The sequence below is a fragment of the Falsiroseomonas sp. genome (assembly GCF_041690465.1).
Classification (GTDB): domain Bacteria; phylum Pseudomonadota; class Alphaproteobacteria; order Acetobacterales; family Acetobacteraceae; genus Falsiroseomonas.
On sequence record NZ_JAWLHG010000006.1, the window covers coordinates 110,497 to 166,125 of the forward strand.

At 70.9% G+C, this 55,629-nt stretch carries 54 protein-coding genes (2 of these 54 cut by a window edge); 21 read left to right on the forward strand and 33 right to left on the reverse strand.

The features are described from left to right. The 3 genes in view from ACESM1_RS08925 to ACESM1_RS08935 are tightly spaced (each overlapping or abutting the next) and all read left to right on the forward strand, a layout consistent with a single transcriptional unit that may run on beyond the window. Positions 1-386, forward strand: the final stretch of a protein-coding gene (locus ACESM1_RS08925) for a GMC oxidoreductase (protein ID WP_372619357.1). Its footprint begins 1,153 nt before the window's first position; 386 of the gene's 1,539 nt are visible here — the last part of the coding sequence; its start codon lies beyond the left edge, outside the window; its stop codon occupies positions 384-386. After that, positions 383-781: a hypothetical protein gene (locus tag ACESM1_RS08930; protein WP_372619358.1), complete on the forward strand. Its 399-nt coding sequence runs from the start codon at positions 383-385 to the stop codon at positions 779-781. The genes ACESM1_RS08925 and ACESM1_RS08930 overlap by 4 nt, the downstream gene beginning before the upstream one ends. Next, positions 781-1,326, forward strand: a complete 546-nt coding sequence (locus tag ACESM1_RS08935) for an ureidoglycolate lyase (RefSeq protein ID WP_372619359.1) — start codon at positions 781-783, stop codon at positions 1,324-1,326. The genes ACESM1_RS08930 and ACESM1_RS08935 overlap by 1 nt, the downstream gene beginning before the upstream one ends. Here ACESM1_RS08935 and ACESM1_RS08940 read toward each other — a convergent pair. Next, a complete protein-coding gene (locus tag ACESM1_RS08940; protein WP_372619361.1) occupies positions 1,323-2,177 on the reverse strand; it encodes an alpha/beta fold hydrolase in 855 nt (284 codons plus the stop codon). The two genes, ACESM1_RS08935 and ACESM1_RS08940, sit on opposite strands and share 4 nt — an antisense overlap. 17 nt (positions 2,178-2,194) lie before the next feature. Between ACESM1_RS08940 and ACESM1_RS08945 the strand changes: the two genes are divergently transcribed. Then, entirely contained in the window at positions 2,195-2,965 is a 771-nt protein-coding gene (locus tag ACESM1_RS08945; protein WP_372619363.1) for an acetoacetate decarboxylase family protein, read from the forward strand. Here ACESM1_RS08945 and ACESM1_RS08950 read toward each other — a convergent pair. From ACESM1_RS08950 to ACESM1_RS08970, 5 genes are all read right to left on the reverse strand, one after another. Further along, a complete protein-coding gene (locus ACESM1_RS08950) occupies positions 2,962-3,255 on the reverse strand; it encodes a hypothetical protein (protein WP_372619364.1) in 294 nt (97 codons plus the stop codon). The genes ACESM1_RS08945 and ACESM1_RS08950 overlap by 4 nt on opposite strands. Further along, on the reverse strand, positions 3,252-4,322 hold the full coding sequence (locus ACESM1_RS08955) for a class I SAM-dependent methyltransferase (RefSeq protein WP_372619366.1): 1,071 nt from the start codon (positions 4,320-4,322) through the stop codon (positions 3,252-3,254). The genes ACESM1_RS08950 and ACESM1_RS08955 overlap by 4 nt, the downstream gene beginning before the upstream one ends. A 92-nt stretch (positions 4,323-4,414) precedes the next feature. Next, positions 4,415-4,603: a bacterioferritin-associated ferredoxin gene (locus tag ACESM1_RS08960; RefSeq protein ID WP_372619367.1), complete on the reverse strand. Its 189-nt coding sequence runs from the start codon at positions 4,601-4,603 to the stop codon at positions 4,415-4,417. A 62-nt stretch (positions 4,604-4,665) separates the two neighbouring features. Continuing rightward, positions 4,666-6,483, reverse strand: a complete 1,818-nt coding sequence (gene recQ, locus ACESM1_RS08965) for a DNA helicase RecQ (RefSeq protein ID WP_372619369.1) — start codon at positions 6,481-6,483, stop codon at positions 4,666-4,668. A gap of 77 nt (positions 6,484-6,560) precedes the next feature. Then, positions 6,561-6,977: an OmpA family protein gene (locus ACESM1_RS08970; protein WP_372619371.1), complete on the reverse strand. Its 417-nt coding sequence runs from the start codon at positions 6,975-6,977 to the stop codon at positions 6,561-6,563. 107 nt (positions 6,978-7,084) lie between these two features. On the opposite strand from ACESM1_RS08970, the gene ACESM1_RS08975 reads away from it, so the two are divergent. Beyond that, positions 7,085-8,131 carry a hypothetical protein gene (locus ACESM1_RS08975; protein WP_372619372.1) on the forward strand — a complete coding sequence of 349 codons (1,047 nt, stop codon included), beginning with the start codon at positions 7,085-7,087 and terminating at the stop codon, positions 8,129-8,131. A 9-nt stretch (positions 8,132-8,140) separates the two neighbouring features. On the opposite strand, the gene phoB is transcribed toward ACESM1_RS08975, so the two are convergent. The 9 genes from phoB to ACESM1_RS09020 all read right to left on the reverse strand — a co-directional run bounded on the left by phoB (position 8,141) and on the right by ACESM1_RS09020 (position 16,537). After that, positions 8,141-8,854, reverse strand: coding sequence for a phosphate regulon transcriptional regulator PhoB (gene phoB, locus ACESM1_RS08980; RefSeq protein ID WP_372619373.1), 714 nt, complete (start codon positions 8,852-8,854; stop codon positions 8,141-8,143). Between the two features lie 26 nt (positions 8,855-8,880). Continuing rightward, positions 8,881-9,603 carry a phosphate signaling complex protein PhoU gene (gene phoU, locus ACESM1_RS08985; RefSeq protein WP_372619375.1) on the reverse strand — a complete coding sequence of 241 codons (723 nt, stop codon included), beginning with the start codon at positions 9,601-9,603 and terminating at the stop codon, positions 8,881-8,883. Positions 9,604-9,675: 72 nt separating this feature from the next. After that, positions 9,676-10,461, reverse strand: coding sequence for a phosphate ABC transporter ATP-binding protein PstB (gene pstB, locus ACESM1_RS08990; protein ID WP_372619512.1), 786 nt, complete (start codon positions 10,459-10,461; stop codon positions 9,676-9,678). Positions 10,462-10,536: 75 nt separating this feature from the next. Next, positions 10,537-11,439 (reverse strand): phosphate ABC transporter permease PstA, encoded by a 903-nt coding sequence (gene pstA, locus ACESM1_RS08995; RefSeq protein ID WP_372619376.1) that lies wholly within the window; start codon positions 11,437-11,439, stop codon positions 10,537-10,539. A 4-nt stretch (positions 11,440-11,443) separates the two neighbouring features. Further along, the gene (pstC, locus tag ACESM1_RS09000) at positions 11,444-12,427 is read right to left on the reverse strand and encodes a phosphate ABC transporter permease subunit PstC (protein ID WP_372619377.1); all 984 of its coding nucleotides are present in this window, start codon (positions 12,425-12,427) and stop codon (positions 11,444-11,446) included. A gap of 91 nt (positions 12,428-12,518) precedes the next feature. Next, positions 12,519-13,583, reverse strand: coding sequence for a phosphate ABC transporter substrate-binding protein PstS (pstS, locus tag ACESM1_RS09005; protein WP_372619379.1), 1,065 nt, complete (start codon positions 13,581-13,583; stop codon positions 12,519-12,521). A gap of 162 nt (positions 13,584-13,745) precedes the next feature. Beyond that, positions 13,746-14,171 (reverse strand): ATP-binding protein, encoded by a 426-nt coding sequence (locus ACESM1_RS09010; protein WP_372619380.1) that lies wholly within the window; start codon positions 14,169-14,171, stop codon positions 13,746-13,748. Further along, complete coding sequence (locus ACESM1_RS09015) at positions 14,164-14,505, reverse strand: STAS domain-containing protein (RefSeq protein WP_372619382.1); 342 nt, start codon at positions 14,503-14,505, stop codon at positions 14,164-14,166. Before ACESM1_RS09015 ends, ACESM1_RS09010 begins: the two co-directional genes overlap by 8 nt. Positions 14,506-14,590: 85 nt before the next feature. Beyond that, entirely contained in the window at positions 14,591-16,537 is a 1,947-nt protein-coding gene (locus ACESM1_RS09020) for an elongation factor G (protein ID WP_372619384.1), read from the reverse strand. Between the two features lie 177 nt (positions 16,538-16,714). Here ACESM1_RS09020 and ACESM1_RS09025 point away from each other — a divergent pair, with 177 nt between their 5' ends. Further along, positions 16,715-17,623, forward strand: a complete 909-nt coding sequence (locus ACESM1_RS09025) for an oxaloacetate decarboxylase (protein WP_372619386.1) — start codon at positions 16,715-16,717, stop codon at positions 17,621-17,623. On the opposite strand, the gene ACESM1_RS09030 is transcribed toward ACESM1_RS09025, so the two are convergent. The 7 genes from ACESM1_RS09030 to ACESM1_RS09060 form a co-directional block, all read right to left on the reverse strand. After that, on the reverse strand, positions 17,611-18,504 hold the full coding sequence (locus ACESM1_RS09030) for a polysaccharide deacetylase family protein (protein WP_372619388.1): 894 nt from the start codon (positions 18,502-18,504) through the stop codon (positions 17,611-17,613). The two genes, ACESM1_RS09025 and ACESM1_RS09030, sit on opposite strands and share 13 nt — an antisense overlap. Further along, entirely contained in the window at positions 18,501-19,409 is a 909-nt protein-coding gene (locus ACESM1_RS09035) for a polysaccharide deacetylase family protein (protein WP_372619389.1), read from the reverse strand. The genes ACESM1_RS09030 and ACESM1_RS09035 overlap by 4 nt, the downstream gene beginning before the upstream one ends. A 62-nt stretch (positions 19,410-19,471) precedes the next feature. Continuing rightward, on the reverse strand, positions 19,472-20,914 hold the full coding sequence (locus ACESM1_RS09040; protein WP_372619391.1) for an aldo/keto reductase: 1,443 nt from the start codon (positions 20,912-20,914) through the stop codon (positions 19,472-19,474). Further along, positions 20,914-22,194 carry an ABC transporter substrate-binding protein gene (locus tag ACESM1_RS09045; protein WP_372619392.1) on the reverse strand — a complete coding sequence of 427 codons (1,281 nt, stop codon included), beginning with the start codon at positions 22,192-22,194 and terminating at the stop codon, positions 20,914-20,916. The genes ACESM1_RS09040 and ACESM1_RS09045 overlap by 1 nt, the downstream gene beginning before the upstream one ends. Positions 22,195-22,266: 72 nt before the next feature. After that, a complete protein-coding gene (locus tag ACESM1_RS09050; protein ID WP_372619393.1) occupies positions 22,267-22,668 on the reverse strand; it encodes a hypothetical protein in 402 nt (133 codons plus the stop codon). Then, a complete protein-coding gene (locus tag ACESM1_RS09055) occupies positions 22,661-23,698 on the reverse strand; it encodes an aldo/keto reductase (protein ID WP_372619395.1) in 1,038 nt (345 codons plus the stop codon). The genes ACESM1_RS09050 and ACESM1_RS09055 overlap by 8 nt, the downstream gene beginning before the upstream one ends. Continuing rightward, complete coding sequence (locus ACESM1_RS09060) at positions 23,695-24,030, reverse strand: TIGR04076 family protein (protein ID WP_372619397.1); 336 nt, start codon at positions 24,028-24,030, stop codon at positions 23,695-23,697. The genes ACESM1_RS09055 and ACESM1_RS09060 overlap by 4 nt, the downstream gene beginning before the upstream one ends. A gap of 115 nt (positions 24,031-24,145) precedes the next feature. On the opposite strand from ACESM1_RS09060, the gene ACESM1_RS09065 reads away from it, so the two are divergent. From ACESM1_RS09065 to ACESM1_RS09080, 4 genes are read left to right on the forward strand one after another with little or no spacing between them, the layout of a single operon-like run. After that, complete coding sequence (locus ACESM1_RS09065; RefSeq protein WP_372619398.1) at positions 24,146-24,874, forward strand: ABC transporter ATP-binding protein; 729 nt, start codon at positions 24,146-24,148, stop codon at positions 24,872-24,874. Then, positions 24,871-25,596 carry an ABC transporter ATP-binding protein gene (locus ACESM1_RS09070; RefSeq protein WP_372619400.1) on the forward strand — a complete coding sequence of 242 codons (726 nt, stop codon included), beginning with the start codon at positions 24,871-24,873 and terminating at the stop codon, positions 25,594-25,596. The genes ACESM1_RS09065 and ACESM1_RS09070 overlap by 4 nt, the downstream gene beginning before the upstream one ends. A 2-nt stretch (positions 25,597-25,598) precedes the next feature. Then, on the forward strand, positions 25,599-26,531 hold the full coding sequence (locus ACESM1_RS09075; protein ID WP_372619401.1) for a branched-chain amino acid ABC transporter permease: 933 nt from the start codon (positions 25,599-25,601) through the stop codon (positions 26,529-26,531). Beyond that, complete coding sequence (locus tag ACESM1_RS09080; RefSeq protein WP_372619403.1) at positions 26,531-27,487, forward strand: branched-chain amino acid ABC transporter permease; 957 nt, start codon at positions 26,531-26,533, stop codon at positions 27,485-27,487. The genes ACESM1_RS09075 and ACESM1_RS09080 overlap by 1 nt, the downstream gene beginning before the upstream one ends. Before the next feature lies 1 nt (position 27,488). Here ACESM1_RS09080 and ACESM1_RS09085 read toward each other — a convergent pair whose 3' ends face one another. The 11 genes from ACESM1_RS09085 to treS form a co-directional block, all read right to left on the reverse strand. Further along, complete coding sequence (locus ACESM1_RS09085; RefSeq protein WP_372619404.1) at positions 27,489-28,679, reverse strand: hypothetical protein; 1,191 nt, start codon at positions 28,677-28,679, stop codon at positions 27,489-27,491. Positions 28,680-28,819: 140 nt separating this feature from the next. Next, positions 28,820-30,223 (reverse strand): serine/threonine protein kinase, encoded by a 1,404-nt coding sequence (locus tag ACESM1_RS09090; protein ID WP_372619405.1) that lies wholly within the window; start codon positions 30,221-30,223, stop codon positions 28,820-28,822. Between the two features lie 2 nt (positions 30,224-30,225). Continuing rightward, positions 30,226-30,966 carry a metallophosphoesterase family protein gene (locus tag ACESM1_RS09095; protein WP_372619406.1) on the reverse strand — a complete coding sequence of 247 codons (741 nt, stop codon included), beginning with the start codon at positions 30,964-30,966 and terminating at the stop codon, positions 30,226-30,228. A gap of 10 nt (positions 30,967-30,976) precedes the next feature. Beyond that, the gene (locus ACESM1_RS09100; RefSeq protein WP_372619407.1) at positions 30,977-31,888 is read right to left on the reverse strand and encodes a dihydrodipicolinate synthase family protein; all 912 of its coding nucleotides are present in this window, start codon (positions 31,886-31,888) and stop codon (positions 30,977-30,979) included. After that, positions 31,885-32,388 carry a gluconokinase gene (locus tag ACESM1_RS09105; protein WP_372619409.1) on the reverse strand — a complete coding sequence of 168 codons (504 nt, stop codon included), beginning with the start codon at positions 32,386-32,388 and terminating at the stop codon, positions 31,885-31,887. The genes ACESM1_RS09100 and ACESM1_RS09105 overlap by 4 nt, the downstream gene beginning before the upstream one ends. 16 nt (positions 32,389-32,404) lie before the next feature. After that, entirely contained in the window at positions 32,405-33,418 is a 1,014-nt protein-coding gene (gnd, locus tag ACESM1_RS09110) for a phosphogluconate dehydrogenase (NAD(+)-dependent, decarboxylating) (protein ID WP_372619411.1), read from the reverse strand. Positions 33,419-33,469: 51 nt separating this feature from the next. Then, positions 33,470-34,390, reverse strand: a complete 921-nt coding sequence (locus tag ACESM1_RS09115) for an MBL fold metallo-hydrolase (protein ID WP_372619412.1) — start codon at positions 34,388-34,390, stop codon at positions 33,470-33,472. A 53-nt stretch (positions 34,391-34,443) separates the two neighbouring features. Beyond that, a complete protein-coding gene (xdhB, locus tag ACESM1_RS09120; RefSeq protein ID WP_372619413.1) occupies positions 34,444-36,765 on the reverse strand; it encodes a xanthine dehydrogenase molybdopterin binding subunit in 2,322 nt (773 codons plus the stop codon). Beyond that, on the reverse strand, positions 36,765-38,174 hold the full coding sequence (locus ACESM1_RS09125; RefSeq protein WP_372619414.1) for a xanthine dehydrogenase small subunit: 1,410 nt from the start codon (positions 38,172-38,174) through the stop codon (positions 36,765-36,767). Before ACESM1_RS09125 ends, xdhB begins: the two co-directional genes overlap by 1 nt. Positions 38,175-38,287: 113 nt before the next feature. Continuing rightward, entirely contained in the window at positions 38,288-40,384 is a 2,097-nt protein-coding gene (locus tag ACESM1_RS09130; protein WP_372619416.1) for a calcium-binding protein, read from the reverse strand. Between the two features lie 112 nt (positions 40,385-40,496). Further along, complete coding sequence (treS, locus tag ACESM1_RS09135; RefSeq protein ID WP_372619418.1) at positions 40,497-43,796, reverse strand: maltose alpha-D-glucosyltransferase; 3,300 nt, start codon at positions 43,794-43,796, stop codon at positions 40,497-40,499. Positions 43,797-43,966: 170 nt separating this feature from the next. Here treS and ACESM1_RS09140 point away from each other — a divergent pair, with 170 nt between their 5' ends. The 11 genes from ACESM1_RS09140 to hemN all read left to right on the forward strand — a co-directional run. After that, positions 43,967-45,244 carry a glycosyltransferase family 4 protein gene (locus tag ACESM1_RS09140; protein WP_372619419.1) on the forward strand — a complete coding sequence of 426 codons (1,278 nt, stop codon included), beginning with the start codon at positions 43,967-43,969 and terminating at the stop codon, positions 45,242-45,244. A gap of 77 nt (positions 45,245-45,321) precedes the next feature. After that, complete coding sequence (gene rfbC / locus ACESM1_RS09145; RefSeq protein ID WP_372619421.1) at positions 45,322-45,930, forward strand: dTDP-4-dehydrorhamnose 3,5-epimerase; 609 nt, start codon at positions 45,322-45,324, stop codon at positions 45,928-45,930. Beyond that, positions 45,930-46,832 (forward strand): dTDP-4-dehydrorhamnose reductase, encoded by a 903-nt coding sequence (gene rfbD / locus ACESM1_RS09150; RefSeq protein ID WP_372619422.1) that lies wholly within the window; start codon positions 45,930-45,932, stop codon positions 46,830-46,832. The genes rfbC and rfbD overlap by 1 nt, the downstream gene beginning before the upstream one ends. Next, complete coding sequence (gene rfbA, locus ACESM1_RS09155) at positions 46,829-47,704, forward strand: glucose-1-phosphate thymidylyltransferase RfbA (protein ID WP_372619424.1); 876 nt, start codon at positions 46,829-46,831, stop codon at positions 47,702-47,704. Before rfbD ends, rfbA begins: the two co-directional genes overlap by 4 nt. A 6-nt stretch (positions 47,705-47,710) precedes the next feature. Next, positions 47,711-48,913 (forward strand): FAD-dependent oxidoreductase, encoded by a 1,203-nt coding sequence (locus tag ACESM1_RS09160; protein ID WP_372619426.1) that lies wholly within the window; start codon positions 47,711-47,713, stop codon positions 48,911-48,913. Positions 48,914-49,005: 92 nt separating this feature from the next. Further along, a complete protein-coding gene (ugpB, locus tag ACESM1_RS09165) occupies positions 49,006-50,352 on the forward strand; it encodes a sn-glycerol-3-phosphate ABC transporter substrate-binding protein UgpB (protein WP_372619427.1) in 1,347 nt (448 codons plus the stop codon). A gap of 86 nt (positions 50,353-50,438) precedes the next feature. Continuing rightward, positions 50,439-51,320, forward strand: a complete 882-nt coding sequence (gene ugpA / locus ACESM1_RS09170) for a sn-glycerol-3-phosphate ABC transporter permease UgpA (RefSeq protein WP_372619428.1) — start codon at positions 50,439-50,441, stop codon at positions 51,318-51,320. 82 nt (positions 51,321-51,402) lie between these two features. Further along, positions 51,403-52,308: a sn-glycerol-3-phosphate ABC transporter permease UgpE gene (ugpE, locus tag ACESM1_RS09175; RefSeq protein ID WP_372619430.1), complete on the forward strand. Its 906-nt coding sequence runs from the start codon at positions 51,403-51,405 to the stop codon at positions 52,306-52,308. Continuing rightward, positions 52,308-53,399, forward strand: coding sequence for an ABC transporter ATP-binding protein (locus ACESM1_RS09180; RefSeq protein ID WP_372619431.1), 1,092 nt, complete (start codon positions 52,308-52,310; stop codon positions 53,397-53,399). Before ugpE ends, ACESM1_RS09180 begins: the two co-directional genes overlap by 1 nt. Before the next feature lie 26 nt (positions 53,400-53,425). Then, the gene (locus ACESM1_RS09185; protein WP_372619433.1) at positions 53,426-55,561 is read left to right on the forward strand and encodes a glycosyltransferase; all 2,136 of its coding nucleotides are present in this window, start codon (positions 53,426-53,428) and stop codon (positions 55,559-55,561) included. A gap of 61 nt (positions 55,562-55,622) precedes the next feature. Further along, a protein-coding gene (gene hemN, locus ACESM1_RS09190) for an oxygen-independent coproporphyrinogen III oxidase (protein WP_372619435.1) crosses the window boundary here: on the forward strand, positions 55,623-55,629 show its 5' portion. It continues 1,340 nt past the right edge of the window; 7 of the gene's 1,347 nt are visible here — the first part of the coding sequence; it begins with the start codon at positions 55,623-55,625; the stop codon falls past the right edge of the window.

Here is a 55,629-nt window from a genome sequence, read left to right on the forward strand (position 1 = left end):
CGCTCGATGCCGCGGTGACGGACAGCGACGGCCTGCCCGCGCCTCGCCTGAGCTACCGCCTGGACGCCAATGCGCGCACCATGCTGGACCACGGCATAGCGCGCGCGACGGAAGCGCTGCGCGAGGCCGGTGCGACGCGCGTGATGGTGAACCCGCTGGTCGCCGCCGCCGGCTTCCACTTCCTCGGCACCACGCGCATGGGCGCGGATCCGCGCAGCAGCGTGGTCGATGATGCCTGCCGGGTGCATGATGCGCCGGAGGTGGTGGTGGTCGATGGCGGCGTCTTCGTCACCGCCGGCGCGGTGAACCCGACGCCGACCATCCAGGCCATCGCACTGCGCGCCGCCACGTTGCTCGCGGCACGGCTGAAGGGAGGGACGGCATGACCACGCCACTTGCCGCGCTGCTCGACACGCTGTTGCCGGGCGATGCGGATTGGCCCGCCGCCGGCACGCTGGAGGGTGTGGTCGAGCAGGTCGCCGCCGATGCCGCGCCAGCGCCGCTGCTCGCCGCCCTGCCCGCCGGCTTTGCCACCGCCGATGCCGAGAGCCGTGAGGCGGCGCTCCGCGCACTTGAAGCCGCCGAACCGGCCGCCTTCGAGCGCCTGGTCGTTGCCGCCTACCTTGCCTACTACACGCATGATCCGGTGCGGGCAGTGCTGGAGCGGCTCACTGGCTACGCGGCGCACCCGCCGCAACCGCTCGGCTACGAACTGCCGCCGTTCGACGAAAGCCTGCTGGAGACGCAGCGCAAGCGCGCACCGTTCTGGAGGGACGCCTGATGCAGACCCGGAGGCTGCGCGCCGAGCCCGCCACCCTCGCCAATATAGCACCCTTCGGCACGCTGCTCTCGCCGATGTCGGATGCGCCGGTGATCCGCAGCGCCTTCTACGGCGACACCGTCGCCATCCGGAAGCCGGGCCGCTTCGTCGGCGACGATACGCTGGAGATCTCGGTCGCCTCGATCGAGGCACGTCCGCTGCGGGTTTCCTGGATGGAGCGGCATTTCCTGCACACCCAGACCTTTTTTCCGCTCGGCGGTAGTGCGTTCGCGATGGTGCTCGCGCCACCCTGCGAAGGCGAGATGCCGGACCTCGACGCTGCGCGCGCGCTGGTGTTCGACGGCTCTGCGGGGCTCATGCTGCACCTCGGCACCTGGCACGAGTTCCCCTTCGCGCTCCGCGGGATCGCGCAGGTCTGCATCCTGATCCGCCGTGACACCGCGCGCGACCTCGCGCATGTGCAGGGCAACGAGGCGCGCGGACCCGATCTCGACAAGAAGGACATCGTGGCGCGCGCCGGCGTGGCGATCGAGCTGGTGGTCTAACCGTCGAGAAACCCGCGCAGGATTGCCGCCGTGGCGGCGCAATCCTCCGGCGTCTCGAGCCCCGGCAGCTCCGCGCGCGCCGCACCCGGCAGCAGCGCATGGGCGCGATCGAGCAGTGGGAAGACCATATCGCTGCGGGTGAAGGCGATGAGGGTCGGCACGTCGAGCTTCGGCACCGCCTCCGCCATGGAATAGCGGAAGGCGGCGCGATAGCTGCGGTGATAGGTCGTCACTGCCTTCGCCACCTCCAGGAACAGTGCGTGCAGCCGCGCCGGGTCTGGCATGTCGCGGACATAGCGGTGCCCGGCGTCGCGCTTGAACCAGGGGAAGAATAGGTGCTGGTCGCGCACGAAATGCCAGGTCCACATCAGGTGCGCGGCGTGCATGTCCGGCACCAGCTCGGGCGCATAGACGCGGAGGATCTCGTCCAGGTCCTCCAGCGTGTAGAGGCCGAAGCCGTCCAGCACCAGCTTGCGCACGAGCCCTGGCCTGGTCAGCGCGATCTCGGTGGCGATCCGCGCCCCGGTATGCGCGCCATAGACATCCGCCTGCGCGATTCCCATCGCGTCCAGCAGCCGGCAGGTGGCATCGGCGAAATAGGCGATGTCGGGCTCTGAGGGCGTGGGCGGACAGCTATCGCCATTGCCGAGCGTGTCGGGCGCCAGCGCCAGCCGGTCCATGCCCATCTCCGCCACCAGGCCTTCCAGCACCAGCGAGGAATAGGGCGAGGGATGCAGCATGACGAAGGGCGTTCCGCCCTGCCCCATCGCGCGCCAATGCACCTGGCCTTCCGCGATCTCCGTGAAGCCGCGCCGCACCATCGCCCTGCCCCCTCGCCGTTCCCGTCGCAACGCGCCTATCCTGCGGCATGACTCGCGCCTTCGCAGCCCCCGTGCATCCCCTCGCCAGCCTCTATGGCCCGCCGCCCTGGCGCTTCGCCGGACGCAGCCTGACGGTGATCGCCGAGTGCGCGCCGGACGCCGTGGCGGCGCTGGTGCCGGCACCGCTGCGGCCGGTCGGCGCGCAGGTGCGCTTCTCCGTGCATGCGCTGCAATGCGACCTCGGCTTCGGCTGGGCATGGGCGCAGGCCAATCCGCATCGCAGCCAGTTCCACGAGGCGGTCGTCGGCATTGCGGTGGAGCATGAGGGCCGCGTCGGCCATTGGGATCCCTTCCTCTGGACGGATGGCGATGCGGAGCTCGCGGTAGGGCGAGAAATGTACGGCTGGCCGCAACGCCTCGGCACCATGGCGCTGACCACGCCGCATCCGTTGCACGGCTTTCGCAACGGCGACCGGGTCGCTGGCCGCGTGGCGCGGCTGACGGAGGCGGTCTTCACCTGCAACGTCACGTTGCAACGTGAAGGCGAGCTCGACGTGCCGCAGCCGCCCTTCGTCGGCTTCTACACCGAACGCGCCCTGCCCGATCCGGCCGCGCGACGCCTGGTACGGGAGCTGTTCTTCTCGACGATGCAGGAGGTGCGCATCGCAGACCTGCGGAGCGGCCCGGCGGAGCTTGCGCTGCACGCGGAGGAACTGCGCGCGCTCGGTCCGCTGCGCGTTCTTGGCGGCAAGGCGCATGCCGTCGCCTGGGTGAAGGATTCGTCCGAGCTGGTTCGGCGCAGCGAGGAACCCTACTAGGGCAGCGCCTCGTTCCGCAGCGGGCCGCGCGGATCGCCGGCTTCTTCCAGGATGCGCAGCAGCCGGCGCAGGCTGGCGTCCAGCCCCGCCTGCGCATCGGCCAGGAAACCGGCATCGCCTGCCAGCGCCTCCACCTGCTCGCGATCCAGCAGGCCGCGTCGTGCCAGCACTTCCTCCAGCGCCATGCGCCGCTGCCGCTCGGCATGCAGCTGCGCGGCGAGTTCGAAGATCAGCCCGGCGAGCCGGTCGGGCTCGACATCGCGCAGGTACTGGTGGTCGGCGCCGCTCATGCCGGTTTCTCCGCCTCCAGCACCGCCCAGGTGAAGTGCCATTCGCGCCGTTCGGGCCAGCGCAGTTCGGGAAGGCGGCCGGCGCCGCGTTCATCGAAGGCGACCCAGCGCGCATTCACGAGCCCGGCCTCGGCGCAGAGCTTCTCCATGTCGGCGGTGATCGAGCCTGGCAGGAAAGGCTCGTTGTTGCGCTCGCCATGCTCGATCATGGAGAGGTCGCGGAAGGCGTCGCCCGTGCGGGTGAAATCGAGGAAGCGCAGCAGGCCGCTGGGCGCCAGCAGCCGCGCCGCCTCGCGCAGCGTCGCTACCAGGGCGGGGCGCGGCATCTCGTGGATCAGCATGGTGCTGGTGACCAGGTCGAAATGCCCGCCGGGCAGGCCGGTCGCCTGGCAGTCCGCCTGGCGGAAGGTGATCGCGAGGCCCTGGGCATTCGCGCGCGCATGCGCCTTGCGCAGGCAGGGCGCGGCGAGGTCCACGCCGACCACCTCGGCATCCGGGAAGGCGCGCTTCAGCGGCCAGGTGGATTTGCCGAAGCCGCAACCGAGGTCGAGGATCGCGCGATAGTCCCGCCGCGGGACCGCGGTCGCGGTGAAGGCGTTGTGGAAGGTGTAGTCGTCGTTCACGCCGAGCATCACCAGCTTGGCGCCGAGCTCGTAGGTCTCGGCGGAGGCATCGTTGCGCCATACGCCGCCCGGCTGGATGTGAATGTCCCAGCCGGTGTACCAGCCGGGCAGCTTCAGCGCGGGATCGAGCACCAGCGTCGCCGGCCCGTCCGCGGCCTCTGGCGCCGGCCGCGGCGGGTGCGCGGCGACCGCATCCTGCACCGCGCGCCACAGCATCTTCTGGCCGTTCCGCTCCAGCCAGGCGAACCAGGGATAGGAAGGCTGCGTCTGCACCACCGGCCGTACCGTCTTCGGCTCCGCCGGCGCCGCCTCGCCGGAGGCTGCGACCGCCGCGTCATATTGCTGGCGCAGCGCAGGGTAGAGCCGGTCCGCCCAGCGCCGCCGAAGGAACAGCGCGAAGTCGAGATGCGCACGTTGCTCCAGGCTCAGCGTGCCGTCCTGCATGATGCCGCCCTCTCCGTCACAGCGTCGCGGAGCCTACAGCAGGAGGGCGTGGCTTGGCGATGCGCGCCGGTCCGCGGCGGCGGTCGCGCGCCTCAGAGCCGCGTCTCGGCCGGGCGATGCGGGGTGGCGCGCAGAAGCGCCAGGATGTCGCGCGTGCACTTGCCGCATTGCGCGCGATGGCCGGCAAGCTCGTAGACCTCCCTCGGACGACGCGCCCCGCAGCACATGGCGCGACGCACCTCCTCGTCGGTGATCCCGTTGCAGAGGCAGATATACTCCACCGGCAGCTTCCCTTCCCGCACAGGAAGGCTAGCGCGACTCCGCGGGAAGTTGCAACTCGTTCTCAATCGCCCAGGATGCGCAACACCGCCGCGCCATAACGTTCCAGCTTGGTGCGGCCGACGCCCGGGATGGCGCCGAGCTGGTCCAGGCTGCGCGGCCGGGCGGCGGCGATCTCGGCCAGCGTGCGGTCCTGGAAGATCACGTAGGCCGGCACCGATTGCGCCTGCGCCTCGCCACGGCGCCATTCGCGCAGCGCCTCGAACAGCCTGTCGCCACCGGGTGCGACGCTTGCCGCGGCGGTGGAGGCGCGCGTGCGGGTGGCGGGCCGGGCGATCTCCTCGCGCAGCAGCACCTTCTCCTCGCCCTTCAGGATGGGGCGGGCGGCATCGGTCGGCACCAGCTCGCCATGGTTTTCCACCGCAACGTCGAGCGCGCCGCGGGCAACCAGTTGCCGTGCTACCGAACGCCAGGCTGTCTCGGAGAACTCCTTGCCGACGCCGAAGGTCGGCAGCCGGTCGTGCGCGAACTGTGCCACCTTCTCTGTCGCCTTGCCCCGCAGCACGTCCACCACATGCGCGACGCCGAAGCGCCGGCCGGTGCGCAGCACGGCGGAAAGCAGCTTCTGCGCCGCCACCGTGCCGTCGAACAGCTTCGGCGGCGCCAGGCAGACATCGCAATTGCCGCAATTCTCGCCCGGCGTGTCCTCCGCGAAGCAGCGCAGGAGCAGCTTGCGGCGGCAGGTCGCGGCCTCGGCGATCGCCACCATCGCCTCCAGCCGCTGCCGCTCGATGCGCTTCTGCTCGGGCGAGGCGGGGCTGTCCTCGATACGGTGGCGTGCCAGGGAGATGTCGCCGGCGCCGTAGAGCAGCAGCGCGCGCGCCGGAAGCCCGTCGCGCCCGGCGCGGCCGATCTCCTGGTACCAGCTCTCGGGCGAGCGCGGCAGGTCGAGATGCGCAACCCAGCGCACATCAGGGCGGTCGATCCCCATGCCGAAGGCGATGGTCGCGCACATCACCACGGCATCCCCGCGGGAGAAGCGACGATGCGCATCCTTCTTCGCCTGCGCGTCCATCCCGGCATGGAACGCAAGCGCATCGTGGCCATCGCCGCGCAGCCACTCGGCGGTGGCCTCGGTGCGCGCACGGCTGCCGCAATAGACGATGCCTGCCCCCGGCTGGCCGGCCTGCTCCTTCAGCAGCGCGCGCAGCTGCGCGCGTTCCTGCTCGCGCGGCGCGGCCTCGATGCGGATGTTCGGCCGGTCGAAGCCGCCTCGGAACACCGGATCGGCGGTGAGGCCGAGCTGGGCGCGGATGTCCTCGACCGTCCGCGGATCGGCGGTGGCGGTCAGCGCCAGCCGCGGCGTGCGCGGAAAGCGCTCCGACAGCACGCCGAGACCGCGATACTCCGGCCGGAAATGATGCCCCCATTGGCTGACGCAATGCGCCTCATCCACCGCGAAGAGCGCCACCGGCAACTGGTCCAGCCTGTTCAGCGTGCCGTCGAGCAGCAGCCGCTCCGGCGAGACGTAGAGCAGCTTGAGCGTGCCGTCATGCAGGTCGGCGAGGACCTTGCGCCCCTCCCCCTCCGGCAGTTCGGAGTGCAGCGCTGCGGCGGCGACGCCCTGCTGGCGCAGTGCCGCGACCTGGTCCTCCATCAGTGCAATCAGTGGCGAGACCACCACCCCCACACCGGGCCGGCACAGCGCCGGCACCTGGTAGCAGAGGGACTTGCCGCCGCCCGTCGGCATCAGCACCAGGCCGGAGCCGCCCTCCGCCACATGCCGCACCACCTCTTCCTGCCGGCCGCGGAAACCGGGATGACCGAACACGCGGGAGAGGACGTGATGCGGGTCGGCGACGAATCGACCATCATAGGGCATGTCGCCGGATGCCACGCCGCGCGCCCGCCGTCAGCCTGGATTGCGAAGGCGGAATCGCCGCTCTGCCACGGGCGGGCTCAAGCCGGCCCGATATGGATCTCCACCCGGCGGCTTTCGAGCGGGATGTCGGCGAAGGCGGCGGCGCCGCGGCCGGCCACCTGGATCCGCGGGCGGGGAATGCCGAACCGCTCCAGTTCGGCCGCGACATGCTCGGCCCGCGCGCGGGAGAGGGCACCGAGTGGTGCATGCACCGGATCCGGCGCGACGAAGCCCAGCACGCGTACCGGCGCCGCCGGATAGCGCTGGGCGATTGCCGCGGCATCCTGGATCACGGCGAGGGCGGCGCCACGCACCGCGACGCTGTCATCCTCGAAAAAGACCACATGCACGGGCTGCGCCGCAAGGCCGCCCTCCGGCGGGCTGTCTGCGGCACAGGCCGCCAGCAAGGCGGTCGGCAAGGCGGCGAACCCGGCAAGGGCGGCGCGACGGCGCATGGATCAGGCTCCCGGAGCATCCTCGGACAGACTCGCCACGCCCCGGAGCGGGCGTCAATCGGGATGGCAGGCACGACCCGTTAACCGTTGTGCGCCAGTTTAGCGACGTGAGCACCGCGCCCGCCCAGCCTGATCCCAGCGGCTTCATGCCGCCCGCCCCGGCCGTACGGCTGCCCGATCCGCGCCGCTTCGACCCGGTGCGCTTCCCCGGGGTGCCGGAGGGCGAGGCCTGGCCGCCGCCACAGTTCGAGTTCGACGCCACCTGGATGCGTGAGCCGGGCCTCGCCTTCGAACGCGCCGCCAGCGGTGGGATCGAGGTGATCCGCGAGTTCGCCCATCTGCGGATGGTGGTGGATATCGAAAGCGCGCACCGCATGTTCGACCTGGCGCCGGGCACGCGCGATTTCCGGCTGCTGCGGCTGGTGCCCGCCGCGCTACGCTGCGTCGAGCGGATCCGGCCCGGCGATCCGATGCCCGCAGCCCTGCTGGAAGACGAGGCCGAAGCGCCGGAGGAGCACCACCTCTACGCCGCCACCGGCGCGCTCATGGAGCGCCTGGCGGCGACCGCCGGCGAGGAGGGCATGGCGCTGGCCGAGGCGATGCGCCGCGTGCCGCCGGGCCCCACCATGTTCGAGACGGCGGTGGCGCAATGCATCACCGAGGGCGGCTTCCAGATGGGCACCATCGCGCCGTTGGCGCGCCGCCTGCAGCGGCTGGCCAATGCCCATGCGCTGGTCCTGGCCGCCGGCGCCGCGCAGCCCGACTACGCCGCGATGGAGCGTATGCTGCGCAAGACACGTGAGGCACTCGGCGCCGACCGGCGCTGGGCCGGTGACCTGCTGACCCGCGCGCTGGAGGCGCTGCTGCCGCAGATCTCCCGCCCCCGTCGCACGGCCGAGGCGCTCCAGGCCCAGGCGATCGCCGCGATGCGCCGGCCACAGCCGCTGGAAGCGCCGACCCGGCTGATCCAGGAACAGGAGCGCTTCCGCGAGCGGCTTGTGGACCTCGCCGTGTTCTGGCGGCGATTGACCGCGGCCTGGCTGACAGTGGACCCCGACACCACGGACCGCCGCGAGATCGAGGCGCTGGCCCGCAACGCGCTGCGCCGCCTGGCGCTGGTGCCGCTCTACCGGATCGAGGAACAGGAGGAGTAGCGGCCCGCCCTACTGCTCCACGTCGAGCGCGTAGCCGGCGGAGCGGACGGTGCGGATCACGTCGGACTCGCCCTCGCCGTTCACCGCCTTGCGCAGCCGGCGGATGTGCACGTCCACGGTGCGCGGCTCGACGTGGATGTCGCGGCCCCAGACGGCATCGAGCAGCTGCTCGCGCGAGAAGACGCGGCCGGGATGCTGCAGGAAGAACTCCAGCAGCCGGTATTCGGTCGGGCCGAGATGCAGCGCGCGGGCGCCGCGCGTGACGCGGTGCGCATCCTGGTCCATGACGATGTCCTGCCACGCCAGCCGCCCCTTCACCGGCACCGCGCCCGAACGGCGCAGCAGCGCGCGGATGCGCGCGAGCAGCGCATCCATGGCGAAGGGCTTGGCGATGTAGTCGTCGGCGCCGGTGTCCAGCGCGCGCACCGCATCCTGGTCCTCGGTGCGGGCGGTGACCATGATGATCGGCAGGTCGCGCGTGGCCGGCCGCCGGCGGATCTGGCGGCAGACCTCGAGGCCCGAGAGCGCAGGCAGCATCCAGTCCAACAGGATCAGGTCGGGCTTGGCCTCGGAGATGCGCATCAGCGCTTCCTGCCCATCCGCCGCCTCCTCGACGCGGAAGCCCTGCTTCTCGAGGTTGTAGCGCAGCAGCGTCAGCAGCGGCGCCTCATCCTCGACGACGAGGATGATGGGCTTGGCGAGGCTCCCGGTGGCGTCCGGCATGGCAGGTCGATCCCTTGCGTCAGGGCTTACTCGGGCGGCCGGACGACGGCGTAGGCGGAGGCGTCGGCCTTCGGCCGTTCGTCCGGCAGGCTGTCGCCGCGCACGGCGTAATGCACGGTCTCGGCGATGTTGGTCGCGTGGTCGCCGATGCGTTCGAGGTTCTTGGCGATGAACAGCAGATGGATCGCCGCGGTGATGTTGCGGGGATCCTCCATCATGTGGGTCAGCATCTCGCGGAAGATGCCGTTGTAGACGTTGTCGATCGGCTCGTCGGCGGCCCAGACGCGCTGCGCCGCCTCGGCATCGTCGTTGACCAGCGCATCGATGGCGAGCTTCAGGTTCTCCTGCACCAGCACCGACATGCGCTGGAAGCCGTTCAGGCTGCCGAGGGGGGGCTGCTGCGCCAGCACGACGCTGCGCTTGGCGCCGTTGCGGGCGTAGTCGCCGATCCGCTCCAGGTCGTGGCTGACCTTCATCGAGGCGATGATGAAGCGCAGGTCGGAGGCCATCGGCTGGCGGGTGGCGAGGATGCGGATGCAGAAGGCCTCGATCTCGCGCTCCAGCTGGTCGAGTGCGGCATCGCGCGCCACGACCTCCGCGGCCAGCGCGGCGTCGCGGCGGACCATCGCGATCGTCGCATCGTGGACCTGGCGCTCGGCCAGCCCGCCCATTCGGGCGACCATGTCGCGCAGCTTGCGGAGCTGGTCGTCGTAGGAGCGGACGATGTGGTCGGGCTGTTCCATCGGCATGGGTCGTCGCCTTTCGTGGGTGCGGCTCGGCTCGGACCTCCGGGCCTGCCGGCCCTCGGTCATCGGACCGCGTCAGCCGAACCGGCCGGTGATGTATTCCTGGGTGCGCTTCTCGCGCGGGGCGGTGAACATCTGGGCGGCCGGCGCAACCTCCACCAGCTCGCCGAGGTAGAAGAACGCCACCTGGTCGGCGCAGCGTGCAGCCTGCTGCATGTTGTGGGTGACGATGCAGATGGTGAAGTCGCGCTTCAGCTCGTCAATCAGCTCCTCGATCTTGAGCGTGCTGATCGGGTCGAGCGCCGAGGTCGGCTCGTCGAACAGGATCACCTCGGGCCGCACGGCGATGGTGCGGGCGATGCACAGCCGCTGCTGCTGCCCGCCGGAGAGGCCGAGCGCGCTGGTCTGCAGCCGGTCCTTAACCTCGTCCCAGATGGCGGCGCGGGAGAGCGCCCATTCGACGCGGTCATCCATCTGCGACTTCGAGAGCTTCTCGTGCAGGCGCACGCCGAAGGCGATGTTCTCATGGATCGTCATCGGGAAGGGCGTCGGCTTCTGGAACACCATGCCCACCTTGGAGCGCAGCTCGTTCAGGTCCATGTCGGCCGCGATCAGGTTGCGCCCATCCATCAACACCTCACCTTCGGCGCGCTGGCCGGGGTAGAGGCTGTACATGCGGTTCAGCACGCGCAGCAACGTGGATTTGCCGCAGCCGGAAGGGCCGATCATGCCGGTCACCTGCCGGTCCGGCAGCTCCAGGTCGATGCCCTTCAGCGCCTTGTTGGTGCCGTAGTAGAAATCGAGATTGCGCACCGAGATGCGTGAGACGGTGTTGATCACCGCACCCGAGCGCGCCTGCATGCCGCCGAAGGAGGCAGCTTCGCGCGCCGCCTGGTGCTGGTCGGTTGCGGAACTCATCTGGGTGTCCTCTCCACGCTAGCTCTTCCTGCGCAGCAGGAGGCGAGCGACGATATTGATGGCCAGTACGCCGAGGGTGACGAGCAGCGCGCCGGCCCAGGCAATGGCGATCAGATCGGGGAAGCCGGAATTTGCCTGCTGGTAGATCGCGATCGGCAGGCTCGCCATGGCGCTGCCGAGATCGGTTGAGATCACGTTGTTGCCGAAGGAGGTCAGCAGCAGCGGCGCCGTCTCGCCGGCGATGCGCGCCACCGCCAGCAGCACGCCGGTCACGATGCCGGAGAGCGCCGCCTTGTAGCAGACCAGCACGATCATCCGCCATTTCGGGGCGCCGAGCGCGATCACCGCCTCGCGCAGCGTGTTGGGGATCAACTGCAGCATGTCCTCGGTGGTGCGCACCACCACCGGAACGACGATGATCGCGAGCGCCAGCACGCCGGCGAAGCCGGAGAAGCCGCCCATCGGCAGCACCACGAGCTGGTAGATGAACAGGCCGATCAGGATGGACGGCGCCGAAAGCAGGATGTCCGAGACGAAGCGCACGGCATTGCCGAACGCCGAGTTGCGCGCGTACTCCGCCAGATAGGTGCCGACCAGCAACCCGACCGGCGTGCCGATCAGCGTGGCGAGGCCCACATGGATCAGGCTGCCGATGATGGCGTGCAGCAGCCCTCCCTTCTGCAGGGTGTCGTCGCCATAGGTGGTCGGGCGGAACTCATTGCTCAGCACGGTCCAGTCCAACGCACCGAGTCCGCGCCAGAGCAGCGTCGCCAGGATCGACGCAAGGAAGAACAGGCCAACCACGGTCGCCAGCAGGCAAAGCGCGGTGACGAGACGGTCGATCAGCGAGCGACGGCGGCCGAGGGCACGGGCCGCGCCGGCATCCCGCGCCGCGAATTGCTGCAGGGTCGTCACGCTCATCGTCTCAACCCTTCAACCGGGAGCGTAGCAGCCAGCGGCTGGTCGCCAGCACGACAAAGGAGATGAAGAACAGCAGGAAGCCGATAGCGAACAGCGCCGATTGCTGCAGGCTGCCGGCCAGGCTCTCCGGGAACTCCATCGCGATCACCGAGGCGATGGTCGTGGAGGGGTCGAAGATGCTCTGCGGCATCCGGTTGGCGTTGCCGATCACGAAGGTAACGGCCATCGTCTCGCCGAGCGCGCGGCCGAGGCCGAGCATGATGCCGCCGACGACCGATGTGCGCGTGTAGGGGATCACCACGCCCCGCACCACTTCCCAGCGCGTCGCGCCGAGCCCGTAGGCGCTTTCCTTGTAGACCGGCGGCACCTGTTCGAACACGTCGCGCATGGTGGCGGCGATGAAGGGCAGGATCATGATCGCCAGCACCAGGGCCGCGGAAAACAGCGAGGTGCCCGCGAAGGAGTTGCTCTCGAACAGGAAGCCGACAAGCGGGATTGCGGCGAGGTATTCGCCGAAGGCGAGCTGGATGTTCATCTGCACGAACGGCACCAGGACGAACAGGCCCCACATGCCGAAGATGATTGAAGGGATGGCAGCCAGCAGCTCGATCGCGGTGCCGACCGGCCGGCGCAGCCACATCGGCGCGAGTTCGGTCAGGAAATAGGCGATGCCGAAGGCGACCGGGACAGCGAAGATGATGGCCAGCACGGAGCTGACCACGGTGCCGAATATGGAGATGAACGCGCCGAATTCCTCGCGCCCCTCCACCGGATCCCAGTTGGTCGAGAAGATGAAGCCCAGACCGAAATGCTGGAAGGCGGGAAGGCCGGCGACGAACAGCGTCAGGATGATGCCGCCAAGCGTCAGCAGCACGATCAGGCCCGCGCCCTTGCACAGCCACTCGAACAGCGTGTCGCCGAACGCCCCGGCGGTTCGCCGCGCCCTGGCCACCGGCATGGCGCCGGGGTTCGTCGCGATATCGCTCACCCGCTCCGTTCTCCTTCCAGGCGCCGGCCCGCCGGCGCCTGCAGCCACGTGCCCGGACCCCGAAAGGGATCCGGGCCGATCAGGTCCTGCCTCAGCCGTTCCAGACCGCGCTGCCGTCCGGCGCCTTGATCTGCTGGCGCCAGGCAGTGCGAATCAGGTCGTGCGCCGAGTTCGGCAGCGGGATGTATTCCAGCCTGGAGGCGATGTCGCCGCCGTGGCGATACGCCCAGTCGAAGAAGCGCATCGTGTTGCGGCTGGCCTCCACCTTGTCCGCCGGCGGGTTGGTCGGCAGCAGGATGTAGGTTGCGGACGTCATCGGCCAGGCCTTCTCGCCGGCCAGGTCGATGGTGTCGGCAGCGAAGTTCGGCACCGTCCAGTCGGCGGCCGCGGCGGTCGCGTTGAAGGTCTCCGGGATCGGGCGGACGAAGTTGCCCGACTTGTTGCGGAGCTGGGTGGTCGGCATCCGGTTCACCACGGCGTAGGCGTTCTCGATATAGCCGATCGCGCCCGGGGTGTTGCGGATGATGTTCGAGACGCCCTCATTGCCGCGCGCGCCGTTGCCGGCCGGCCAGCGCACGCTGGTGCCTGCACCGGGGCCGTCCTTCCACTCGGACGAGACGCGCGAGAGGTAGGTGGTGAACACCCAGGTCGTGCCCGAGCCATCTGCGCGATAGCTCGGCCCGATCGGCAGGTTGGGGATGCGGATCTCGCGGTTCAGCTCCACGATGCGCGGATCGTTCCAGCGGCGGAGCTTGCCGAGGAAGATGTCCACCACGACTTCCGGCGTCAGCTTCAGCGCATTGTCGGCAACGCCCGGCAGGTTGGCCGAGAGCACCACCGAACCCATCAGCGAGGGGAACTGCAGCAGGCTGCGCTCGGTCAGCTGCTCGGTCGTCAGCGGCGCGTCGGAGGCGCCGAAATCCACCGTGCGGGCGGTGATTTGGTTGATCCCGCCGCCGGAACCGATCGACTGGTAGTTGAGCTGCACGTTGATCGCCTCGCGCGCCGCCTGCGCCCAGCGCTCATAGACCGGGCGGGGGAAGGTGGCGCCGGCACCGGTGATGGTTGCCTCCTGCGCGAGTGCGGGGCGGTGGGCCAGGACGACGGGCGCGGCGAGCGCCGCACCGGTGCCGAGCAGAAGGGTCCGCCTGTTCATTACGTCTTCTCCAGTCGCTGTGTGTGGCCACCCGGTCTCGCCGGGCCGCCCGAAGCGCCCCGGCTTCTAGGCGCCCAGCACGACCTGCCGATTGCAGTTCGATGAAGGTTCGATGACGTCGGTTTGGACCATCGCAGGGAGTTGTCCGGATCGCTTCGGAGGTCAGCCGGCGGAAATCGCCAGCTCGGTGCGATTCCAGCCCTCCGGCAGCCGCCGGTAGCCACGGATCTCCGCCATCCGCCGGACCAGCGGCAGGCCAAGGCCGCCGAGCCGGTCGTCGGCCAGCGAAGGCGGCCCCGGGGGATCGGGCGCGAGTCGCGGGTCGAACGGCTCCGCGGCGTCCTCGAGCAGCAGCAGAACCGTCGCCTGGCGGGCCGCCACCTCCACCCGGATCGGTGGCGGCGGGCCGGCGAAGCGGCCATGCGCCATCAGATTGGCCAGCAGTTCGTCCAGCACGAGGCGGACCTTGTAGCGCACGCCCTCGGCCGCGCCCCTGGCGACGAGGAAGGCCTCGATCCGGTCCAGCGCCGGCGCAAGCCCCTCCCGCGCCAGTGGAATGGCCAGGGAGAGCGTCGGCGCCTCAGGCACCAAGCCGCGCCACGGCCTCCGCTTCGGTCCCGACCATCGGCAGCACCTCCTCGAGGGCCATCGCGGTCAGCACCTCGGCGACCATTGGCCGGGTGCCGAACAGCACCATCCGCCCGCCGCGGCGCGAGATCACCCGCGCCACGGAAAGCAGCAGGCGTATGCCGAGGGAGGAGAGGAACTCCAGCCCACGCATGTCCAACACCGCGCTGCGGCCGGGGGCGACGACCGCGGCGGTGAACTGGGTCTCCACGCCTCCCACCGTGGTCGAATCGAGCCGCCCCACCAGGATCACCTTGCTCGCCGTCGGGCCGAGTTCCTCAATGTCGAAGCGCATCGCCTGTCCTCCGCAACTCGGCCGCGTGACCTACACGCCGGACCGGGACGTCGGCGTGACGATTACGTTGCGGATCGGAATCTGGCTAGCGCCCCCTGCTCTCCGCCAGGTGGTCGAACCGGTGCCGGTATGTGCCGAGACCGAGGGTCTGGCCACGGAGCTCCAGGATAAGGTCGTGCAGCTCGGCCGCCGGGACCATCGCCTCCACCTCGTCCCAGCCGGGGCGATCCGGGCATTCGGCGAAGCCCAGGATCTGGCCGCGCCGGCCGGTCAGCAGACGTTGCGCGGCAGGGGTGAAGGCGGTCGGCACCGTCACCGCAACGTGCTGCACCGGCTCCAGCACCACCGGCTCGGCCTTGGCCATAGCCTCCTGCATCGCCATGCGGGTGGCGGTGGCGAAGGCCATGTCGGAGCTGTCGACGCTGTGGAAGCCGCCATCCACCAGCGTCACCTCGATATCCACCACCGGGTTGCCGAGCGGGCCCTTGCGCGCAGCCTCCTCCGCCGCTTCGCCGCAGGCAGGGATGAATTTGCGCGGAATCGCGCCGCCGACGACCTTGTCCACGAAGCTGAAGCCGGCCCCCCGCGGGCGCGGCGCGACCTCCAGCGTCACATCCGCGAACTGCCCGTGGCCGCCGGTCTGGCGCTTCAGCCGCGCATGCTGGCGCACCTGGCGGCGGATCGTCTCGCGATAGGCCACGCGCGGGCGATGAGTGGCGAGCTTCACCATGGCACCCAGCCGTTCGAGCGCCGCCCGCAGGTGTTGCTCGCCCTGGCCGCGCAGGATGGTCTCGCCGCTTTCGGCCACCTGCTCGACGTTGAGCGAGGGGTCCTCCTCCACCAGCTTCGCCAGCGCGGCGGCCAGCTTCACCTCGTCCTTGCGGTCCTCCGGCTCCAGCGCCAGGGCATAGGTCGGCGCGGGCGGTTCGGGGAAAGGCAGCCTGTCGCCGCCGAGCGTGTCGCCGGTGGCGGCGGCTTCCAGGCGGCCGAGCGCCACCACCTCGCCCGCCACCGCCTCGCCGACCTTGGTCTGCTCGCCGCCGGGGAAGCGCCAGATGCCGCCGACGCGCTGTCCGCCGAGGCCCGCGCCATCCTTCACCGCGCCGCGCCACAGCCGCACGAAGGAGAGCCGGCCGGCATGCCCGGCCTGGACGGTGCGGAACACCTGGGCGAGCGGCTCGCCCTCCGCCGCGATGCCGTGGCGCGCCGCGGTCTCGCCGACCTCCGGCGTGTCGTGGCGCAGCGCCTTCCAAAGCCGGCGCACGCCGGCGGCGTGCTCGGCCGCGCCGAGCAGCACGGCGTCGGCGTGGCCGGCGGCTTCCTCCGCGTGGAGGGGGCGATACAGCGCGGCGGGGTCGGGCGTGCGGTCCTCGACGATCGCTTCGAGCAGCGAATCATCGGCATCGGCGAGCGCTTCGGCCAGCGCGGCGCGGGCTTCCGCCTCGCGGCCGCGCATCGCCTCGGGGAAGGGCGCGGGCTCGGAAGGCTGGCCGTCGCGCCAGCGCCAGGCGCGCTCGCTGATCAGGTCCACGTAGCCGACCACCTTCTCGCCCTCGCGCCAGGGCACCTGGCGCAGCAGCAGGCGGCGGCGCGATTGTTCCTGCAGCGCGGCGACGATGTCGCGCACCTGGCCCCCGAGCGTATCGAGCTTGTTGACGAAGACCATGGCGGGGATGCCCTGCTCCTCCACCATCCGCAGCGCCGGCGCGGCCATGGCAGCGCGCTCGGGGTCGGGGTCCACCACCACCACCGCGATGTCGGCCACCGCGAGCGCGCAGGCCCCGGCATGGGCGAACTCGATGGAGCCGGGGCAGTCGAGCAGGGTCCAGGGATCGTTGAGGAAGCTTACCTGGGCGATCCGTACCTCGGTGCCTGGGACATGGGCGCGGCCGTTGCCGCTACGGCGGTTCGCGTGGCCGGCGACGGCAAGCATGGCGTCGAACAGGGCCGACTTGCCGCTGCCGTAGGGGCCGATCAGGGCCGCGCAGCGTGGCCCATGGGATTGGGTGCCGGGGGTAGAGGCTTCGGGCATGGGGCGCGTTTCCTCCGCGGCCGTCGTGGCGGCCTTCCTTGTTGGACGGCATCCCCGGCCGGGCCGGGGAGCCCGCCTGGCGACGATACCGCAGGCGGCCGCGAGGGCGAGCAAAAACCGCCACCGGTGGCCCCTGCCCCGCCGGCGTGCCAGCATCGGTGCCGGAGGAATGCCCGCATGATCCTGGACCCGCCGCCCGAGGGACCGCTCCCCTCCCCCGCCGCACGGCTGCGCGAGGTGCTGGCGCGGCCCGGCATCGCGGTCGTGCCGGGCTGCCATGACGCGCTCGGCGCAAGGCTGATCGCGCGGGCCGGATTCCCGGCGACCTTCCTGAGTGGCTATGCGGTGAGCGCGGCACGGCTCGGCCTGCCGGATGCAGGGCTGGTCTCCTATCGGGAGATGCTGGATGCCGGGCGCGAAGTCTGCGCCGCCACGGCGATACCGGTCATCGGCGATGCCGACACGGGCTTCGGCAGTGCGATCAACGTCCGGCGCACGGTGGCGGGCTACCATCAGGCCGGCTTCGCCTGCGTGATGATCGAGGACCAGGTCTTCCCCAAGCGCTGCGGCTTCGCCCATGGGCTGGAGGTGGCACCCCGCGCCGAGGCCCTCACACGGCTGCGCGCCGCACTGAATGCGCGCGATGCGATCCGCGCGGCGGGCGGGGACCTGATGGTGATCGGCCGCACCGACAGCCGCGCCGCCGTGGGTCTGGAGGAGGCGCTGTGGCGCGCCGAGGCCTTTGCCGACCTGGGCGCCGACATCGTCTATTTCGAGGCGCCGGCCGATACGGCGGAGATGGCGCGGCTGCAGCGCGTGGTGCGTGGCGTGCCGACCATGCTCGCCCAGGTGGAGAAGCCGGGCCGCCCCTTTCTGACGCCGGCGCAGGCCGAGGCGATCGGCTATCGCGTGCTGCTGCTGGGGGTGACGCTGCTGAACGTGGTGATCCGGGCGCAGCAGGAGGCGCTCGCGCTGATCGCGCGCGGGGCGCATCCGGGACCGGACCGCCTGCTGCCCTTCGACGAGCTCTACGAGACGGTCGGCTTCAACGCCTACTACGCAATGGAGAAGCGCTACGCGGAGTGAAGCGCCGCGCGCGCATGCGCCGCCAGCTCGCCCGCCGTCGCGACATGCAACCCCTCGCGTAACGCCAGGTCCAGCAGCGACTCCCGCAGGTAGCGCAGGCGATGCGGCGCGCCGAGCATCCAGGGGTGTATGCCGATGCCGAGCACACGGCCGCCGCGCTTCTCCGCCAGCAGCACGTCGAGTGCGTCCCTCACCAGGCCGGGCCAGCGCGTGACCGGGACGCGGCGCAGCCAGAGCGTCTGCACGTCGTCCCACTCCGCCGGCGGCGGCAGGGCGAGCAGGCCGGAGGCGTGGAGATAGGGCTCGTCGTCGTTCGCCCAGTCGAGCGAATAGGCGAACCCCGACTCGGCCAGAAGCCGCGTGGTGCGCGCGGTGGCGCCGTGGTCCTGGCCGAGCCAACCGGTCGCGCCGGGCCAGATCTTCCCGAGTTCATCGCGCGCGGCTTCGACATGCGCGCGTTCTTCGACCTCGCTCATGCGGGAGGTCACCATGCGGCTGGCGGAAATCCCATGCGCCACCGGCTCGAAGCCGCGGGCGGCGCAGGCGGCGACCAGTTCCGGATGGCGGCGGGCGGCGAGCGTGTTCACCGCGACGCTCGCCGGCAGCTTCAGCGCATCCAGCAGGTCGAGGATCCGCCAGGCGCCGATGCGGTTGCCGTAGTCGCGGTAGGAGTAGGTGTGCCAGTCGGGCGTGCCGGTGAAGAAGGCACCCCGGAAGCGCGGGTCGCGATGCGTGCCTTCGGACGGCGCGATCTCGGTGTGCTCGACATGCAGCAGCAGATAGGCGGCGACGCTCTTGCCGCCCGGCCAGCGGAAATCCGGCCGCAGCGGCTGCGGCGCATAGGGATGGATCGCGTGGTCGGGGCCGCGCGGGAAGCTCATCGGCCGGCTGCGGCGACGGCCGCCTCGTAGTGGTTCGCCAGGTACCAATCCGCCATCTCCGCGCCGGTCGCGAACCACACGCCCTCATGACGGCGCATGTAGCCGAGCAACGCGTCGAGGTGGCGGATGCGGTGCGGCCGGCCGGTGATGTAGGGGTGGAGCGCGACGCACATCACGCGCGGCTGCGCCTCGCCTTCGGCATAAAGCGTGTCGAACATGTCGCGTCCTGCCTGGAGGAAATCCTCGCCCTCCCAGGCACCGGCCGCCATCGTCACCGAATCATTCAGGTCCATCTGGTAGGGCAGCGAGACCAGCCGCCCCGACCGCACGCGCACCGGCGTCGGCTGGTCGTCGTGGTAAAGGTCGCAGATGTAGGAGATGCCCGCCTCCGCCACGAGGTCCGGCGTGCGCAGGGTGTTTGATGCAGCGGGCGAGAACCAGCCGCGCAGCTGCCTGCCCGTCATCCGGCGCCAGGCGTCCACGCTGGCGGCGATCTCGTCGCGCTCTTCCGCCTCCGACAGGCCCCAATGGTAGCGCGTGTTGAACAAGCCGTGGCTGAACACGTCCCAGTCCCGGGACAGCATCGCCTCCAGCACCTCGGGGAACATCTCGCCGACCGCCATGCTGAAGGAGACGCTGCCGCGGATGCCATGCGCATCCACCACCTCCATCATCCGCCAGACACCGGCGCGGTTGCCGTAGTCCTTCAGCGAGTAGGAGAGCACGTCCGGATGCGGCGTCCGGGGCCAGGGGTCGCGCTCGCGGATCGCCGCGGGGAGGAACTCGTAATGCTCGATGTTGGGGCAGACCCAGACGGCCAGCCTTGCCCCGCCCGGCCAGGTCAGCTTCGGCCGGAACGGCAGCGGCGCGTGCAGAAGCCTCGCCTCCGGGTCGATGTGGGGCATATGATTCAGACCTCCGGTGCTCGCAGCCTGCGGCTGCTCCGCCCTGCGGTCATCATATCCCGTCAATCGAGCATTGCCTCCGCTTCGATTTCCACGAGGTAGCCGCCGACCAGCCGGCCGACCTCGACCAGCGTGTTGGCCGGACGCGCTTCCGCAAACACGCGGCCATGGACGCGGCCGACCGTCTCCCAGTCATCCGCGTTGCGCAGCCAGATGCGGGTCTGCACCACGTCGTCCATCGTGCCACCAAGCGCCTCGACCGCCGCGGCGATCTTGTCGAGGATATAGACTGCCTGGCCGCCCGCATCACCCGGACAGACCACGCTGCCATCGGTATGCGTCGCAGTGGTGCCGCTCACCAGGATGCGCTTGCCGCTTCGCACCGCGCGCGAATAGCCGCAGGCACCCTCCCACACGCTGCCGCTGTCCACGCGGAAGCGGCCGGGGCGGAATTCGGTGGCTGCGTAGATCTTCGGCAGGCTTTCCAGGTGGTGGCTGAGATCACCGGCGGCGGTGAGGTAGGGCGGCCTGCGGTACTCGTCGCCGCAATCGCCGGGGATCGGGCGTCCGGCAGCGATGGCGTTGTCGAGCCGCGCGCGATCCTCCGCGTCCAGTGCGAAGGAGAACAGGCGCAGATTGTCCGCGCGGTGCTCGTTCTCGGTCAGCCGCGCACCGACGATCACCGCGCCGACCGCCGGATGCTCCAGCACCCAGCGCGTCGCGACATTGGCGACCGAGACGCCGTGCCGCTTCGCGATCGCCGCCACCTCGCGCATCAGGCGCTGGAACACGCCCCAGCCGCCCATCGCGCCGATGAAGCGGCGGTACTTCATCTTGGACCAGTCGGCGATGTCGGCTTCCGCCGGCTCGTCGCGACCGACCCAGCGCTCGGAGAGGAAGCCGCCGCCGAGCGTACCATAGGCGAGGATCTTCACGCCGTTCGCCAGGCAGAAATCCGACATCGCGCCTGCGGCGCGGCGGTCCAGCAGCGAGAAGGAGATCTGGTTGGTCGCGATCGGCACCCCGTTCCGCACCGCGACGCGCAGATGGTCGGTGTCGAAGTTGGTCACGCCGAGATGCTTCAGCGCACCCTCGTCGCGCATCGCCGCCATCTCGCGCAGCGCATCGAGCCAGGCGGGGTGGCGGAAGCTCCACCAGTGGAACTGCATCAGCTCCGGCACGCTGCCGAGCCGTTCCAGGCTGCGGCCCACGCCCTCGCGCACCGCATCCCGCGTCATCGGGCCGGGCGTCGGCACCCATTTCGTGAAGACCGCCGCGTCTCCGCCCTGGCGGCGGAACAGGCCAACGATGTCCTCGGCGCCGCCGTAATGGTCGGCCATGTCGAAGCTGTCGAAGCCGGCGGCCGCGTATTCAGCCAGCGCCGCGGCGGCCGCGGCGCGGTCGAAGGGGCGCCCATCGCGTTCCTGGTCCGCCACCTGCCAGAGGCCGGTGACGATCCGGCTGCTCTCCAGGCCGGGCGCGAGCAGGATGCGCGGCGGTTTCATCACCGCGGCGGCAGCTGGCGCTGCACGGCCTGCACCTCCTCGGTGGTCATCTGGCCGACCGTGGTGATCTCGCCGTTCCGGATGCGCCACTTGCGGAAGGGGCCGGTGATGTCGCCGTTCTGGTCGAACTCCACCGGGCCGATCACGCCGACATAGCGCACCGCCTGGCCGCCACGGATCAACTCGAGCGCGCGCCGGAAGCCGGTGGGGCCGGCATGCACCATTTCGCCGCCCGCCCCGGTGACCTGGCGGATCGCATCGCGGATCGCCACGGCCTCGAAGCGCCCTGCCTTGGCGACCGCCAGGCCGAGGATCGCCGCGGCGTCGAAGGCGCGATCGGCCGCCGGCGCGCCGGCACCAAAGCCGCCCGACATCGGCGGGTAGGCCCGCGTGAAGAACTCGGTGGAGGCCGTGGTCACGGTGCCGGAGGAGGTGCCGTAGGCGTTGTTGAGGAAGCGCGGGCCGACATCGCGGATGAAATCGGCGCTGTTCATGCCGTCATTCAGCAGGAAGGTCGGCTCGCCGCCCTGCTGGATCCAGGTGCGCGCGATGGTGGTGCCGTCGCCCGGATAGCTGACGAGGTAGAGCGCCGGCGGGTCGCCGGCCAGCGCGCGCGTCACTTCCGGCGCATAGCTCGCCTGGCCCTGATTGTAGGGCGTGGTGGAGGTGATCTCGCCGCCCAGCGCAAGATAGGCGCGGCGGAACTCGTTCACCATGTTCACGCCGAAATCGTTGTTGACGTGGATGATGGCGAGCTTCTTCAGCCCCTGGTCCATCGCGTAGCGCGCCGCGGCGGTGCCCTGCAGCGCGTCGGAGGTGATGGTGCGGAAGAACCAGCCGCCCGTCTGCCCCTCGGCCGCCATGCGCGTGAGCGTCGGCGAGGAGGAGGCCGGCGAGATCTGCACCACGCCGGCCGGGGCGGTGACGCTGGTGACGATCGGGATGGAGACGCTGCTGATGATGCCGCCGATGATCGCCGGCACGCGGCGCAGGTCCACCAGTTGCCGCGCCTGGTCCACCGCGACGCTGCCCTGGGATTGCGCGTCGCGCAGGTCGATCGCCAGGCGCCCGCCTGCGATGCCCTGGGCACCAGCGGCGGCGTTCAGCGCGTTGAACGCCAGTTCGACCGACTTCGCCGCCGCCTGCCCGAACCGCCCCGCCGGTCCGGTGAGGGAGACCACCATGCCGACCGTGTGGGTGGCCCCGGGCGCCTGCGCGAAGGCCGGGCCGGCCAGCGTGCCGAGGCCGGCGCCGAGCGCGATGCGGCGAGTGATCTTCATGCCCTGTTCTCCCGGTCCCGGAGGTGGTTCCGCTGCAATCTCGTCCTGCGGCGAAGCCTTGTAAACGGGGCGTCAGGCCGGGGGCGGCGTGATCCAGGTCTCCTGCACGAACAGCCAGCGGGGGCGTTCGGGCTCCATGCGGAACAGGGCGGCGGCGCGCCGCGCCGTCTCCTGCCCGTGCGACCATTGCCGCTCGACATAGTGCATGAGCATCAGCGGCGGCGCCGCGTGCAGCACGGCGATCTCCTCGATGGCGATGCGGAATCCCGTGCCGCGGGCGCCGCGTGCCCCGGCCAGGAAGGCCAGCGTCTCGTCACGGTCGAGCCGCCGGCCGGAGGGCGTGACCATGGCGAAGCCGGGGGCGAAGGCGGCGGCGAACCGGCCGGCATCCTCCACGCCGGGTGCGCCGAGGGTGGTCTCGAAGACCCGGTGAAGACCGACGATCTCCGCTGCGCAACGATCCGCGTCAGTCACGGTTCAGTTCGTATTTCATGATGCGGCCATGCGGGCCGGCGCGGTCGCGCTCCAGCGCGTAGAAATCGCCCTGTGGGCCGGGGTGCCGCGCCAGGATCGCTGCGATGGCGGCGCGATCCGCATTGTCGAGCCCGAAGCGGAACACGGCGAGATTGTCCGGCAGATGCTCGGCATAGCGCGCGCCGACGATGGCCCCGGCGACATGCGGCTGATCCAGCACCCAGCGCGTGGCGACCGCGGTGATGGAGGCGCCGTGCCGCCGCGCGATGCCGTCCAGCACGCGCAGCAGCGCCTGGAAGGCGTCCCAGCCGCCGAACTCCTCGATGATGAGCCGGTACTTCACCAGGCTGCGGTTCGCCAGCGGCTCCACCGGATCGGGCCTGCCGAGCCAACGGGCGGAGAGGAAACCGCCCGCCACCGTGCCGTAGCAGAGGAACTGCATGCCGCTCCGCGCGCAGAGCTCGCTCATCGCACCAGCCACGCGCCGGTCCAGCAGCGAATACTGCACCTGCATGGAGACGATCGGCACGCCGGCGGCGATCATCGCTTCGCTGTGCGGCGTGTCGAAATTGGTGCCGCCGACATGGCGGATCTTGCCGCGGCGGCGCAGCGTATCGAGGTGCCCCGCGGCCTCGACGAAGCCGGGGATCGCGTAGTCCCACCAGTGGAACTGAACGAGGTCCAGGGTCTCGGCGCGCAGCCGCTGCAGCGAGCGGTCGATGATCCGCTCCACATCGGCGAAGCGCAGCGTGGCGAGCGCCGAAAGGTCCGGCACGAACTTGGTGTGGACGTGAAGGCGCGCACGCTCGGCCGGCGAGAGCGTCGCGCGGAAGGCACCGATCATCTCCTCGACGCCGGTGTAGATATCGGCGCAGTCGAAGGTGGTGACGCCGGCATCAAGGAAGGCGCGCATGTCGGCGATGGCGCGGCCCTGCTCCACCTCGCCATGCCCGCCGGCAAGCTGCCAGCCGCCGCGAACGAGGCGGGAGATCTCATAGCCGGGCGCGAGGAGCGCTGTCTCCACCGTCATGGCGCTTGCGTCGCCGTGGTGTCGGCGCGGCGGAAGCGGCGCAGCGCCGTGCGGGTGATGCGGAACCGGCTCGGGCAGTTCGGATCGGGGCAGGCGACCTCGGCGTCGGAGGTCATCCAGTCCATCGGGTGCGTCGGCCGCTGCTTCGCCGGCAGCAGCGGCAGCAGGGCGGCCAGCGAATACAGTGAAAAGCCCTGGCCGGGCGGGAGGTGCAGCATCTCGCCCTTCAGTTCGAAGAAGTCGCCGGGCTGCGCACCGCACCAGAGCCTGGCGCCCCGCGGCGCCACCACCTCGACCTTCAGGTCCCAGAGGTCGAATCCGTCCTCGTCCATCGCGGCCCCCTGTCCGTTGCGGCCGATATCGGCCGGCGCGGTGGTATCGGCAAGCCAGAGGCTTGACGCGCAGGCGGCCGCGCGGCCTTTCGCCACCATGCTGGTCGCGGAGGGATTGACGAAGGCGTTCGGGGGGCCGCCCGTGGTGGACGGCGTCTCCTTCACCCTTGCGCGCGGCACCATCACGGGGCTGATCGGCCCGAACGGCGCCGGCAAGACCACGCTGTTCAACCTTATCGCCGCGAGCCTCAAGCCGGATGCGGGCAGCATCACACTGGACGGCGCGCGGATCGAGGACCTGCGCCCCGACCAGGTGTTCGCGCGCGGACTCGGGAGAACCTTCCAGATCCCACGCCCCTTCCCCGCCATGACGGTGCTGGAGAACGTCATGCTCGCGCCGCTTGGCCAGCGCGGCGAGCGGTTCTGGACCAACTGGCTCAGGCCGGGCGCGGTGGCGGCGGAAGAAAGGCGCAACCGCGACGTCGCGATGCACTGGCTGGAGTTCGTCGGCCTCGCCAAGCTGGCGTCGCAGCCGGCCAGCGTGCTCTCGGGCGGGCAGCGCAAGCTGCTGGAACTCGCCCGCGTGCTGGTGGCGGAGCCGCGGCTGATCCTGCTGGACGAGCCCGGCGCCGGCGTCGCACCGCCGCTGCTGGCCATCATCATGGAGAAGATCGCCGAGCTGAACGCCCGCGGCATCACCTTCCTCGTCATCGAGCACAACATGGACCTGGTGATGACGCTCTGCCGCCCGGTGATGGTTCTGGCACAGGGGCGCAAGCTGCTGGAGGGAACGCCCGAGGAGGTGAAGCGCGATCCGCGTGTGATGGAGGCCTATCTCGGGTGAGCGGGGCATTGCAGATCGAGAATGTCGAAGGCGGCTACGAGCCCGGCCTGCCGATCCTGCGCGGCGCCTCGGTCAGCGTGGCGAAAGGCGAGATCGTCGCGCTGCTCGGGCCGAACGGCGCGGGGAAGTCCACGCTGGTCAAGGCAGCGGCGGGGCTGGTGCCGGTGTGGTCGGGCAGCGTGCGGCTGGCGGGTCGCGACATCACCCGCGTGCCGGCGCATCGGATGGTGCATGAGGGTCTCGGCTTCGTGCCGCAGACGGAGAACGTCTTCGCCAATCTCAGCGTGCTTGAGAATCTGCAGCTCGCATCCGCCCTGATCGCGCGATCGCGGCGGCGGGAGCTGGCGGAGATGTTCGCGCTGTTCCCCGACCTCGACCGTCAGCGGAAGCTCGCCGCCGGGCGGCTTTCGGGCGGGCAGCGGCAGATGCTGGCCGTGGCGCGCGCGCTGGTCGCATCACCCTCGGTCCTGATGCTGGACGAACCTTCCGCCGGCCTCTCGCCCAAGCTGGTGGGCGTTGTCTTCGAGCGCCTGAAGGCGGTGCGCGCAACGGGCGTGACCATCCTGCTGGTCGAGCAGAACGTGAAGGCCGCGCTCGCCATCGCCGACCGTGCCGTGGTGCTGGTGGAAGGGCGGGAACGGCTGGAAGGCCCCGCAGCCGAGCTGGCGGACGACAAGCGCCTCGCTGCCCTCTACCTGGGCGCCGCGGCGGAGGCCCATTGAGCATGCTGCAACTGGTCGCCGATGGTCTCGTGGTCGGCAGCGTCATCGCGCTCGGCGCGGTTGGGCTGACGCTGACCTATTCCATCCTGCGCTTCGCCAATTTCGGCCACGGCGAGTTCATGACCTGGGGCGCCTATCTCGCCGCCTCGGCGCTGGCCCTCTTGCTGGCGCTGACCGGTGGCGGCGCGATGGAGCCGCTCGGGCCATTCTCCTTCGGCTGGCAGCTCATCGTCGCGCTGCTGCTGGCGGCAGCGCTGACCGCAGCGCTCGCCCTGGCGGTGGACTGGCTCCTGTTCAAGCGGCTGCGGCGCGGCAATGCCATCACACTGGTGATCGCCAGCTTCGGCGCCGCGCTGGCACTGCGCAACCTCGTGCAGTTCCTCTACGGCACGCTGCCCGAATACTACACGCGCGAGATCCAGATCGCGATCCGCCTGGTGCCGAGTGGGATGTTGGGCGACGTGCTCGGCGGCTTGCGCATCACGCCCGACCAGATGCTGGTGATCGGAATGACGCTGGCGGCGATGCTGGCGCTGCAGGCGCTGCTGACGCGCACCACGCTCGGCCGCGCCATGCGCGCCACCGCGATGAATCCCGCCCTCGCCCGCGTCGCCGGCGTGGATGTGGAGGGCGTGATCCGCGCCACCTGGGTGATCGGCGCGGCGCTGGCGGCGATGGCCGGCGTCTTCGCCGGCATCGTCGGGCAGATCCGCCCCGGGCTCGGCTTCGAGCTGCTGCTGCCGCTGTTCGCCGCGGCGATCCTGGGTGGCATCGGCAGCGTGCGCGGGGCGGTCGCGGGCGGCTACATCGTCGGTCTCGCCGAAAGCCTGTCCGTGCCGCTGGTCGGCGCCGAGTACCGTGCCGCCACCGCCTTCGCCGTGCTGATCGCCATCCTGCTGCTGCGCCCCACCGGCCTGTTCGGGGAGCGCGCGTGATGGAGCTGCTGCCGGCGCTTTCCTATCTTTCCTTCTTCCTGGTCTTCGCCGGCATCTATGCGGTGATGGCACTGGGGCTGAACCTGCAATGGGGCTTCACCGGGCTGTTCAATGTGGGCATCGCCGGCTTCGTGGCAGTGGGCGCCTATGCGTCGGCGCTGCTCACCGGCCCGCCCGACCCGGCACGCTTCGGCGGCTTCGGGCTGCCGGTCGTGATCGGCTGGCTGGGCGCGATGCTGGCCTCGGGTGTCGCGGCGCTGGTCGTCGGCATCGCGGCACTCAGGCTGCGGGAGGACTACCTGGCGATCACCACCTTCGGCATCGCCGTGGTGATCCAGCTCGTCGCCCTGAATGCGGAAGCGCTGACCGGCGGGCCCTTCGGCATCCAGTCCATCCCGAAGCCGCTCGCCGGCATGCTGGGCGCCGGGCTGGGCTGGAACCTCGCCTATCTCGGCCTCGTACTCGGCGTGCTGGCACTGGCCTGGTGGGCGCTGGAGCGGCTGGTCGCCAGCCCCTGGGGGCGCGTGCTGCGCGCGATCCGCGAGGATGAGCTCGCCGCCGCCTCGCTCGGTAAGCGCGCCGCGGCGTTCCGGCTGCAGGCTTTCGTGCTGGGCTGCATGCTGATGGGGCTGGCCGGCGCGCTCTACGCGCATTTCGTCGGCTACATCGCGCCCGAAGACTTTCTTCCGGTGCTGACCTTCCAGGTCTGGGCAATGCTGATCGTCGGCGGGTCGGGCCGCAATGCCGGCGCGGTCCTCGGCGCGGTGCTGGTCTGGACAATCTGGACCACCTCGGGTGGCCTGGTCCGGGCGGCGTTGCCCGCCGCCGAGCAGGCACGCGGCGCAGCGCTTCAGGTGGTGCTGATCGGCGTGCTGATCGCCGCCATCCTGGTGCTGCGGCCGCGCGGCGTGCTGGGCGAGCGCGCGCGGGTCTCGCGGCACGCGGGCGAGCCGTGACTCACGCGCGGCTGCGCAGCCACAAGCGCAGCACCAGCAGGATCGCGAACGCCTCGAACAGCACCGCCAGCGGGACGCGCCAGTTGATCAGGCCAAGCAGGAACGGCTCATAGGCCAGAAGCGCCGCCGTCTGCGAGGCGATGACGGCCGGCAGCAGCAGGGGATTGAGGCAGGCCAGCAGCGCCAGGATGACCTCGGCGGCGAAGAAGTAGCGGCCCATCGTCTTCGGCGTGAGGAACGGCAGCAGCGAGCAGCTCAGCGCCGCGCCAACCAGCAGCCCCTGGCCCTGCAGACGGCGGCAGGCGCCGCGCAGGGCGAGGACCGTCAGCCCCGCGCCGGCCGCCGCGGCGACCAGCAGTCCGGGGAGCACGGCGCGATCCGGATCCACCCCGGCCGCCTGCAGCCACGTCCACAGCCCCGGCGCGTCGTAAGACACCTCATCCAGGCTGCCGAAGACCGCCACATATACTCCGAAGACCGAAGCCGCCGAGCGCCCGGCCAGCAGCGGTGGCAGGGCCAGGAGGAGATAGGGCACCGGCAGCAGGACCAGCCAGTGCGGCTGCCGCTGCGCGAGCAGGAAGGCCAGCAGGATCGGGCCGAAGAAGGCGGCCTGCGGCTTGTAGGCGAAGGCGAGCCCGACCAGCAGCGAAGCCGCGGCCGCGCGGCCGTGCAGCATGGCGAGCAGCGCAGCGAGCAGGGCGGAGGTCCATATCGCGTCGGTCTGCCCCCAGACGCTGCCGTTGATCAGCACCGTCGGCAACGCAAACACCACCGCGACCGCGACCAGCGCCCGCATCCGCCCCCCGCCCAGCGCCTGGACGAGCAGCCCGGCAAGCGCCGCCAGCACCAGATCGCCAGCGAGCGAGATCAGCTTCACGGCCGTGAGCGGCTTCACCCAGTCGGGCACCAGTGCAGCAATCAACAGCAGGTAGCTGTAGGCTGGCGCGTAATCCGTCACCTCGTCGCCCAGCACGGCGACACCGCGCTCCCGCGTCGCGGCCAGCCAGCCGAGCGCGTATTCCGTCATGTCGGTGTTGCTCAGCGGCAGCAGCGAGACCTTCAGGACCAGCGCCGCGACCAGCGCCAGCAGCGCGGTCGGCACGACCAGGCCAGCGTCGGTCGGCGGCGTCGGATGGGCGCGGACATCCCGCGCCGGAAGGCGTCGCACCCGCAGCAGCCGCGTCCACCCCAAGCCGCCCACTCCCGAAGACGCTACGGACCGTCCACTTGCCCGGCCGGCGCACAGCGCTCGAACCCCGAAAGGGTTCCGCGCGCACGAAAGCATGAAGACTGCGCCGTCGTGCGGACGCGATCCGTGCCGTCCCCTCGGGCTCAGGGCTCCTGTTCGCGCTGGCGCGTCCGCACCACCGTCACGCTGCATGGCACTTCGGACGCCACTGCGGCGCAAACGCTACCGAGCACGCGACGGCGCAACGATTGTGCACGTGCGCCGATCACGATGTGGTCAACGCCGTTGAGGCGTGCATGGTCCAGGATCGCCGCGGCCGGGCTAGCGGCCTCCAGCACGTGGAAGGTCGCGCGCCCCTCTGGCAGGCGGAGCGGCGCTGCCCAGTGCTTAAGCTCGATCAGGCGCTGCAGGTGCGGGTTTCTCTCCTCCTCGTCGTGCGTTCCAACTGGGGAGATAAGCTGCTGCAGCACATAGACGCAGGCAAGCCGCGCACCGGGCAGCGTCGCCAGGATCTGGCCGAGGGTCGCGCGCATCGCCCCGAGCAAAGCGGCCTCAGCGGCGAGGTCCACCGCCACGACCACGAGCGGGGCGGCCGCGCCGGACTCGGGCGAATCAGCACCGGGCCGCGCGAAGCGTGGCTGCCGGCCGAAGCGGCGCTGCATCACGCGGACAAACCCATCCTGCCGCGCCTTCCGCGCACGGGCGGTGAGCGCCACCCGGTCGGGATGGCGCAGATCGAAGGCGAGTTGCGCGGCGGTGGGGTGGCGCCGCTCCGGCAGCACCTCCAGGCAACGCAGGATGATCTCCTGCAGCCAGTCCGGGCAATCTGCGCGCAGCCGGCGCGGCGGGATCGGGTCGCGCCACAGGCGGCGCTTCAGCCCTGCCAGGCGCTGCGGATCGCCGTGCGGCCGCGCGCCGGTGGTGAGGAAGTAGAGCATCGCGCCCAGCGCGAAGAGGTCGCTGCGCGGATCGCTGCGTACGCGCATCACCTGCTCCGGCGCCATGTAGGGCGCGGTGCCGTAGGGGAGCCGGAACTCCTCCTGCATCAGGTCGGGAAGCTGGCGGTGATGCGAAAGGCCGAAATCCACCAGAACCGCCTCGCCGGTCGGGCGGGTGAGAATGTTGGACGGCTTGATGTCCAGATGCACCACATGCTGGCGGTGCAGCGCGTCCAGCGCATCGGCGACGCGCGCGCCGATCTCGGCGATGCGCTCGATGCGCAACGGCAGTTCCTCGACCAGCGGCAGCAGGGTCGGGCCCGGGATGCGCTCCATCGCCAGGTAGGGCTGCCGGTCGAAGCCGCCGGCGCCAAGGAAGCGAGGGACATGCGGGCCGGAGAGCCGCGGCAGGATCATCTGCTCCATCTCGAAGGAGACGATCGCGGCCGGATCATCCCCTTCCGCCAGCCGCGGCACCTTCACCAGCAGGGGCAGGTCGTGGGCGGGATGCGTCGCCTCCCACAACGCCGCCATGCCGCCTTGATGCAGGCGCGCGCCGATGCGGAAGCCGTCGATCTCCTGCCCCTCGGAGAGGTCGTGGCGCGCCATGCTCAGCGCCCGCGGAACAGGCGCGTGGCGAGCATTTCGGGCAGCCCGGCGGCGCGGATCTTCCCGGCCGCGGCGGCGATGTCGTAGGGCACGCGGATGGTCGCGAGCTCCGAGCTCTGCGTGTCGAGCATCGCGTAGGCGGCGGCGGGCTCACCGTCGCGCGGCTGTCCGACGGCGCCGATCACCACCAGCCAGCGCCGCGGACGGATGAGCGGCACCGGCACCTCCGTCACCGGGCGGTGCGAGACCAGCTTCGCCGTCGCGGTCAGCGTGTAGAGCATCGGCATGTGGGTGTGGCCGCACAGCACGACGCGCGCCCGCACCGCTTCCAGACTGCGGCGCGCATCCTCGGCGTCGCGGATGTAGCGCCAGAGCGTCGGGTGCTCGGCATTGGCATGGACATAGAGGCGGTCGTCATCCTCCAGCTCGATCGGCAGCAGGTCGAGGAAGCGCTTCGCGTCCGCATCCAGAACGGCGCGCGTCCAGGCGATGGCGGCGCCGGCGGCAGAGGTCATGCCGCCCTCGATGCTGACGGCGGCGGCGTCGTGGTTGCCCTTGACGATCAGTGCGCCGGCTTCCGCCAACTCCTTCGCGCGCGCCACCGCCCATCCCGGATCCGCGCCATAGCCGACGATGTCGCCGAGCAGGACCAGGCGCTGCGCGCCGCGGCGTTCGGCATCCCCGAGGCAGGCTTCGAAGGCCTCGCGATTGGCGTGGATGTCGGAGAGGATGGCGATGCGCATGCGGCGCAGGTCAGGCGCCGGGATAGCGGCCGAGCGCGTCCGCGAAGCGACGGGCACAGGCCAGGCCGAAGGGCGTGGGCGGCAGCGCGGGCGGGCGCTCGACGATCTCCGGCAGGCCCATGCGCCAGGCGGTCATGCGCTTTCCGTAGCAGAGGAACATCGCAACGCCCTGCATGGCGAAGGCGATCATCGGCGCGATGCCGCGGTACTCCACCTCCGCCGCCATCTCGTCGCCGGCGGCCATGAAATCGTAGATCCGGGCCTGCACATCGGCGCATTCCGGCGCCGGGATCATCCCCGCGCAGCCGGCGCGCAGGCAGTCCGGCAGTTCCAGGCCGGCGCGGCCGTTGAAGACGGTGAGCCGGCCCTCGGTCGCCTCGATCAGCCGCTGCACATCCACCGCACTGTCCTCGGCCTTGATCAGCTTCACGTTGCGGTGGCGCTTCGCCAGCGCGGCGACGCCGCCGGGCGAGAGGCCGACACCGATATAGGCTGCGGCGTTCTGGATGCCGAGCGGGATCTCGCTGCGCTTCGCGACGAGATCGGCGACCAGGCCATACCAGGCCACGTATTCGGATTCCGGCAGGCCGCGCACCGGCGGCGGCTGCAGGATGCACCATGTGGCGCCCAATGCCTGGGCATCCAGCACGAATTGGGCCGCGTCCTCGGCAGTGGCTTCCGCGACGGTGACGGCGAGCGGCACGCGCCCGGCGATCTCTTCCGCGCTCCAGCGCACCACGTCGCGCTTCTCGGTGGCGCTGAGCTTGTTGACCTCGGTCGCCAGGCCGAGCACGGCGAGGCCATGCGCGCCGCCGGCGAGGCAGCAACGCACCTGCCGGCGCATCGCCGCCTCGTCCAGCCGGCCGTCGGCGCCGAAGAAGGCGTAGAGGATCGGGTAGATGCCGCGGAACGTTGTGCTCATCCTGCGTCCTCCGTCAGCACGGCGATCGCCGCATCGGCCAGCGCCTCGGGCGTCGCGGCGACGTCGAGCACGACGACACGCTCGTCGGGCGCCGGCGGTTCCAGCGTGGCGAACTGGCTGGCAACCAGGCTCGCCGGCATGAAGTGCCCCTGCCGCGCGGCCTGCCGCATCGCGACAAGCGCCGCGTCGCCATGCAGGTGGATGAAGCGCAGATCGGGCGCGGCCTCGCGCAGTCGGTCACGATACGCGCGCTTCAAGGCCGAGCAGGTGACGACGCAGCCGACGCCGCGGTGCCCCGCGAGATGCGCGCCGATCGCGTCCAGCCACGGCCAGCGGTCGTCGTCGGTCAGCGGTGTGCCGCTGCTCATCTTCGCGATGTTTGCAGGGGGGTGGAATTCGTCGGCATCGCGGAAGGGAAGGCCGAGCCGCTCGGCGATCAGCGTGCCCACCGTGCTCTTCCCGGCGCCGGTGACGCCCATGAGAACAAGCAGGGGCGTCATGATCTGACCGGCCAATTCACGCCTTCGGGCCTCCCGGCCCTTCGGCGATCGGGCGGTCCGGCTCGAGATGCCCGCCGAAGGCGTTGCGCATCGCCGACAGTGCGCGGTCGGCGAACGGTCCGCTCTGGCGGGAGCGGAAGCGCGCATAGAGCGCGGCGGAGAGCACAGGTGCCGGCACCGCGCTCTCGATTGCCGCCTGCACGGCCCAGCGGCCCTCTCCTGAATCGCCGACGCGCCCCGAATAGGAGGACAACTCGCCATCCGCGGCCAGCGCCTGCGCCGTGAGGTCGAGCAGCCAGGAGGCGACGACGGAACCGCGCCGCCAGGCCTCGGTGATGTCAGGGACGTTCAGCGGCAGGCGGTGCTCCTCCGGCAGGCGGTCGCTGTCGGCCTGCTGCAGCAGCTCCAGGCCCTCGGCCATCGCCTGCATCATCCCGTATTCGACGGCGTTGTGGACCATCTTCACGAAATGCCCGGCGCCGTTCGGGCCGCAATGCACATAGCCCTGGGGCGGGCGTGGATCGGCGGCGGGATCGCGGCCGGGCGTGGGCGGTGCCGCGGCTTCGCCGGGCGCCAGGGCGGCGAAGACGGGATCGAGCCGCGCCACCGGCTCCGCCGGTCCGCCGATCATCAGGCAGTAGCCGCGCGCCAAGCCCCAGACGCCGCCGGAGGTGCCGATGTCGAGGAAATCCACGCCGCGCTCGCGCAGCAGCGTGGCGCGGCGGATGGCGTCCTTCCACATCCCGTTGCCGCCATCGATGGCGACATCACCCGGCGCGAGAAGCTGCCCGAGTTCGGCCAGCGCGCCTTCCGTGGCCGCGCCGGCCGGCAGCATCACCCAGACGGCACGGGGCGGGGCCAAGCGTTTGACCAGGTCCGCGAGGTCGGTCGCGCCCTCCGCGCCCTCCGCGACGAGCGCGGCGACGGCGGCGGGGTCGCGGTCCCACACCACCGCGCCGATACCAGCCTTTGCCAGGCGCCGCACCAGGTTGCCGCCCATCCGGCCAAGCCCGACCATGCCGAGGCGCATGCAGTTCCCTCCTGCGAAGATCACCGGCGGGAGCTTGCGGTCGCCCGCTGCTCAGGACAAGGCTGCGTCCGGGCGTTTCGGCGTCACCGGAATTTTCAGGTAGCGCACGCCATTCGCCTCCGCCCTCGGGAAACGGCCGGCGCGGACATTGACCTGGATGGAAGGCAGCAGCAGCGTCGGGGCCGAGAGCTTCGCGTCGCGCCCCTTGCGGAAGGCGACGAAGTCCTCCTCCGTGCTGCCATCCTTCACATGCGGGTTGCGCGCACGCTGCTCGGCCACCGTGCTCTGCCAGGCGTACACGTCGCGCCCCGGCGCCTTGTAGTCGTGGCACATCCAGAGGCGCGTCTCCGGCGGCAGCGACAGCAGGCGGCGGATGGAATGCCAGAGCTGCCGCGCATCGCCGCCGGGGAAGTCGCAGCGCGCGGTGCCGTAGTCATGCATGAAGATGGTGTCGCCGACGAACACGTCGGAGGGAGCATCGGCTGCCGATTGCGGCGGCAGGATGCGATAGGCGATGCAGGCCGGGGTGTGGCCGGGCGTGTGCATGACTTCGACATCGAGGCTGCCGATGCGGAACCGCTCGCCATCGCGGAACAGGTGGTCGAAGTCGCCGCCCTCCGGCAGCATGTCCTCCAGCCCGAAGACCGGGCGGAAGATGGTCTGCACCTGCTTCACGCCCTCCCCGATGCCGATACGTGCGCCGGTCTGCTGCTTGATCCAGGGCGATGCGGTCAGGTGGTCCGCATGCACATGGGTCTCCAGCACCGATTCGACCGTGACACCTTCCTGCCGAGCCGCATCGAGCAACGCCTGGGCGGATTTCAGGTCGGCCTCGCCGCTGCGATTGTCCCAGTCCAGCACCGGGTCGATCACTGCGCCACACTTCGTCGCGGGATCCCAGACCAGGTAGCTGACAGTGTTGGTGCCTTCGTCGAAGAAGGCGCGGATCGCCGCGCCGGCCGGTTGTGCCATTATGTCCTCCCGCCTCGCGGGGCGGGAGGATAACCCACTCCGGGGCCGCGGTGTCAGCCCTTTGCGCGAAGCGCCATCAGCACGCGCTCCGGCGTGGCCGGCAGATCGAGCGCGGGCGTGCCGATGGCGTCCTTCAGCGCGTTCCACACGCTGGTCGCCAGCAGCAGCGGCGGCTCGCCCACGGCCTTGGAGCGGAAGATCGTCTCGACACGCGCCGGCGCGCCCTCCAGCAACCGCGTGTTGAAGACTGGCGGCACGTCGCGCGAGCCGGGGATCTTGTAGGTGGAGGGCCCGACGGTGCGCAGCCGCCCCGCCGCGTCCCACCACAGCTCCTCGCAGGTCAGCCAGCCCATGCCCTGGACGAAGGCGCCCTCGATCTGGCCGCGGTCCACGGCGGGGTTGAGGCTGCGGCCGCAATCCTGCAGCAGGTCGGCGCGGAGGCAGCGATGTTCGCCGGTCAGCGTGTCCACGATCACCTCGGCCACCGCGGCGCCGTAGGAGAAGTAGAAGAAGGGATGGCCGCGCATCGCCTCGCGGTCCCAATGGATGTCGGGCGTCTTGTAGAAGCCGGTGGCCGAAAGGCTGACGCGCTCCAGGAAGCAGAGCTTCGCCAGCTCGGAGAACTCCAGGAACACGTTGCCGCCGACGCGCTCGGCCCAGGCGCGGTTGTCGGCGAAGACCACCGCCTCCGGCGCGATGCCCCAACGCCTGGCGGCGACCTCCGCCATTCGCCCGCGGATCGCCGTTGCCGCGTTGTGCGCGGCCCAGCCATTCAGGTCGGAGCCGGTGGAGGCCGCGGTCGGTGCGGTGTTCGGCACTTCCGCCGTGCTGGTCGCGGTGATGGCGACGCGGTCGAGATCCACGCCGAACACATCGCAGACCACCTGCGCGATCTTCACGAACAACCCCTGCCCCATCTCGGTGCCGCCGTGGTTCAGGCGAACCGAGCCGTCGCTGTACACATGCACCAGGGCGCCGGCCTGGTTCAGGTGCTGGATGCCGAAGGAGATGCCGAAGGCCAGCACCATGGATCCCAGGCCGCGCCGCAGCACCGGATGCTGCGCGTTGAAGGCGGCGATCTCCGCACGCCGGCGATCCCATTCGGAGTCGCGCTTCGCCTCCGCCCAGACACGGCCGATCAACTCGCCCTCGACGCTCTGGCCGTAAGGCAGCTCGGCGGAGTTGCCGCCGACGCCGAGGAAGTTGCGCGCGCGCACCTCCTCCGGCGTACGGCCGAGCGCGGCGGCGACGCGGTGGACCACATCCTCCATCAGCAGCGCCCCCTGCGGCCCGCCGAAGCCGCGGAAGGCGGTGTGGGAGACCGTGTTGGTCTTCACCGCCTGCGCGGTCAGGGTCAGCGCCGGCACGTCGCAGCAATTCACCGCATGGGTGATGGCGCGGAACACCACGCCGCCCGACATGTCCACGCTCCAGCCGCCATCGGCGGCGAGCAGCGCCTCCAGCCCGGCGATGCGGCCGGTCTCGTCGAAGCCGGCGGTCCAGCGGTAGAGGAAGGGGTGCCGCTTGCCGGTGGCGATCATGTCGGCGCGCCGCGGCAGGCGCAGCTTCACCGGGCGGTTGGTGATGCGCGCGGCGAGCGCCGCCGCGGCGGCCACCCAGCTCGCATTGCTCTCCTTGCCGCCGAAGCCGCCGCCCATGCGCCGGCAGGTGACCGTGACGCGGTTGTAGTCGCAGCCCAGCACGCGGGCGACGATGTGCTGCACCTCCGAGGGGTGCTGCGTGGAGGACACCACGGCGATGTCCCCGCCCTCCCCCGGCGTCGCCAGCGCGACCTGGCCTTCCAGGTAGAAATGCTCCTGCCCGCCGGCGCGGAACTCCGCCGTAAGTTTGCGCGGCGCCGCGGCGATGGCGGCGGCGGCATCGCCACGGCGGATCACCTGCGGCGGCACGACGTTCTGCCCGAGTTGCAGCGCATGCTCGATGGTCAGGACCGGCTCCAGCGGCGCGATCTCCGCCGTCACCGCCTGCGCGGCGCGCAGCGCCTCGTCGCGCGCGGCCGCGACGACGAGCGCCAGCGGCATCCCCGCGAACTCCAACAGCGGATCGGCGAAGAGCGGCTCGCCCTTCGCCGCCGGAGCGATGTCGTTCTCGCCAGGGATGTCGCGTGCGCCGAGCACCGCGACCACGCCCGGCATTGCGCGTGCGATTTCGGTGTGGAGCGCGGTCAGCCTGCCATGCGGCACGGTCGAGAGCACCAGCGCGGCATGCAGCGTGCCGGGCACCTCCGGGATGTCATCGGCGTAGCGCGCCTCGCCGGTGCTGTGCCTGAGCGCGCTGTCGTGGCGCAGCGCGGCGCTAGGGCCACTCTTCCGTCCGCCCGGCTCCGCCGGGACGCGCGGGAGCGGGCGGTCCATCACACCACCTCCGCGAAGGCCGTCACCTCGTGGACCAGGTCGGGCCGCGTCGCGCGCAGATGCAGCCGCCGCAGCAGGCCCTGCGCCACCGCCAGTCGGTAGCCCGCGCTGCCGCGCCAATCCGAGAGCGGCGCGACATCCTGCGTCAGCGCCTCGGCGGCAGCCGCGATGCTCGTCTCGTCGAAAGGCTTCCCGAGCAGCGCCGCCTCGGCCTGCGTCGCGCGGACCACCGTCGGCCCGACGCCGCCAAAGGCCAGCCGCGCCGCGCCGACCAGCCCCTCCTGCTCGCGCAGCAGCATCGCCGCGCCGACCGTCGCGATGTCCTGGTCGTGGCGCTTGCTGACCTTCTCGCAGGCGAAATGCGCCTCCGCCGCCGGCCGCGGCAGGAAGACGGAGACGATCACCTCGTCCGCGGCCAGCGCGTTGGTCCGGTAGCCCGTGAGGAAGGCCTCCACCGGCATCTCCCGTGCGCCGCGCGAAGAGGCGATCCGTACCACCGCACCCAGCGCCACGAGCGGCGGCAGCGCGTCGCCGATCGGCGAGGCGGTGCCGAGATTGCCACCGAGCGTCCCCAACCCGCGGATCTGCCGCGAGCCGAGCCGCGCCAGCAGCGCGCCGAACGACGCAAAGCCGGGCTCCGCGCGCAAGAGGTCGAGCAGCCTGCCATAGGGCACCGCCGCGCCGATCGTCAGCCCGGCTGGCGTCACCTGCATTGCGTGCAGCTCCGGCACGTTCAGCAGGCAGATCACCGCGGCAGGGATCTCGCGATGATCCGACACGCGCAGGCCGAGATCGGTGCCCCCGGCCAAAAGCCACGCATCGGGGTGCTCCGCGCGCAGCGCCAGCGCGTCGTCCAGCGTGGCCGGCAGGTGGAACACCTGGCCCGGCGCCTCGAAGCGTGCGGCGCCCGGCTGCGGCAGGTCGGGCGGCGAGGCACCGTCATCGGCAACCGATGAAAGGACCTCGACGATCGGCCGGTAGCCGGTGCAGCGGCAGAGATTGCCGGCCAGCGCCTCATGCACCTCGCCGCCGTGGCGCGCGTGCGCCCAGCCGGACATGACGATGCCCGGCGTGCAGAAGCCGCATTGCGTGCCGTCGCTCTCGGCCATCGCCACCTGGATCGGGTGCGGCGCGCCGTCCGGACCGCGCAGCCCCTCCACGGTGCGGATGGCACGGCCGTGCAACTGGCCGAGCAAGGCCAGGCAGGCATTGATGGGCGTTCGCGCACCGTCGGCCCCTTCCAGCACCACGGTGCAGGCACCGCAATCGCCCTCGGCGCAGCCCTCCTTCGTGCCGGTGAGCCCGGCAGGCCCGCGCAACCAGTCGAGCAGCGGCGTGGTCGGCGAGGTTCCGCGCGGCAGCGTCTGCGGCCGCCCGTTCAGCGTAAAGGCGATGGAGGTCCCGACCATGTCGAGCAGTTAAGCAGACCCTGCGCCGCGGTCGAGGGCCGGTCGCAGGGCTGCAGCGGGATCGCCGGCACCCCCGAGCCTCCCCCGCACCGCGGGGGAGGCGGAAGCGACGGTCAGGCGAAGACCATGTCGGTCGTCGCGATCGGCTGGCCGACGCCCTGGAGGAAGATCTCGTCGCCGCCGCCGAAATCGAGCTCCAGGCCCAGCATTCCCCAGCGGCTTTCCACGGCCTGGGTGACCTCGCCGGCGGTGATGCCCTCCAGCCAGATCGTCTCGATCCCAGGCTGGAAATCCACCACCCAGTCATAGCCGTCGCCACGGGCGAAGGCGAAGGTATCCACCCCTGCGCCGCCGGTCAGCCCGTCATGGTCCCGGCCGCCGCGCAGCACGTCGTCGCCATCCAGCCCCTGCAGATCGTCGGAGCCGTCGCCGCCGAGCAGCAGCTCGGCGCCCGCGCCGCCCTTCAGCCAGTCATCGCCCGCGGTGCCGGTGACTGTCGAAGCGGTCGCCGGAAGGGAGGGGCCGACCGGCGCCGGTGCCGGGCTGGTCCCGGCGAAGCTGCCCTTCAGGCCGAGCTGCGCCGGCGTCGCCATGCCGAGGCCCTCCAGGAACAGGGTCTCGCCGCCCGGTAGTCGCAACTCCAGTCCGGACTCGCCGCCGAGGGTCTTCACCGTCGCGACGACCTGCGCGGTGGTCACGCCGACCAGATGCACGCGGTCGGTGTTGATGTTGAAGTCGCTGACCAGGTCGGCGCCGTCGCCGCTGCCGAAGACCACACGGTCTATGCCGTCGCCGGTCGCGATGCGATCGTTGCCCTGGCCGCCGCGCAGCGCATCGTTGCCTGCGCCGCCCAGCAGCACATCGGCCCCGCCGCCGCCGACCAGCGTGTCGAACCCGTCGCCGCCAGAGAGGATGTCGGGCCGGTTGAGGCCCTGCAGCAGGTCGTTGCCCGGGCCGCCGTCGAGCGTGTCCGCGCCGACATTCCCGCGCAGCGTGTCGCTGGACGCAGTACCTTCCCGCGAAATGCCGCCGGTCTGCGGCGGTAGCGCTGGCGAGGGTGCCGGCGCGGGCGCCTTGACCGGCTCGGCCGGTGCGGTGCTGGTGCCGACCCTGAGGCCGGTCGCCGCCACCCAGATCGGCAGGCCCGCATCGTCGTACACGGCGTTGCCGCGCCCGCTGCCATCGGCGCCGGCCAGCCGGCCATAGCCATAGCCGTAATGCAGCACGCCGTCCGCTGCGACCTCGCCGGAGAAGGTGACCAGCAGCGTGTCGGCATCGACGATCGAGACCGCCCGGCCGGTCACCTGGCCGTCGCCGGACAACACCGACCAGCCGACGCCGTTCGCGGCATCCGCATCCAGCGCCTGGAAGCCGCCCGCCGCATCATGTGCCACGTCGATGCGCAGCTGGTTGCTGCCGACCAACTCGGCGCGGATCACCTGCGGCCCGGCATCGGCGATGTTGCCGCCCGCCGCGGCGACCGGCGAGCCGGGCCTAGCGTATTGCGCGAACTCCTCGGCGATGGCACGGGCGGCGCGCAGCACCGTCTGCAACCCGTCCTCGGCATCCATGTGCGGGCCGCCGTAATCGCGGGTGGCGCCATTGCCGTCCATGTCGTCGTTGTCGATGTCGACATCGAGCGCACGGGCGGCGATCGCGGCGTTGAACCCGGCCTCCGCGGCAAGCTGCTCCATCCCCTGCCGGATCGCATTGTGTCCCGATGTCGTGCCCCAATAGGGCATCGCCGAGACGAACAGATAAGGCGTGGTCTCCGCACCCTGGCCGAGGGCGGCACGGACCTGCTGCGCATCGAAGCGAACCGCCGAAACCCATTGCTCCGCCGTCAGGGCAGCGTTCGTGCTGTCGTACTCGCTGTGCATCCAGAGCGTGGCGGTCGGGTCGTCCTTCTGCGCGGCAGGGAGCCCATTGACCCTGTTGAGCAGCGCCTGCTCGTGCGCGCCGTTGCTCCAGCCCTGCCGCCAGTCGCCGTCCCGCGCCTGCAGCCAGTCGCCGATCAGTGCGGTGCCGCCGACCGCTGTGCTGCTGTTTGCATCATAGCGGTCATAGACCAGCGAGACGGTTTCGTTGACACCGTCGAACCCGAGTAGCCGCTGCACCTCGCTCTGCAGCGCGGCATGGCCAGCCCACCCCCCGCTCTCCATCATCAGGATCGCATTGGACTGGCCGCGCACGAGGACGTTGAGGTTCATTCGGGGCTCCCTGGCGTGAGGTCAGGGACGCCGCACCGGCGGCGCCGCCGACTCGTCGCTCACGGGAGCGAGAGCCAGCAGTTATTCCGTCTAAGTGTATACATTACTCCCGTCAACTGAGGTCATCGCCTCCAGGTTGTATTTCATCGAGCAGTTTTCCCGCGAACTCCGCCAGCCCGCGCAACGCGACAGGCAGCCAGGCGGGCCGCTCGGCCGCGTCCTCGACCAGTTCGTTGGCGGCCTGCTCCAGCAGAAAGAGGTCGAGCAAACGCTCCGCGCCCGCTGGCAGTGGCCCCGCCTCGGCTTCCCAGGCGGCACGGTAGGCCGCCAGGAAGGCGGTTCCGGCCGCTTGGCGCCAGCGGGCGATCAGCTCGATCCGGCGCGGTGTGGGCGCCGCGGTCGCGGTCCCGCTCTCCTCCGTCGCAGTGGCCACGGCCGCCGCGTAGTCGAGGCTGCGCAGCAACCCCGCGACGTCGCGCCAGCGGCTGCTCTTGGCCCGGCGATCGGCCACGCTGCGGCCGAGCTTGCCCTCGAAATCCAGGATCGTCGCGTCGCCGGGCGAGACCAGGACCTGCCCGAGATTGAAATCTCCGTGGATGCGCGTGGCGATCAACCCATCGGCCTGCGGTGCCGCAGCCTCGATGGCAGCGAGCAGCGAGTCGCGCCGGCCGAGCAGCTCCTTCGCCAGCGTCTCCTCGGCCCCCGGTCCCACCATGCCGGGGCGCGCCAGCACCCGCAGCGCGCGGGACGCCGCGGCGGCGGCCTCCGACGCCCAGCCCCGCACGGTTTCGGCGGGCACGGACTCCGGCGCGAAGGCCGGGTCGGCGCTCGGCCTAGCGAGGACCAGATGGAGCTGCGCAAGCCGCCGGCCGATCGCCTCGGCCAGCGGGAGATAGCCGGCCAACGGCTCATCCGGTTCGGATTCGGTCAGCGCCGCCTCGTCAACGGTGCGGGCCAGCCAGTCGAGCGTCCAGGCCCAGGCGTCGCCCTGGTTGCGGACGAAGGCGTTGAGCAGCATCAGCGTATGCTGCGTCCCGTCAGGATCGCAGCGCACCACCTCGCCGAGCAGCGCCGGCATACCGGTGTAGCCGGCTTCCGTCAGGTGGCGCGCCATCTCGGCCTCGGGATGCAGGCCGGGATGCAGGTGGCGCAGCAGCTTGAGCACGACCTGCTCGCCGATGACGATGGAACTGTTGTGCCGGTCGCCGCCGATGCGCCGCACCTCCGGCGCATCCGGCAGCTCGAGCGCACCGAGCGCCGAGGTGGCGAGGAAGCGCAACTCGCCATCCGCTGTGGCGATCCGCCGCCCCTCCCGGCAGGCGGCGAGCACCGCGCGCGGGAAGGCCTCGCCGGCCGCGCCATCGGTCAGCAGGCCGACGCGTGGCCCCTGGCGCAGCCGGGCCAGCGCGAGCTGGCCGGCGGGCTTGGCGGCGTCCTCCTCGCCGACCACGGCGAGCGGCAGGCACCAACGTGCGCTGCCATGGCGGCTGCGCGTCTCCACCTCGGCCAGCTGCACCCGCCCGTTGGGCGTCAGAGGGACGGCGTAGGCGAAGCGGGCGCCCTCCGCCTGGGCCTCGGGGCCGTCGAACCAGCGCCGGCGTGGCAGCCAGGCGGGCAGCACCTCGCGTTCCAGCGCCGCGCTCGCTTCGGCGCCGAGCGAGGATGTGCCGGAGCGGACCACCAGCGTACGCAGCTCCGGCAGCGGCTCCGGTGCCGGCACATGCCAGGTCGGCATGGCGACATCCGGCGCCAGGACGAACCAGTGAAAGCCATAGGGTGGCAGGGTCAGCAGGTAGGGCAGCGTGCCGACCGGCGGGAAGGCGGTGCCGCCCAGCATCTCCACCGGGACGCGGCCGGCGAGCTCGGACAGGTCCAGCTCCACCGCCTGCGCCGCGCGTGAGAGATTGAACACGCACAGGAAGACTTCGTCTTCCCATTCCCGCAGATAGGCCAGCACCTTGCGGTTGCCGGGGTAGAGCAGCCGCATGCTGCCGCGCCCGAACGCCTTGGTGCGCTTGCGCACCGCCAGCATCCGCCGCGTCCAGTTCAGCAGGGAGGACGGGTCGCGCAGCTGGCTTTCGACGTTCACCGCCTGGAAGCCGTAGAGCGGATCCTGGATCGGCGGCAGCACCAGCGCGGCCGGGTCGCCGCGCGAGAAGCCGCCATTGCGGTCGGGCGACCACTGCATCGGCGTGCGAACCCCGTCGCGGTCGCGCAGGTAGACATTGTCGCCCATGCCGATCTCGTCGCCGTAGTAGATCACCGGCGTCCCCGGCATCGAGAGCAGCAGGCCGTTCATCAGCTCGATCCGCCGGCGATCGCGTTCCATCAGGGGCGCAAGGCGGCGGCGGATGCCGAGGTTGATGCGGGCGCGCTTGTCGGCGGCGTAGGTGTTCCACAGCGCGTCGCGCTCGGAATCCGTCACCATCTCCAGCGTGAGTTCATCGTGGTTGCGCAGGAAGATCGCCCACTGGCAGCCCTCGGGGATGTCCGGCGTCTGGCGGAGGATGTCGGTGATCGGGAAGCGGTCCTCCTGCGCCACCGCCATGTACATGCGCGGCATCAGCGGGAAGTGGAAGCACATGTGGCACTCGTCGCCTTCGCCGAAATACTGCTGCACGTCCTCCGGCCACATGTTCGCCTCGGCCAGCAGCATGCGGTTGGGATAGCGGCGGTCGAGCTCGGCGCGGATGCGGCGGAGGATGGCGTGGGTTTCGGCCAGGTTCTCGTTGCTGGTGCCCTCGCGCTCGATCAGGTAGGGCACGGCGTCCAGCCGCAGCCCATCCACGCCCATGTCGAGCCAGAACCGCATCACCCGCAGCACCGAGGCGATGACGCGCGGATTGTCGAAGTTCAGGTCCGGCTGGTGGCTGTAGAAGCGGTGCCAATAGTACGCCTTGGCCACCGGGTCCCAGGTCCAGTTCGAGGTCTCGGTGTCGCAGAAGATGATGCGCGTGCCGGCATAGCGCTTGTCGTCGTCGGACCAGACATACCAGTCCCGCTCGCGCGAGCCGGGCGGCGCGTGGCGGGCGCGCTGGAACCAGGGATGATCGCTGCTGGTGTGGTTGATGACCAGCTCGGTGATCACCTTCAGCCCGCGCGCATGCGCTTCCTGCACGAAGCGGCGGAAATCCGAGAGCTTGCCGTAGTCGGGATTGACCCCGGTGTAGTCGCTGATGTCGTACCCGTCATCCTTCAAGGGCGAGGGGTAGAAGGGCAGCAGCCAGATCACGTCCACGCCGAGCCCGGCGATGTGATCCAGGCGGGCGATCAGCCCCGGGAAGTCGCCGATGCCATCATCGTTGCTGTCCATGAAGGATTTCGGGTGCAGCTGGTAGATGACCGCATCGCGCCACCACAGCGGCTCCAGTGCCGCTGCGCCACGCCGCCGCCCCCTCTCCTCCTTCGCCATCCGCTCGTCTCTCCGTTCGTTGCGCTGTCTCTGGTAGCCGCTGGCGGCCAGCGGGCCTCCCCCGCCGCCGGTCACGGGTGCGGGAGCATGGTGCGCCGCGCCGCCTGGCGCCGGCTTGACCCGCCTCGGGGCTGCAAGCAGCCTCGCGGAACGACACCACCGGACCCAGCATGCCCGATTTCCAGCCTCGACGCCCGCTGCGCGCGCTGTTCGTGCACCAGAACTTCCCGGGCCAGTATGCCCATCTGGCGCCGGCGCTGGCCGCGCGCACCGGTGTGCAGGTCTGGGGCGTTGGCGAGAAGCCTGGCTATGCCGCACCGGGCGTGCGCTACGTCTCCTATGGCCCGCCGCGCGGCGCGGGCGAGCAGACGCATCGCTACATCCGCCCCCTGGAAGGCGCAGTGCGGCGTGGCCAGCAACTTGCCAACCGCCTGGTCCAGCTGCGCGACCAGGAAGGGCTGAAGCCCGACATCATCGTCTGCCACCCCGGCTGGGGCGAAGGGCTGTTCCTCAAGGATGTCTTCCCACGCGCCCGAACCCTCTACTACTGGGAATTCTACTACAACGCCTTCGGCCAGGACCTGGGTTTCGACCCGGCGCAGGGGGTTTCGCTCGACGATGCGGCGCGGGTGCGCGTGCTGAACGCGACGCAGCTGATCTCGCTGCAGGCGGCCGATTGGGGCGTCAGCCCGACCCGCTGGCAATGGAGCCGCTACCCGGACTGGGCGCGCCGGCGCATGACCTGCCTGCACGAAGGCGTGGACACCGTGCGCTGCGCCCCGCGAGAGGGCGCGGTGTTCCGCACGCCGGAGGGCCGGGAGTTCCGCAGGGGCGATCCGGTGATCTCCTACGTCGCCCGCAATCTGGAGCCCTATCGCGGCTTCCCCTCCTTCATGCAGGCGCTGGCCATCATGCAGAAGGAACGGCGGGACCTGCACGCGGTGGTGGTCGGTGGCGACGAGGTCTCCTATGGCCGCAAGCCGGAGGGCGCGGCAAGCTGGAAGGAAAGGATCCTGGCCGAGATGGAGGGCCGGCTCGACCTCTCCCGCATCCACTTCACCGGCCGCGTACCGCATGACGCGCTGCATCAGCTGTTCCGCGTCACCGCCGCGCATGTCTATCTCACCTACCCCTTCGTGCTGTCCTGGTCGATGCTGGAGAGCATGGCCTGCGGCGCGGTGGTGGTCGGCTCCGACACGCCGCCGGTGGCCGAGGCCATCACCCATGGCGAGAACGGCCTGCTGGTGCCCTTCTTCGAGCCGGAGGCGATCGCCCGCAGCGTGCTCGGCGTGCTCGCCGACCCGGCGGGCCACGCGCCGCTCGCCGCTGCCGCGCGTCGCAGCATCGTGGACCGTTACGATTTGCGCAGCGTCTGCCTGCCGCGGCAACTCGAGCTGGTGGAGCGGCTGGCCGCGGGGCTCGATCCGGAGCCGGAAGCAGAGACGTGATGCCGGCACGGCGCTTCCGGTCGATACAACCATCGGTTATTGAGGCGCCATTAACCAGATCGCGAGGGACATTGCCGATGCCGGACGAGAAGACCGGGCCGTCCAGCTCGCCGGAGGCCGCCCGCGCCGGCAACTTCGAGGCGCGGCCGCTGGCCATTCCGGGCCCGCTGCTGATCGCGGCGCGTCGCTTCGGCGACGCCCGCGGCGTCTTCGCCGAGACCTACAGCCGGCGCGACTTTGCCGCCCTCGGCATCGCCGAGGAGTTCGTGCAGGACAACCATTCCGTGTCCACCTCCATCGGCACGCTGCGCGGCCTGCATTTCCAGCTGCCGCCACGGGCGCAGGCCAAGCTGGTGCGCGTGCTGCGCGGACGGGTGCTGGACGTGGCGGTGGACCTCCGCCCCGGCTCGCCGACCCATGGCCGCCATATCGCCGCCGAACTCTCGGCCGAGAATGGCCTGATGCTCTATGTTCCCGTCGGCTTCGCGCATGGCTTCGTGACGCGCGAGGCGAATACCGAGGTGGCCTACAAGGTCACCGACACCTACGCGCCGGACTGCGACCGCGGGCTTGCCTGGGACGACCCGGCGCTCGGCATCGCATGGGGCGTGGCGCCCGATGCGGCGATCCTCTCGGACAAGGACCGTCGCTGGCCGCGCCTGGCCGAACTCGGGGCGGTGTTCTGATGCGGATCCTCGTCGCCGGGCGCGAAGGCCAGGTGGCGCGCGCGCTGCTCGCCCGGCTGGCGCCCGAGGGGCATGAGCTCACCGCGCTCGAACCGCCGGAACTCGACCTCACCAGCCGGGAGAGCATCGCCGCGGCGATGACGGCGGCCTCGCCCGACCTGGTGGTGAACGCCGCCGCCTACACCGCCGTGGACCGGGCCGAGGACCAGCCCGAGCTGGCACAGGCGGTGAACGCCACCGGCGCCGGCTGGCTGGCCGAGGCGGCCGCGGCGCGCGGCGCGCCCTTCGTGCATTTCTCCACCGACTACGTCTTCGACGGGCTGAAGGGCGCGCCCTATGTCGAAGGCGATGCGGTGAACCCGCTCGGCGCCTATGGCGCCACCAAGGAGGCAGGCGAGCGCGCCGTGCTCGCCGCCAATCCGCGCAGCGTGGTGATCCGCACCGCCTGGGTGTGCAGCGCGGACGGCGCCAACTTCCTCAAGACCATGCTGCGCCTGGCGCAGGAGCGCGAGGAGCTGCGCATCGTCGCCGACCAGCGCGGCGCCCCCACCTTCGCCGCCGACCTCGCCGAGGCCGTCGCGCGCATGGCGCCGCGCCTGCTGGCCGCACCCGCCGGGGACGAGGCCTTCGGCCTGTTCCACCTGACCGGCGCGCCGCACACCACCTGGCACGGCTTCACCGCAGAGATCCTCGACCAGGCCGCGCGCCGCGGCCATCCGCGCCCCCGGCTGGTGCCGATCACCACCGCCGAGTATCCGACGAAGGCGCGGCGACCGGCGGATGGGCGGTTGAACTGCACAAAGATCGGCCGCGTGCATGGGATCGCGCCGGCCGACTGGCGCGCCTCGCTGGCGCGCTGCCTAGACGTCCTGGTCGGCCCGGTGAAGGAGACGAACACATGAAGGGCATCGTCCTCGCGGGCGGCGCGGGCACCCGGCTGCATCCGGCCACACTCGCCGTCTCCAAGCAGCTGCTGCCGGTCTACGACAAGCCGATGGTGTACTATCCGCTTTCGGTGCTGATGCTGGCAGGCATCCGCGAGATCATGCTGATCTCGACGCCGCACGACCTGCCGCTGTTCCAGCGCCTGCTCGGCGATGGCGCGGCCTGGGGCATCCGCATCGAGTATTGCGTGCAGGAGAAGCCGGACGGCATCGCCCGCGCGCTGATCCTGGCGGAGGAGTTCCTCGCCGGCGCGCCCTCCGCCCTCGTGCTCGGCGACAATCTGTTCCACGGCCACGATTTGCAGGAGCGGCTTGCGGAAGCGAAGGGCGCCACGGCGACCGGCGCCACCGTCTTCGCCTATCGCGTCGCCGACCCCGAGCGCTACGGCGTGGTGGAGTTCGACGCCGCCGGCCGTGCGCTCACCATCGAGGAGAAGCCGAGGCAGCCGCGCTCCGATTGGGCGGTGACGGGTCTCTACTTCTACGACCAGCGCGCCCCGGCCCTGGCCCGTGCGCTGAAGCCCTCTGCGCGCGGCGAGCTGGAGATCACCGATCTCAACCGCGTGTACTTGAGCGAGGGCACGCTGCGCGTCACGCAGATCGGCCGCGGTTATGCCTGGCTCGACACCGGCACGCATGACAGCCTGCTGGAAGCCGGCGAGTTCATCCGCGTGATCGAGAAGCGCACCGGCCAGAAGGTCGCCTCGCCGGAGGAGATCGCCTGGCGCATGGGCTTCGTGGATGCCGAGCAGCTGCGCGCGCTGGCCAGGCCGCTGCGCAACAGCGGCTATGGCACGTACCTCGAAAGCCTGCTGGCGCGCGAAAGCTGACGACGTATGGATCAGCGCATTGCCATCGTCGGCGCCGGTCCAGTGGGGCTGGTGCTGGCGCTGCGCCTCGCGATGCTCGGCCTGCCGAGCCTCGTGCTGGAGGCCGAGGCCGACATCTCGGAGGCGTTGCGCGCCTCCACCTTCCACCCGCCAAGCCTCGACATGCTGGACGAACTCGGCGTGGCGGAGGCGCTGATCGCGCAGGGGCTGGTGACGCCGACCTGGCAGGTGCGCCGGCACGAGGATGGCGCCCGCGCCGTCTTCGACCTCGGCGTGCTGAAGGACGACACCGCGCATCCCTACCGGCTGCAAGCGGAGCAGTGGAAGCTCTCCCGCCTGCTGCTGGCGAAGCTGCGCGCCGAGCATGCGGATGCCGTCGATCTCCGCTTCGGCTGCCGCGTCGAGCAGGTGGCGCAGGATGCCGATGGCGTGACGCTGTCCGGCACCGGCTTCGACCCGCTGCGCGTGCCCTATGCGGTCGGCTGCGACGGGGCGCGGAGCGAGGTGCGGCGCGCCATGGGCCTGGATTTCCCGGGCGACACCTATCCCGAGACCACCATCCTCGCCACCACCCCCTTCGACTTCGCCGCGGTGTTCGAGGGGCTGTCCAACGTGAACTACATCTGGACGCAGCACCCGGCCTTCAGCGGCACCTTCTCGCTGCTGCGCGTGCCCGGCAGGTGGCGCGCCAGCCTCTACCCCGCGCCGGGCGAAACGGTGGAGGACGCGCTGCGCCCCGAGGCGATCGAGCGCAAGCTGCAGGCGATCCACCCCAAGGGCACGCCCTATGACGTGCCGGACCTGCGCCCGTATCGCGTCCACCAGCGCATCGTGGAGAGCTACCGCAGCGGGCGCCTGATGCTGGCGGGCGATGCGGCGCATCTCAACAGCCCCTCCGGCGGGATGGGCATGAATGGCGGCATCCACGACGCGATGGAGCTTGCCGCCACCCTCGCCCCCGTCTGGCGCAACGAGGCGGACGAGTCGCTGCTCGACCGCTACACCCGCCGCCGGCGCCCGGTGGCGGAGCGCGAGATCATTGCCCAGGCCGACCGCAACCGCGCCCGCATGCGCGAGACCGACCCGGCTAGGCGCGCCGAGATGCTAACGGAGCTTCAGCGCACCGCCGGCGACCCGGTGCGGGCGCGGGAGCACCTTCTGCGCTCCTCGATGATCAGCGGCCTGCGGGCGGCGGCGACAGTCGCGTAAAGCCCTTCATCGGTCTGTCATAAGATTGTAAGAAGGCTGCAACGCGGTCGGTCTACCAGCCCGCGGCCACACACCCTGGGAGAGGAAAGCCCATGTACCGCCGCACCCTGATGACCGGCGCCGCCACGCTGGGCCTTGGCGCCGCGATCCGACCCGCCGCAGCGCAGCAGCCGGTCGAGATCCAGTTCTGGCACGGCCTGTCGCAGCCGCTCGGCGGCATCCTCGAGAAGGTGGTCGCCGACTTCAACGCCAGCCAGTCCCGCGCGCGGCTGGTGCCGAGCTATCGAGGCTCCTACCCGGAGACGATGGTGGCCGCGATCGCCGCCTTCCGCGCCGGCCAGGCGCCGCACATCGTGCAGATGTTCGAGGTCGGCACCGGCACCATGATGAATGCCGGCCGCGCGGTCATCCCGGTGCACGAGCTGCTGTCCCGCACCGGTGTGAACATCAACTTCGACGACTTCCTGCCTGGCGTGCGCGGCTACTACGCGGCGGCCGATGGCAAGCAGATGTCGATGCCGTTCAACAGCTCGACCGCGATCACCTACTACAGCAAGGACGCCTTCCGCCGCGCCGGGCTGAACCCCGACCAGTTCCCCACCACCTGGGGCGGCGTGGAGGAGGCGCTGAAGAAGATGAAGGCGGCCGGCATCGCCGTGCCGATGTCCACCGCCTGGCCGACCTGGGTGCATGTGGAGCAGTTTAGCGCCATCCACGACATCCCGCTCGCCACGCTCGCCAACGGCTTCGGCGGCTTGAACACCGAGCTTGCCGTGAACAACGAGCTGATGCAGCGCCACCTGGGCAACCTCGTGAACTGGCAGAAGGAAGGCATCTTCCGCTACGGCGGCCGCAACAACTCTGGCGAGCCCGCCTTCCCTGCCGGCGACTGCGCCATCATGACCACCTCCTCCGGCTTCCGCGCCCGCGTGCAGCGGGAGGCGCAGTTCAACTGGGGCGTGGCGATGCTGCCCTACTATGAGGGGGTGCGGAACGCGCCGGCGAACAGCATCATCGGCGGCGCCAGCTTCTGGGCGATGAACGGTGGCCCGAGCGCGCCGCGCGCCGAGGCCGAGCAGCGCGCGATCGCCGAGTTCTTCGCCTATCTCGCCAGGCCGGACGTGGCCGGCCAGTGGCACATGGACACTGGCTACCTGCCGATCACCCGCTCCGGCTTTGAATACGCGAAGGCCCAGGGCTTCTACAGCAAGCCGGAGAATGTCGGCGCCGAGGTGCCGATCGAGCAGATGCTCCGCGGCGCCAGCACGGACAACAACCGCGGCATCCGCCTCGGCGGCTTCGTGCAGATCCGCGACATCATGCAGGAGGAGATGGAGAAGGCCTTCCAGGGGCAACAGACCGCCCAGCAGGCGCTGGCGGCCAGCGTGACCCGCGGCAACCAGGTGCTGCGCAACTTCGAGCGCGCCAATCGGGGCTGATCTCCCCTCGTCCCCTCCCCCGCCCTTGCGGGGGAGGGGCAGGGTTGGGGAGATTTCCGCATCGGACACCACGGAGGCCCGCCCGCTTGCGCAAGAAGGTGATCTTCAAGGGCGTCGCCCTCCCCTACCTGCTTCTGCTGCCGCAGCTTCTCATCACCGGCGTGTTCTTCTTCTGGCCCGCGGGCCAGGCGATCTACGGCTCCTTCCTGCGCGAGGACGCCTTCGGCCTCTCCCGCGACTTCGTGGGCTTCGAGAATTTCGCGGAGATCCTGGCCGATCCGAACTACCTCGGCGTGGTCTGGAACACCGTCGTCTTCTCCTCCGCGGTTGCGTTCTCGGCGCTGTCCGCGGCGTTGTTCCTGGCGGTGCAGGCGGACAAGGCGATCCGCGGCGCGAACGCCTACAAGACGCTGCTGGTCTGGCCCTATGCGGTGGCGCCGGCCATCGCGGCGGTTCTGTGGCTGTTCATGTTCCACCCGCAGATCGGCCTGTTCGGCCGAATGCTGAATGGCCTCGGCGTGCCATGGGACTACAAGCTGAATGGCGACCAGGCGATGCTGCTGGTGATCCTCGCCGCCGCCTGGAAACAGGTGAGCTACAACTTCATCTTCTTCCTCGCCGGCCTGCAATCCATCCCACGCTCCGTGCTCGAGGCGGCGGCGATCGACGGCGCACGGCCGGCCCGGCGCTTCTGGACCGTGGTCTTCCCGCTGCTGGCGCCGACCGGCTTCTTCCTGCTTGTGGTCAACGTCGTCTACGCCTTCTTCGACACTTTCGGCATCATCCACGCGCTGACCCAGGGCGGGCCCGGCCAGGCGACGACGACGCTGATCTACCGGGTGTACCTGGACGGCGTGCAGAACCTGAACTTCGGCTCCTCCGCCGCGCAGAGCGTGATCCTGATGGCGGTCGTCATCGCGCTGACCGCGATCCAGTTCAGGTTCATCGAGCGCAAGGTGCACTACTGATGACCTCGGACGCCGGGCGGCCGGTCCGCGGCCTCGGCCCGCTTTCGCGGGCCGCCCGCACAGCTCGCGGTGGCGCCTTCCCATGCTGATGCGTGACACCACCGAGCAGGACCTCGCCCTGGCGCGCGCGACCGAGCGCCGGCAGGCAAGGAGCCGCTGGTTCGCCCACGCCATTCTCGCGCTCGGCGTCTTCATCTTCGCCTTCCCGATCTGGATCACCATCGTCGGCTCCACCCACGACGTGAACACGATCGGCCGCGGCGAGGTGCCGCTGTGGTTCGGCGGCGAGGCGGTAGCGAACTACGTGGCAGCCTGGGTCACCGGCGGAAACGAGGTGCGCACCACCGGCGGCGTGCCAGCCTGGCTGATGCTGTGGAACAGCCTCAACATGGCGGTGCTGATCGCGGTGGGGAAGATCGCGATCTCGCTGCTCTCGGCCTATGCGGTGGTGTTCTTCTCCTTCCCCGGCCGCATGATCGCCTTCTGGCTGATCTTCATCACGCTGATGCTGCCGGTCGAGGTGCGCATCATCCCCACCTTCGAGGTGATGGTGAACCTTGGCCTGATCAACAGCATGACCGGGCTTGTGGTGCCGCTGATCGCCTCCGCCACCGCGACGCTGCTGTTCCGCCAGTTCTTCCTCACCATCCCCGACGAGTACGTCGAGGCCGCGAAGATCGACGGCGCCGGCCCGCTGCGCTTCTTCAAGGACGTGGTGCTGCCGCTGAGCGTGACGAACATCGCCGCCCTGTTCGTCATCCTCTTCATCTATGGCTGGAACCAGTACCTCTGGCCGCTGCTGATCGTCACCGACAAGGATCTCGAGACGGTGGTCGTCGGCATGACCAAGATGATCGGCAACGGCGACGCACAGAACGAGTGGAACGTCATCATGGCCACCGCCGTGCTGGCGATGCTGCCGCCGGTCGCGGTGGTGCTCTTCATGCAGCGTTGGTTCGTCAAGGGCCTGACGGAGACCGAGAAGTAATGGCGACGCTCAGCCTTTCCGGCATCCGCAAGCAGTTCGGTCCGACGCAGGTCCTGCATGGCATCGACCTCGAGGTCGAGGATGGCGAGATGATCGTCGTCGTCGGCGCCTCGGGCTGCGGCAAGTCCACCCTGCTGCGCATCGTGGCGGGGCTGGAGACGCCCAGCTCCGGCACCGTCCGCATCGATGGCCGCGACGTGACCAGGCTCGAGCCCGCCGATCGCGACATCGCCATGGTGTTCCAGAACTATGCGCTCTACCCGCACATGACCGTGTTCGAGAACATGGCCTACGGCCTCAAGATCCGCCGCATGCCCAGCGCCGAGATCCGCCGCCGTGTTGGCGAGGCCGCGGACATGCTGGAGATCGCCGCCCTGCTCGACCGCAAGCCGCGCCAGCTTTCCGGCGGCCAGCGGCAGCGCGTCGCCATGGGGCGTGCGGTGGTGCGCGAGCCCAAGCTGTTCCTGTTCGACGAGCCGCTCTCGAACCTCGACGCCAAGCTGCGCGTGCAGATGCGCGCGGAGATCCGTCGCCTTCAGAAGCGCCTCGGCGTCACCAGCCTGTTCGTCACGCATGACCAGGTGGAGGCAATGACGCTCGGCGACCGGCTGGTCGTGATGCACCATGGCCGGGCGGCGCAGGTCGCCTCGCCGATGCAGGTCTGGGGTGAGCCGGCGGATACCTACGTCGCCGGCTTCATCGGCTCGCCGGCGATGAATTTTCTTCAGGGCACGCTCGCGGAGTCGGGCACGGCCGCCGCGCTGAAGGCGGGCGTCACCCTGCCCTTCGCCGACGGCCCGCGCCCGGGGGCCGACGGCACGGCACTGACCATCGGCATCCGTCCCGAACATGTCGAGCACCGGCCCGCCGGCACCGCCGCGCTGCCCCTGACGGTGGAGCTGGTCGAGCCGCTCGGCTCCGAAACGGTGATCCATGGCCGCCTGCCGGGCGGCGAGGAGCTGGTCGCGCGCCTGGCCTTGGCCGCCGGCGACATCGGCGAGGTGCTGCCCGTCGGGCTCCCGCCCGCCGCCTGGCACGTCTTCTCCGCCGAAGGCGCGCGTCTGCCCGCACGCGCATCGGTTACCGCCTGAGGCAGGCCGCACTGCACGGCGCAGCGATGGAACAGCCCGACGAATCGCCGGAGGCGATCCTGGCCCGCGCCGACGCGTTGCGCGATAGCGGCGACTGGGCGGCGGCCGAGCCGCAGTACCGCGCCTATCTGGCGCTCCGCCCCGCGCATGCCGCCATCCATGTCCAGCTCGGCCACGCGGTGAAGGAAGGCGGCGACCCCGAGGCCGCCCTTGCGCATTACCGCCGCGCCGCCGAACTCGCGCCGCAGGATCCCGATCCCGCCCTGCAGGAAGGTCATGCGCTGCGCCTGCTCGGCCGCGGGAGCCAGGCTGCCGAGGCGATGGCGCGTGCGCTCTCGCTGGATCCCGCATCGGCGCTGCTGCGGCGGGAGGTCGCGCTGCTGCGCCACCGCCTCGCGCCGCCGCCGGAAGACGCCCGGCCGGCGCTGCCGCTGCCGCCGGAAGGCGCGCCCAGCCAGCTCGGCTTCGACGTCACCGACCTGCTCGACTACCTTCGCGATGCGCGCACGCCGACCGGCATCCAGCGCGTGCAGATGGGCCTGCTCGGCGCCATCCTGGAACACCCTGCCCCGCCCGCGCCGGTGCTGATGGTCGCCTATGATCCTTCCGCCTGGCGCTGGTGGCATGTGGATGCGGATGCATTCCGCAACGTGCTCGCCTTGTCGCGAATCGGCGCCGAGGCTGCCGATCCCGCCTGGCGCCGCGCGACCGCGTCGCTCTGCGCCGCCGATCCACGCCCGGAGGCACCCCTGCTGCCCGGTGCGACGCTCGCCAGCCTCGGCAATGCCTGGGGGATCGAGGATTACTTCCGCGGCCTGCGGATGCTCCGCCGCCGCGTGCCGCTGCGCTACGCGGCCTTCGTGCATGACTGCGTGCCGCTGCTGATGCCGGAGCATTGCCTGGAGCTGACCGCGCGACTCTACGCTCGCTGGTTCGCCGCGCTGTCGCTGCATGCCGACCTGCTGCTGGCCAATTCGCGCGCCACCGCCGCCGATATCCGCCGCTTCGCCGCGCCGCTCGGCCTGGAGGTGGAGCCGCAGGTGGTCCCCCTCGCCGCCGCGCCGCCGCCGCCCGAGGCGGAAGCGCTGGCCGCCGCCGAGGCGCTCGACCTCGATGTGGCCGAAGAGCCCTTCGTCCTCTTCGTCGCCACGCTGGAAAGCCGCAAGAACCACCTGATGGTGTTCCAGGCCTGGATCGAGCTGGCGCGCCGGCTGCCGGAAGCCGCGGTGCCGCGCCTGGTCTGCGTCGGCCGCCCCGGCTGGCGGGCGGAGGGGGCGCTCGGCCTGCTGGAACGCTCGCCGCTGCTCCGGCGGAAGGTGACGGTGCTCTCCGGCGTCTCGGACCTGGCGCTGGCCGGCCTGACGGCGCGCTGCCTGTTCACCGTCTACAACTCCTTCCACGAGGGCTGGGGCCTGCCGGTCAGCGAGAGCCTGGCGGCCGGCAAGCTCTGCGTGGTGCCGGCGCATAGCGGCCTGTTGGAGTCCGGCGCACCGGGCGCAGTCTTCTTTCCCACCGGCGACCTGCCCGGACTGGTGGAGGCGCTGGCCCGGCTGGTCACCGACCCCACCCATCGCGGCGCGCTGGAAGAGCGGATCGACCGCGCCGCCGCGACAAGGCCATGGCAGGAGGCGGCGGCGGAGGTGCTCGCCCATCTCGCGCGCCCGCAGCCATCCGCCCCGGCGCGTCCGCTCTTCCCCGCCGGCATCCGGCTGTCGCTCGCCGCCGCCCCGCCGCCGCCGACGCCCGCCGGCGCCTGGGGCGAGGCGGTGCGGGAGGGACTCGGCTGGTGGTGGCAGGAGGCGTGGGGCGCCTGGACCCGCGATGGCGTCACCTCGCTGCTCCTGCCGCTCGATGTCCCGGCCGGCACGCCGGTGCGCGTGCTGCTCGACCTGCGCGGCCCACCGGGCGGGCTGGCGTTGCGGCTCCGGCTGCGCGGCGAGGGCTGGCGGCGGCTGGCGCTGGCGCAGGATGAGCGGACCAGCGTGGTGCTGCAGGGCACGGCCGGCACGGGGGGTCTGGCGGTGGATCTCGATTCCGGCGACGGCGTCGCACTCGGCGACCGGGCGAAGCGGCGGGTCGGCGTCGGCGTCGCGGCCGTGATGGCCTGCGCGGAGGACGACCTGCCCGCCCGGCTCTCGGCACTCGAACGTGCCGCGGGGTAGCGCGCCCCGGACTTGATCCTGCGCAAGGACCGAGGCTTCCGGCGGCGGCAATCTTGCCGGCATGGACG

Bases quoted from the DNA above. Each gene is read 5' to 3' on its own strand.
- ACESM1_RS09040 (WP_372619391.1), bottom strand. From the start codon at position 20,914: ATGAAACCGCCGCGCATCCTGCTCGCGCCCGGCCTGGAGAGCAGCCGG.
- phoB (WP_372619373.1), bottom strand. From the start codon at position 8,854: ATGCCGGACGCCACCGGGAGCCTCGCCAAGCCCATCATCCTCGTCGTC.
- pstA (WP_372619376.1), bottom strand. From the start codon at position 11,439: ATGAGCGTGACGACCCTGCAGCAATTCGCGGCGCGGGATGCCGGCGCG.
- ACESM1_RS09025 (WP_372619386.1), top strand. From the start codon at position 16,715: ATGATCCTGGACCCGCCGCCCGAGGGACCGCTCCCCTCCCCCGCCGCA.
- ACESM1_RS09185 (WP_372619433.1), top strand. From the start codon at position 53,426: ATGGAACAGCCCGACGAATCGCCGGAGGCGATCCTGGCCCGCGCCGAC.
- ACESM1_RS09020 (WP_372619384.1), bottom strand. From the start codon at position 16,537: ATGCCCGAAGCCTCTACCCCCGGCACCCAATCCCATGGGCCACGCTGC.
- ACESM1_RS09090 (WP_372619405.1), bottom strand. From the start codon at position 30,223: ATGGCGCGCCACGACCTCTCCGAGGGGCAGGAGATCGACGGCTTCCGC.
- ACESM1_RS09105 (WP_372619409.1), bottom strand. From the start codon at position 32,388: ATGACGCCCCTGCTTGTTCTCATGGGCGTCACCGGCGCCGGGAAGAGC.
- pstB (WP_372619512.1), bottom strand. From the start codon at position 10,461: ATGCAGGCGCGCTCGGGTGCGGTGATCAACACCGTCTCACGCATCTCG.
- ACESM1_RS09035 (WP_372619389.1), bottom strand. From the start codon at position 19,409: ATGCCCCACATCGACCCGGAGGCGAGGCTTCTGCACGCGCCGCTGCCG.
- xdhB (WP_372619413.1), bottom strand. From the start codon at position 36,765: ATGGACCGCCCGCTCCCGCGCGTCCCGGCGGAGCCGGGCGGACGGAAG.
- ACESM1_RS08930 (WP_372619358.1), top strand. From the start codon at position 383: ATGACCACGCCACTTGCCGCGCTGCTCGACACGCTGTTGCCGGGCGAT.
- ACESM1_RS08955 (WP_372619366.1), bottom strand. From the start codon at position 4,322: ATGCAGGACGGCACGCTGAGCCTGGAGCAACGTGCGCATCTCGACTTC.
- ACESM1_RS09055 (WP_372619395.1), bottom strand. From the start codon at position 23,698: ATGACGGTGGAGACAGCGCTCCTCGCGCCCGGCTATGAGATCTCCCGC.
- rfbC (WP_372619421.1), top strand. From the start codon at position 45,322: ATGCCGGACGAGAAGACCGGGCCGTCCAGCTCGCCGGAGGCCGCCCGC.
- rfbD (WP_372619422.1), top strand. From the start codon at position 45,930: ATGCGGATCCTCGTCGCCGGGCGCGAAGGCCAGGTGGCGCGCGCGCTG.
- ACESM1_RS09140 (WP_372619419.1), top strand. From the start codon at position 43,967: ATGCCCGATTTCCAGCCTCGACGCCCGCTGCGCGCGCTGTTCGTGCAC.
- ACESM1_RS08970 (WP_372619371.1), bottom strand. From the start codon at position 6,977: ATGCGCCGTCGCGCCGCCCTTGCCGGGTTCGCCGCCTTGCCGACCGCC.
- ACESM1_RS09100 (WP_372619407.1), bottom strand. From the start codon at position 31,888: ATGAGCACAACGTTCCGCGGCATCTACCCGATCCTCTACGCCTTCTTC.
- ACESM1_RS09130 (WP_372619416.1), bottom strand. From the start codon at position 40,384: ATGAACCTCAACGTCCTCGTGCGCGGCCAGTCCAATGCGATCCTGATG.
- pstS (WP_372619379.1), bottom strand. From the start codon at position 13,583: ATGAACAGGCGGACCCTTCTGCTCGGCACCGGTGCGGCGCTCGCCGCG.
- gnd (WP_372619411.1), bottom strand. From the start codon at position 33,418: ATGCGCCTCGGCATGGTCGGGCTTGGCCGGATGGGCGGCAACCTGGTG.
- ACESM1_RS09030 (WP_372619388.1), bottom strand. From the start codon at position 18,504: ATGAGCTTCCCGCGCGGCCCCGACCACGCGATCCATCCCTATGCGCCG.
- ugpB (WP_372619427.1), top strand. From the start codon at position 49,006: ATGTACCGCCGCACCCTGATGACCGGCGCCGCCACGCTGGGCCTTGGC.
- ACESM1_RS09045 (WP_372619392.1), bottom strand. From the start codon at position 22,194: ATGAAGATCACTCGCCGCATCGCGCTCGGCGCCGGCCTCGGCACGCTG.
- ACESM1_RS09180 (WP_372619431.1), top strand. From the start codon at position 52,308: ATGGCGACGCTCAGCCTTTCCGGCATCCGCAAGCAGTTCGGTCCGACG.
- ACESM1_RS08945 (WP_372619363.1), top strand. From the start codon at position 2,195: ATGACTCGCGCCTTCGCAGCCCCCGTGCATCCCCTCGCCAGCCTCTAT.
- treS (WP_372619418.1), bottom strand. From the start codon at position 43,796: ATGGCGAAGGAGGAGAGGGGGCGGCGGCGTGGCGCAGCGGCACTGGAG.
- ACESM1_RS09095 (WP_372619406.1), bottom strand. From the start codon at position 30,966: ATGCGCATCGCCATCCTCTCCGACATCCACGCCAATCGCGAGGCCTTC.
- ugpE (WP_372619430.1), top strand. From the start codon at position 51,403: ATGCTGATGCGTGACACCACCGAGCAGGACCTCGCCCTGGCGCGCGCG.
- ACESM1_RS09075 (WP_372619401.1), top strand. From the start codon at position 25,599: ATGCTGCAACTGGTCGCCGATGGTCTCGTGGTCGGCAGCGTCATCGCG.
- recQ (WP_372619369.1), bottom strand. From the start codon at position 6,483: ATGCCCTATGATGGTCGATTCGTCGCCGACCCGCATCACGTCCTCTCC.
- phoU (WP_372619375.1), bottom strand. From the start codon at position 9,603: ATGCCGATGGAACAGCCCGACCACATCGTCCGCTCCTACGACGACCAG.
- ACESM1_RS08950 (WP_372619364.1), bottom strand. From the start codon at position 3,255: ATGAGCGGCGCCGACCACCAGTACCTGCGCGATGTCGAGCCCGACCGG.
- ACESM1_RS08935 (WP_372619359.1), top strand. From the start codon at position 781: ATGCAGACCCGGAGGCTGCGCGCCGAGCCCGCCACCCTCGCCAATATA.
- ACESM1_RS09015 (WP_372619382.1), bottom strand. From the start codon at position 14,505: ATGCGCTTCGACATTGAGGAACTCGGCCCGACGGCGAGCAAGGTGATC.
- ACESM1_RS09080 (WP_372619403.1), top strand. From the start codon at position 26,531: ATGGAGCTGCTGCCGGCGCTTTCCTATCTTTCCTTCTTCCTGGTCTTC.
- rfbA (WP_372619424.1), top strand. From the start codon at position 46,829: ATGAAGGGCATCGTCCTCGCGGGCGGCGCGGGCACCCGGCTGCATCCG.
- ACESM1_RS09060 (WP_372619397.1), bottom strand. From the start codon at position 24,030: ATGGACGAGGACGGATTCGACCTCTGGGACCTGAAGGTCGAGGTGGTG.
- ACESM1_RS09125 (WP_372619414.1), bottom strand. From the start codon at position 38,174: ATGGTCGGGACCTCCATCGCCTTTACGCTGAACGGGCGGCCGCAGACG.
- ACESM1_RS09160 (WP_372619426.1), top strand. From the start codon at position 47,711: ATGGATCAGCGCATTGCCATCGTCGGCGCCGGTCCAGTGGGGCTGGTG.
- ACESM1_RS09115 (WP_372619412.1), bottom strand. From the start codon at position 34,390: ATGGCACAACCGGCCGGCGCGGCGATCCGCGCCTTCTTCGACGAAGGC.